General features: G+C 46.2%; 64 protein-coding genes and 1 tRNA gene (2 of these 65 only partly in view). 25 read left to right on the forward strand and 40 right to left on the reverse strand.

The genetic code is table 11. The features are described from left to right. Positions 1–637 carry the 3' portion of a DUF1152 domain-containing protein gene (locus GACE_RS04545; protein ID WP_318249300.1) on the forward strand. It extends 296 nt beyond the left edge of the window, so the window shows 637 of its 933 coding nt (coding positions 297–933); its start codon lies off the left edge, out of view; its stop codon occupies positions 635–637. Here GACE_RS04545 and GACE_RS04550 read toward each other — a convergent pair. From GACE_RS04550 to GACE_RS04575, 6 genes are read right to left on the reverse strand one after another with little or no spacing between them, the layout of a single operon-like run. Continuing rightward, complete coding sequence (locus tag GACE_RS04550) at positions 609–1,823, reverse strand: NAD(P)/FAD-dependent oxidoreductase (RefSeq protein WP_318249313.1); 1,215 nt, start codon at positions 1,821–1,823, stop codon at positions 609–611. The genes GACE_RS04545 and GACE_RS04550 overlap by 29 nt on opposite strands. A gap of 2 nt (positions 1,824–1,825) precedes the next feature. Then, complete coding sequence (locus GACE_RS04555; RefSeq protein WP_048091556.1) at positions 1,826–2,944, reverse strand: cation:proton antiporter; 1,119 nt, start codon at positions 2,942–2,944, stop codon at positions 1,826–1,828. Next, a complete protein-coding gene (locus tag GACE_RS04560) occupies positions 2,941–4,149 on the reverse strand; it encodes a potassium channel family protein (protein WP_048091558.1) in 1,209 nt (402 codons plus the stop codon). The genes GACE_RS04555 and GACE_RS04560 overlap by 4 nt, the downstream gene beginning before the upstream one ends. Positions 4,150–4,154: 5 nt before the next feature. Beyond that, positions 4,155–5,282, reverse strand: a complete 1,128-nt coding sequence (gene argJ / locus GACE_RS04565; RefSeq protein ID WP_048091560.1) for a bifunctional ornithine acetyltransferase/N-acetylglutamate synthase — start codon at positions 5,280–5,282, stop codon at positions 4,155–4,157. A gap of 31 nt (positions 5,283–5,313) precedes the next feature. After that, the gene (locus tag GACE_RS04570; protein WP_148305926.1) at positions 5,314–6,135 is read right to left on the reverse strand and encodes a heterodisulfide reductase-related iron-sulfur binding cluster; all 822 of its coding nucleotides are present in this window, start codon (positions 6,133–6,135) and stop codon (positions 5,314–5,316) included. After that, positions 6,132–6,581, reverse strand: a complete 450-nt coding sequence (locus tag GACE_RS04575) for a 4Fe-4S dicluster domain-containing protein (RefSeq protein WP_048093659.1) — start codon at positions 6,579–6,581, stop codon at positions 6,132–6,134. Before GACE_RS04575 ends, GACE_RS04570 begins: the two co-directional genes overlap by 4 nt. Before the next feature lie 102 nt (positions 6,582–6,683). Between GACE_RS04575 and icd the strand changes: the two genes are divergently transcribed. The 3 genes from icd (at position 6,684) to npdG (ending at position 10,334) form a co-directional block, all read left to right on the forward strand. Further along, a complete protein-coding gene (icd, locus tag GACE_RS04580; RefSeq protein WP_048091563.1) occupies positions 6,684–7,922 on the forward strand; it encodes an isocitrate dehydrogenase (NADP(+)) in 1,239 nt (412 codons plus the stop codon). A 76-nt stretch (positions 7,923–7,998) separates the two neighbouring features. Beyond that, positions 7,999–9,630 carry a glycerophosphodiester phosphodiesterase family protein gene (locus tag GACE_RS11205; protein WP_052400222.1) on the forward strand — a complete coding sequence of 544 codons (1,632 nt, stop codon included), beginning with the start codon at positions 7,999–8,001 and terminating at the stop codon, positions 9,628–9,630. Positions 9,631–9,677: 47 nt separating this feature from the next. Then, a complete protein-coding gene (gene npdG, locus GACE_RS04590; RefSeq protein WP_048091565.1) occupies positions 9,678–10,334 on the forward strand; it encodes an NADPH-dependent F420 reductase in 657 nt (218 codons plus the stop codon). Here npdG and GACE_RS04595 read toward each other — a convergent pair whose 3' ends face one another. Both GACE_RS04595 and GACE_RS04600 read right to left on the reverse strand, forming a co-directional pair. Beyond that, the gene (locus GACE_RS04595; protein ID WP_048093663.1) at positions 10,335–11,675 is read right to left on the reverse strand and encodes a RuvB-like helicase; all 1,341 of its coding nucleotides are present in this window, start codon (positions 11,673–11,675) and stop codon (positions 10,335–10,337) included. It abuts the gene before it with no gap. 79 nt (positions 11,676–11,754) lie between these two features. Further along, positions 11,755–12,660, reverse strand: coding sequence for an IS481 family transposase (locus GACE_RS04600; RefSeq protein ID WP_048090395.1), 906 nt, complete (start codon positions 12,658–12,660; stop codon positions 11,755–11,757). Between the two features lie 96 nt (positions 12,661–12,756). On the opposite strand from GACE_RS04600, the gene GACE_RS04605 reads away from it, so the two are divergent. The 3 genes from GACE_RS04605 to hsp20 are packed head-to-tail and all read left to right on the forward strand — an operon-like array spanning position 12,757 to position 16,376. Then, the gene (locus GACE_RS04605) at positions 12,757–13,446 is read left to right on the forward strand and encodes an ArsR family transcriptional regulator (protein WP_048091567.1); all 690 of its coding nucleotides are present in this window, start codon (positions 12,757–12,759) and stop codon (positions 13,444–13,446) included. Further along, on the forward strand, positions 13,439–15,814 hold the full coding sequence (locus GACE_RS04610) for a CDC48 family AAA ATPase (RefSeq protein WP_048091569.1): 2,376 nt from the start codon (positions 13,439–13,441) through the stop codon (positions 15,812–15,814). Before GACE_RS04605 ends, GACE_RS04610 begins: the two co-directional genes overlap by 8 nt. A gap of 28 nt (positions 15,815–15,842) precedes the next feature. Further along, the gene (gene hsp20 / locus GACE_RS04615; protein ID WP_048091571.1) at positions 15,843–16,376 is read left to right on the forward strand and encodes an archaeal heat shock protein Hsp20; all 534 of its coding nucleotides are present in this window, start codon (positions 15,843–15,845) and stop codon (positions 16,374–16,376) included. 44 nt (positions 16,377–16,420) lie between these two features. Here hsp20 and GACE_RS04620 read toward each other — a convergent pair whose 3' ends face one another. Beyond that, positions 16,421–16,975, reverse strand: coding sequence for a stage II sporulation protein M (locus GACE_RS04620; RefSeq protein ID WP_052400223.1), 555 nt, complete (start codon positions 16,973–16,975; stop codon positions 16,421–16,423). A gap of 4 nt (positions 16,976–16,979) precedes the next feature. Continuing rightward, complete coding sequence (locus tag GACE_RS04625; RefSeq protein WP_048091573.1) at positions 16,980–17,768, reverse strand: DUF63 family protein; 789 nt, start codon at positions 17,766–17,768, stop codon at positions 16,980–16,982. A gap of 111 nt (positions 17,769–17,879) precedes the next feature. Between GACE_RS04625 and yciH the strand changes: the two genes are divergently transcribed. Then, positions 17,880–18,188, forward strand: coding sequence for a stress response translation initiation inhibitor YciH (gene yciH / locus GACE_RS04630; RefSeq protein ID WP_048091575.1), 309 nt, complete (start codon positions 17,880–17,882; stop codon positions 18,186–18,188). Here yciH and GACE_RS04635 read toward each other — a convergent pair. Genes GACE_RS04635 through artA form a run of 9 tightly spaced genes read right to left on the reverse strand, consistent with a single transcriptional unit; the run spans position 18,178 to position 27,870 of the window. Then, complete coding sequence (locus tag GACE_RS04635) at positions 18,178–19,350, reverse strand: TraB/GumN family protein (RefSeq protein WP_048091577.1); 1,173 nt, start codon at positions 19,348–19,350, stop codon at positions 18,178–18,180. The two genes, yciH and GACE_RS04635, sit on opposite strands and share 11 nt — an antisense overlap. Continuing rightward, on the reverse strand, positions 19,343–20,395 hold the full coding sequence (locus GACE_RS04640; RefSeq protein WP_048091579.1) for a M50 family metallopeptidase: 1,053 nt from the start codon (positions 20,393–20,395) through the stop codon (positions 19,343–19,345). Before GACE_RS04640 ends, GACE_RS04635 begins: the two co-directional genes overlap by 8 nt. 38 nt (positions 20,396–20,433) lie before the next feature. After that, positions 20,434–21,672, reverse strand: coding sequence for a Glu/Leu/Phe/Val family dehydrogenase (locus GACE_RS04645; protein WP_048091581.1), 1,239 nt, complete (start codon positions 21,670–21,672; stop codon positions 20,434–20,436). Further along, positions 21,659–21,898 carry a DUF357 domain-containing protein gene (locus GACE_RS04650; RefSeq protein WP_048091583.1) on the reverse strand — a complete coding sequence of 80 codons (240 nt, stop codon included), beginning with the start codon at positions 21,896–21,898 and terminating at the stop codon, positions 21,659–21,661. The genes GACE_RS04645 and GACE_RS04650 overlap by 14 nt, the downstream gene beginning before the upstream one ends. After that, a complete protein-coding gene (locus tag GACE_RS04655; protein ID WP_048091585.1) occupies positions 21,895–23,157 on the reverse strand; it encodes an NfeD family protein in 1,263 nt (420 codons plus the stop codon). The genes GACE_RS04650 and GACE_RS04655 overlap by 4 nt, the downstream gene beginning before the upstream one ends. 30 nt (positions 23,158–23,187) lie before the next feature. Next, the gene (leuS, locus tag GACE_RS04660) at positions 23,188–25,980 is read right to left on the reverse strand and encodes a leucine--tRNA ligase (RefSeq protein WP_048091587.1); all 2,793 of its coding nucleotides are present in this window, start codon (positions 25,978–25,980) and stop codon (positions 23,188–23,190) included. A 20-nt stretch (positions 25,981–26,000) separates the two neighbouring features. Beyond that, the gene (locus GACE_RS04665; protein WP_048091589.1) at positions 26,001–26,576 is read right to left on the reverse strand and encodes a CDP-alcohol phosphatidyltransferase family protein; all 576 of its coding nucleotides are present in this window, start codon (positions 26,574–26,576) and stop codon (positions 26,001–26,003) included. Continuing rightward, positions 26,573–27,139, reverse strand: coding sequence for a phosphatidylserine decarboxylase (locus GACE_RS04670; protein ID WP_048091590.1), 567 nt, complete (start codon positions 27,137–27,139; stop codon positions 26,573–26,575). The genes GACE_RS04665 and GACE_RS04670 overlap by 4 nt, the downstream gene beginning before the upstream one ends. Further along, positions 27,115–27,870 (reverse strand): archaeosortase A, encoded by a 756-nt coding sequence (artA, locus tag GACE_RS04675; RefSeq protein ID WP_048091591.1) that lies wholly within the window; start codon positions 27,868–27,870, stop codon positions 27,115–27,117. The genes GACE_RS04670 and artA overlap by 25 nt, the downstream gene beginning before the upstream one ends. Before the next feature lie 40 nt (positions 27,871–27,910). On the opposite strand from artA, the gene GACE_RS04680 reads away from it, so the two are divergent. Genes GACE_RS04680 through GACE_RS04690 form a run of 3 tightly spaced genes read left to right on the forward strand, consistent with a single transcriptional unit; the run spans position 27,911 to position 29,241 of the window. Further along, positions 27,911–28,564, forward strand: coding sequence for a PHP domain-containing protein (locus GACE_RS04680; RefSeq protein ID WP_048091592.1), 654 nt, complete (start codon positions 27,911–27,913; stop codon positions 28,562–28,564). Continuing rightward, positions 28,539–28,952, forward strand: coding sequence for an NUDIX domain-containing protein (locus GACE_RS04685; RefSeq protein WP_048091594.1), 414 nt, complete (start codon positions 28,539–28,541; stop codon positions 28,950–28,952). Before GACE_RS04680 ends, GACE_RS04685 begins: the two co-directional genes overlap by 26 nt. Beyond that, positions 28,930–29,241, forward strand: a complete 312-nt coding sequence (locus GACE_RS04690) for a transcription factor S (protein WP_048091595.1) — start codon at positions 28,930–28,932, stop codon at positions 29,239–29,241. The genes GACE_RS04685 and GACE_RS04690 overlap by 23 nt, the downstream gene beginning before the upstream one ends. Here the strand turns inward: GACE_RS04690 and GACE_RS04695 are convergent, their stop codons facing one another. Continuing rightward, a complete protein-coding gene (locus tag GACE_RS04695; protein ID WP_048091596.1) occupies positions 29,242–29,814 on the reverse strand; it encodes a DUF502 domain-containing protein in 573 nt (190 codons plus the stop codon). It abuts the gene before it with no gap. A gap of 183 nt (positions 29,815–29,997) precedes the next feature. After that, positions 29,998–30,243: a hypothetical protein gene (locus GACE_RS11895; protein WP_318249326.1), complete on the reverse strand. Its 246-nt coding sequence runs from the start codon at positions 30,241–30,243 to the stop codon at positions 29,998–30,000. Here GACE_RS11895 and GACE_RS04700 point away from each other — a divergent pair. Next, the gene (locus GACE_RS04700; RefSeq protein WP_318249314.1) at positions 30,203–30,967 is read left to right on the forward strand and encodes a UbiA family prenyltransferase; all 765 of its coding nucleotides are present in this window, start codon (positions 30,203–30,205) and stop codon (positions 30,965–30,967) included. The genes GACE_RS11895 and GACE_RS04700 overlap by 41 nt on opposite strands. Here the strand turns inward: GACE_RS04700 and GACE_RS04705 are convergent. The 4 genes from GACE_RS04705 to GACE_RS04720 form a co-directional block, all read right to left on the reverse strand. Next, positions 30,956–32,296, reverse strand: a complete 1,341-nt coding sequence (locus tag GACE_RS04705) for a hypothetical protein (protein WP_048091598.1) — start codon at positions 32,294–32,296, stop codon at positions 30,956–30,958. The two genes, GACE_RS04700 and GACE_RS04705, sit on opposite strands and share 12 nt — an antisense overlap. Next, on the reverse strand, positions 32,286–32,642 hold the full coding sequence (locus GACE_RS04710) for a hypothetical protein (protein ID WP_048091599.1): 357 nt from the start codon (positions 32,640–32,642) through the stop codon (positions 32,286–32,288). The genes GACE_RS04705 and GACE_RS04710 overlap by 11 nt, the downstream gene beginning before the upstream one ends. Further along, positions 32,623–33,453, reverse strand: coding sequence for an RAD55 family ATPase (locus GACE_RS04715; protein WP_048091601.1), 831 nt, complete (start codon positions 33,451–33,453; stop codon positions 32,623–32,625). The genes GACE_RS04710 and GACE_RS04715 overlap by 20 nt, the downstream gene beginning before the upstream one ends. Before the next feature lie 163 nt (positions 33,454–33,616). Continuing rightward, positions 33,617–33,691: transfer RNA gene (locus GACE_RS04720), tRNA-Met, on the reverse strand. Positions 33,692–33,769: 78 nt separating this feature from the next. Here GACE_RS04720 and GACE_RS04725 point away from each other — a divergent pair. Continuing rightward, positions 33,770–34,672: an ADP-ribosylglycohydrolase family protein gene (locus GACE_RS04725; protein WP_048091603.1), complete on the forward strand. Its 903-nt coding sequence runs from the start codon at positions 33,770–33,772 to the stop codon at positions 34,670–34,672. On the opposite strand, the gene trxB is transcribed toward GACE_RS04725, so the two are convergent. Continuing rightward, positions 34,669–35,631, reverse strand: coding sequence for a thioredoxin-disulfide reductase (trxB, locus tag GACE_RS04730; RefSeq protein ID WP_048093666.1), 963 nt, complete (start codon positions 35,629–35,631; stop codon positions 34,669–34,671). The two genes, GACE_RS04725 and trxB, sit on opposite strands and share 4 nt — an antisense overlap. 130 nt (positions 35,632–35,761) lie before the next feature. On the opposite strand from trxB, the gene mmp11 reads away from it, so the two are divergent. From mmp11 to GACE_RS04755, 5 genes are all read left to right on the forward strand, one after another. Then, on the forward strand, positions 35,762–36,775 hold the full coding sequence (gene mmp11 / locus GACE_RS04735; protein ID WP_052400224.1) for a methanogenesis marker protein 11: 1,014 nt from the start codon (positions 35,762–35,764) through the stop codon (positions 36,773–36,775). Further along, complete coding sequence (locus GACE_RS04740) at positions 36,768–37,802, forward strand: radical SAM protein (RefSeq protein WP_048091604.1); 1,035 nt, start codon at positions 36,768–36,770, stop codon at positions 37,800–37,802. The genes mmp11 and GACE_RS04740 overlap by 8 nt, the downstream gene beginning before the upstream one ends. 710 nt (positions 37,803–38,512) lie before the next feature. After that, entirely contained in the window at positions 38,513–39,697 is a 1,185-nt protein-coding gene (locus GACE_RS04745) for a pyridoxal-phosphate dependent enzyme (RefSeq protein WP_048091606.1), read from the forward strand. Next, positions 39,694–40,779 carry a sulfopyruvate decarboxylase subunit alpha gene (gene comD, locus GACE_RS04750; protein WP_048091608.1) on the forward strand — a complete coding sequence of 362 codons (1,086 nt, stop codon included), beginning with the start codon at positions 39,694–39,696 and terminating at the stop codon, positions 40,777–40,779. The genes GACE_RS04745 and comD overlap by 4 nt, the downstream gene beginning before the upstream one ends. After that, positions 40,776–41,660 carry an ABC transporter substrate-binding protein gene (locus GACE_RS04755; protein ID WP_148305927.1) on the forward strand — a complete coding sequence of 295 codons (885 nt, stop codon included), beginning with the start codon at positions 40,776–40,778 and terminating at the stop codon, positions 41,658–41,660. Before comD ends, GACE_RS04755 begins: the two co-directional genes overlap by 4 nt. Before the next feature lie 30 nt (positions 41,661–41,690). Here GACE_RS04755 and GACE_RS04760 read toward each other — a convergent pair whose 3' ends face one another. Beyond that, positions 41,691–41,921: a hypothetical protein gene (locus GACE_RS04760; RefSeq protein ID WP_048091612.1), complete on the reverse strand. Its 231-nt coding sequence runs from the start codon at positions 41,919–41,921 to the stop codon at positions 41,691–41,693. A gap of 324 nt (positions 41,922–42,245) precedes the next feature. Between GACE_RS04760 and GACE_RS04765 the strand changes: the two genes are divergently transcribed. Continuing rightward, on the forward strand, positions 42,246–42,605 hold the full coding sequence (locus GACE_RS04765) for a response regulator (protein WP_048091614.1): 360 nt from the start codon (positions 42,246–42,248) through the stop codon (positions 42,603–42,605). 10 nt (positions 42,606–42,615) lie between these two features. On the opposite strand, the gene GACE_RS04770 is transcribed toward GACE_RS04765, so the two are convergent. The 3 genes from GACE_RS04770 to GACE_RS04780 form a co-directional block, all read right to left on the reverse strand. Further along, positions 42,616–43,011, reverse strand: coding sequence for a hypothetical protein (locus GACE_RS04770; RefSeq protein ID WP_048091616.1), 396 nt, complete (start codon positions 43,009–43,011; stop codon positions 42,616–42,618). A gap of 23 nt (positions 43,012–43,034) precedes the next feature. Beyond that, positions 43,035–44,393, reverse strand: a complete 1,359-nt coding sequence (locus GACE_RS04775) for an ATPase domain-containing protein (protein WP_158413806.1) — start codon at positions 44,391–44,393, stop codon at positions 43,035–43,037. Between the two features lie 235 nt (positions 44,394–44,628). After that, positions 44,629–46,014 (reverse strand): PAS domain S-box protein, encoded by a 1,386-nt coding sequence (locus GACE_RS04780; RefSeq protein WP_048091618.1) that lies wholly within the window; start codon positions 46,012–46,014, stop codon positions 44,629–44,631. A gap of 226 nt (positions 46,015–46,240) precedes the next feature. Here GACE_RS04780 and GACE_RS11665 point away from each other — a divergent pair, with 226 nt between their 5' ends. Continuing rightward, positions 46,241–46,390, forward strand: a complete 150-nt coding sequence (locus GACE_RS11665; protein ID WP_158413807.1) for a hypothetical protein — start codon at positions 46,241–46,243, stop codon at positions 46,388–46,390. Between the two features lie 110 nt (positions 46,391–46,500). Here GACE_RS11665 and GACE_RS04785 read toward each other — a convergent pair whose 3' ends face one another. The 4 genes from GACE_RS04785 to GACE_RS04800 are packed head-to-tail and all read right to left on the reverse strand — an operon-like array spanning position 46,501 to position 47,809. Then, positions 46,501–46,776 (reverse strand): type II toxin-antitoxin system RelE/ParE family toxin, encoded by a 276-nt coding sequence (locus GACE_RS04785; protein WP_048091619.1) that lies wholly within the window; start codon positions 46,774–46,776, stop codon positions 46,501–46,503. Then, positions 46,766–47,002, reverse strand: a complete 237-nt coding sequence (locus GACE_RS04790; RefSeq protein ID WP_048091621.1) for a hypothetical protein — start codon at positions 47,000–47,002, stop codon at positions 46,766–46,768. Before GACE_RS04790 ends, GACE_RS04785 begins: the two co-directional genes overlap by 11 nt. Beyond that, positions 46,995–47,453 carry a zinc ribbon domain-containing protein gene (locus GACE_RS04795; protein ID WP_048091622.1) on the reverse strand — a complete coding sequence of 153 codons (459 nt, stop codon included), beginning with the start codon at positions 47,451–47,453 and terminating at the stop codon, positions 46,995–46,997. Before GACE_RS04795 ends, GACE_RS04790 begins: the two co-directional genes overlap by 8 nt. A gap of 2 nt (positions 47,454–47,455) precedes the next feature. Continuing rightward, the gene (locus tag GACE_RS04800; RefSeq protein WP_048091624.1) at positions 47,456–47,809 is read right to left on the reverse strand and encodes a winged helix-turn-helix transcriptional regulator; all 354 of its coding nucleotides are present in this window, start codon (positions 47,807–47,809) and stop codon (positions 47,456–47,458) included. 305 nt (positions 47,810–48,114) lie between these two features. On the opposite strand from GACE_RS04800, the gene GACE_RS11670 reads away from it, so the two are divergent. Next, positions 48,115–48,312 carry a hypothetical protein gene (locus GACE_RS11670; RefSeq protein ID WP_048091626.1) on the forward strand — a complete coding sequence of 66 codons (198 nt, stop codon included), beginning with the start codon at positions 48,115–48,117 and terminating at the stop codon, positions 48,310–48,312. Between the two features lies 1 nt (position 48,313). After that, positions 48,314–48,598 (forward strand): hypothetical protein, encoded by a 285-nt coding sequence (locus GACE_RS04810; protein WP_048091628.1) that lies wholly within the window; start codon positions 48,314–48,316, stop codon positions 48,596–48,598. On the opposite strand, the gene GACE_RS04815 is transcribed toward GACE_RS04810, so the two are convergent. The 5 genes from GACE_RS04815 to GACE_RS04835 all read right to left on the reverse strand — a co-directional run bounded on the left by GACE_RS04815 (position 48,595) and on the right by GACE_RS04835 (position 53,319). Further along, the gene (locus GACE_RS04815) at positions 48,595–48,816 is read right to left on the reverse strand and encodes a hypothetical protein (RefSeq protein WP_148305930.1); all 222 of its coding nucleotides are present in this window, start codon (positions 48,814–48,816) and stop codon (positions 48,595–48,597) included. The genes GACE_RS04810 and GACE_RS04815 overlap by 4 nt on opposite strands. Continuing rightward, a complete protein-coding gene (locus tag GACE_RS04820) occupies positions 48,804–50,915 on the reverse strand; it encodes a PGF-CTERM sorting domain-containing protein (RefSeq protein ID WP_048091632.1) in 2,112 nt (703 codons plus the stop codon). Before GACE_RS04820 ends, GACE_RS04815 begins: the two co-directional genes overlap by 13 nt. Positions 50,916–50,957: 42 nt before the next feature. After that, positions 50,958–51,959: a hypothetical protein gene (locus tag GACE_RS04825; protein WP_048091634.1), complete on the reverse strand. Its 1,002-nt coding sequence runs from the start codon at positions 51,957–51,959 to the stop codon at positions 50,958–50,960. Positions 51,960–51,961: 2 nt separating this feature from the next. Further along, the gene (locus tag GACE_RS04830; protein ID WP_048091635.1) at positions 51,962–52,561 is read right to left on the reverse strand and encodes a hypothetical protein; all 600 of its coding nucleotides are present in this window, start codon (positions 52,559–52,561) and stop codon (positions 51,962–51,964) included. A gap of 116 nt (positions 52,562–52,677) precedes the next feature. After that, positions 52,678–53,319 carry an SAP domain-containing protein gene (locus tag GACE_RS04835; protein ID WP_048091637.1) on the reverse strand — a complete coding sequence of 214 codons (642 nt, stop codon included), beginning with the start codon at positions 53,317–53,319 and terminating at the stop codon, positions 52,678–52,680. A 383-nt stretch (positions 53,320–53,702) separates the two neighbouring features. On the opposite strand from GACE_RS04835, the gene GACE_RS04840 reads away from it, so the two are divergent. Genes GACE_RS04840 through GACE_RS04850 form a run of 3 tightly spaced genes read left to right on the forward strand, consistent with a single transcriptional unit; the run spans position 53,703 to position 55,157 of the window. Next, positions 53,703–54,146, forward strand: a complete 444-nt coding sequence (locus GACE_RS04840; RefSeq protein WP_202962749.1) for a hypothetical protein — start codon at positions 53,703–53,705, stop codon at positions 54,144–54,146. Positions 54,147–54,153: 7 nt separating this feature from the next. Next, complete coding sequence (locus GACE_RS04845) at positions 54,154–54,642, forward strand: hypothetical protein (protein ID WP_148305931.1); 489 nt, start codon at positions 54,154–54,156, stop codon at positions 54,640–54,642. A gap of 8 nt (positions 54,643–54,650) precedes the next feature. Beyond that, the gene (locus GACE_RS04850; protein ID WP_048091643.1) at positions 54,651–55,157 is read left to right on the forward strand and encodes a hypothetical protein; all 507 of its coding nucleotides are present in this window, start codon (positions 54,651–54,653) and stop codon (positions 55,155–55,157) included. 36 nt (positions 55,158–55,193) lie between these two features. Here GACE_RS04850 and GACE_RS04855 read toward each other — a convergent pair whose 3' ends face one another. After that, on the reverse strand, positions 55,194–55,250 hold the 3' portion of the coding sequence (locus GACE_RS04855; RefSeq protein ID WP_048091645.1) for a winged helix-turn-helix domain-containing protein. 306 nt of this gene lie beyond the right edge of the window; 57 of the gene's 363 nt are visible here — the last part of the coding sequence; its start codon lies off the right edge, out of view — the gene reads right to left on this strand; the stop codon is at positions 55,194–55,196.

A 55,250-nucleotide genomic window follows, 5' to 3' on the forward strand; every position in this document is an offset into this window, starting at 1 on the left:
GGAAAGGGTGCTTGCTGTCAGCATCACAGAGGGTGTCTTTACCCTGAAGGACGATTTGCAGGAATTTATCAATGCCAGCGAAATAGACATCGTTTTTGGAGTTGATGCGGGCGGAGACTCTCTTGCAAGGGGGAACGAAAGAGGCCTTACGAGCCCGCTCGCAGACTCAGTTATGCTTTCAGCCCTTTCCGACCTGAACTCCATCCTTGCCGTTGTGGGATTCGGGAGTGATGGGGAGCTGAGCAGAAGGGAGCTTGAAACCTATCTTTCAGAACTTCACAGTGCAGTGTATGGCGTAAGCATTGTGGAGGTCAACGGCGAGATTATCGAGTTTCTCATGGGTGTTGAGAGCGAGGCCTCAAAAATCCCGGCAATCGCAAGAAATGGATACTTCGGAAAATACAGCTTCTGGGGGGAGCTTGAGCTTGAAATTTCAATCCTCAATTCTCTGATATTCTATCTGGATCTGAAGGAGGTTTACATGCGAAGCCCCATGGCCAGAGCAATTTACAGCACAAAGAGCATAGTGGAGGCAAACGAAATACTCAACAGGATGGGCATAAAAACCGAGTACGACCTGGAAAAGGAAATGGAAAGAGCGGACAGAATCACAGCAGCGAAAAATCCCTCAGAATGATTTCAGCCGCTTTTTTGCCTGCGAGAAGGCTGCCATTCATGCTCCTTTCCGGATAGTTTGTATCGGAAGTCATTCCAGCCATGTAAAACCCGTCCGCTACCCTGTAGGGTGTTATCTTGCTCCTGAAGTCTTTCTCATAAACTGGCCCGCTGAATTTGGCTCTGAAAACCCTCCACCACCTTATCGAATTTTCATCCAGCCCGTATTTCCTGAGAGCTGAGAGGTAAAGCCTGAAAATCTCGCTGTCGGTAAGGGAATAAACCCTATCGGGGGTCGTGTATGATGCAACATACATCAGGTGCTCCCCGTAATCCTCAGGGGGCATGAAGTTTGTGTGCTCTATTGTCGCGCCAAACGGTTCTGCATCATAGTTGATCCAGTAAAGATCATCCGTGAACGGAGAATCCATTGAAATCAGGAGACAGATACTGCTCTGATATCTGACATCCTGAATGCCCATCCTCCTTCCAAGCTCTCCAAGCTCCGGGAGTGGCGCCGTGAAAACAACAGCATCATAGTCAGTACCGTTGACATTCCACCGCCCGTCCTTTCTGATCCTCGCCCTCTCACCAATTATCTCAAGCCCATCAGACAACCTGTCGATCAGCTGGTGAAACCCACCCCTAAGGTATCCCAGCTCCTCTCCGCTCAGCTTTCTGTTACTCCTGAGAGTTACCCGGGCGAGGAGCCACGCGTAGCTGACATCACTGTAATTCTCACCAAACTTGGATTTCAGCAGAGGGAGGAAAAACCTCTCGATGAGCCTGTCTCCCGCATCCCTCCTCAGGCCATCAATAACACTGGTACTGTCAAAAAGCTCGTATTTCCTTTTCTTTGCGGTAACAGTAAATTTTGCGAGCCGGATTTTATCCAGCAGGCTCATTCCGGGATACCTGAGAATCTCAAGAGGCGTGTTGAGAGGGTAAATTGTCCCTCTGAATGCCTGTCCGACTCTTGAAGTATTCCAGACAACCCTGTTCCCGAGCTTCAGCTCATCCAGCAGATCAATCAGATAGCTGTCCTGCCTGAAAAAGTGATGATAAAACACCTCTATGCAGTAATCATCGGTGCAGAACGAGCCTGCAAGTCCTCCCTTCGCAGTGCTTTCGTAAACATCAACATCCACATACTCTGAAAGTATCCTGCCGGCATTCAGCCCGGCAAGCCCAGCCCCGATTACAGCCACTTTCAATCTCTCACCACCTTTCTGAACATTACAGGAAATATGAACGCGGACAGAATCGTCCAGAGAGCAATCCCCGCAGCCTCTCCGGAGGAAATTATTCCGAGCTCTCTCGCTATCTCGGCTCCAGCCAGAGTGAGACCGAGTTTCGAGCTCTGAATTGTTCCAAATGCTAGCGAAGCCCTGACTCCAATCTCCCTGACGAACACAGCGGAGGGCAGCAGCTTTACAGCGAACCCCGCCAGCAGCAGCACTAACGGCAGGGTCAGGGTTAGCTCAGATATGCTGAAGTACATATCCGCACCGGTCTTGATGAAGAAGAACGGTATGAAAATCCCGTATCCTATGCCCATCAGACTTTCCTCAAGTTTGCCGGCACCCCTGAATGTCAGTGACACCAGAGAGCCTGCGAGAAACGCCCCGAGAATGGCCTCGCTGCCAAGAATAAACGCGAGACCTGAAAAGAGGATCATGATTGCAAAGCTCCCTCTGACGCCGAGCTCCATAGGGTCGTCGAAAAACCTGGCCATGAAATCCGGAAAGTGCCAGATAAGATACCTCCCGAGATGGTACGCAAACACGAACAGAGGTACGAGTGCAGCTGGCAGCAAAAGCTCCAGGTAGCTCCCGGACACCCTGTAACCAATTGCAATCCCGGATAGCAGAGATATGGTTATGAGATCGGTCAGAAAGGTCGCAAAAAGGATTTTCTGGCCAAAATTAGTGGAGACCAGGTTCATTTCTCTCATAACAGGCATAACAATGCCGAGAGACACGTTGGCAAGGAAAACTGCATAAATTGTCGCCATATTGAAGACTTTCACAAAAACGAATGACAGGATTAACGAGAGAAAGACGTAGAGTGGTACCCTCCAGTACTGCCTGATTTTCTTGAAAAGGAGTGAAAAATCTATTTCCAGCCCGGAAAGGAACATCAGAAATATCAGGCCAATTGAAGAAAAGAAGTGAAACCACTCAGATCGAATCAGGTCTGCGAGGAAGTATGCCAGAACGAAGCCTGCCATGATCTCAACGATGACGGCCGGAGCGCCTATCCTTTCAGATATTATTGGTGATGCGAAGGCTATGATTGCCACTGCCGAAATCTGGAAAATGTCGTTCATCTTACCACCAGCACAGAGGATTCAGTGTCGATTATAAATTTCCAGAGGAACTCAGCATCGAGATTGCCCGCAGAGTTCGAGATAGAGAATATGATCAGGTCGTAGCCCTTCCTGACCTCCCTGACCACCTCTATCAGAGGGTTGAATTCTGCTGTCCTGACCTCAACTGTCGGGGATTCTATGGCAGAGGGGACAGACTTCAGCTGTTCCCTGTCGAGGAAAAGCACGACACACTTTCCGAATCTGTTTGCAAAGGATGTCGCGTATGTCAGCACCTCCTCTGGAGTTTCTGTGTTCACCACGGCCAGAATGCTGTCGTATGATTCCTTACCTTTTGCAAGAAGAACCGGAAACTTGCGGAAAACATCCATCCTGATCTCGATTTTCTTTGCGGGAGATTCGGTTACAATGAGATCGACCTTGTCTTCCAGATCGATCAGGAGTTCCATTGCCTCTCCTATGCTCATGTACTCCACCCTGGGGGCTGAAAGAGAGCACATAACCTTTCCATCTTCCTTGTGGAGAATCAGCAAATCTGCCTCGAACCTGTCGGCTATTATTCTCGCCTCCCTCATAACCGCCTCAAACTTCTCCGGATGCCGGATTATTGCGAGTATCTCGTCAAACGGATTCTTTGTCTTCTTTATTTCTCTCCCGCACAGAATCCCGATGAGGTCTCCGGTTTCAAGAACAAGGTCGGGATGGGGCCTCAGGATCTTCCCCTCCCTGAAGACGAGTATGGCCGTGCAGTTGTCACCGGTGTCAATGTCCGCAAGTCTTTTTCCCGCAAAATTATCCTGACTAACCCTGATCTCGAAATACCTCCTTCTTGACTCGGCTATCTCGCTGAGCAGTTCTGATGCGATTGTTTTTCCACAGCTTATTCCCCTCACACCCAGATTGAGGTATTCCTTAGAATACTCTTCGGACTCGATCCGGGCGATGATGTCGCTGGGTTCAAATTCCTTGAGAATTCCTGCAATCCTCAGGTTCACCTCATCATCGTTTGTGGCAAGAATCACGGTCGAGCCTTCCACAGGCAGCTCTTCCCAGAGGTGTCTGTTCGTTGCATCCTCCAGCACAACACTGAACCCGAGATTTTCGAGCTCTTCAGCAGTCCTCCTGTCCTTTTCCACAATAATTACATCTCCAAGCCTCTCGGCAAGCTGTCGTCCCACTCTTCCTCCACCAACAATTATGTGCATCGAAATCACGTTGTGTAGGCAGAATTCAGCTCAACGTAGTCGTGCGTGAGATCACACCCGATTGCAAATCCGTAACCATCCCCTTTATGCAGGTCAAGGATTATCTCGAGTTTTCTGGCCTTCATAACCCTCTCCGCCTGCCCGATGTTTTCCTCGGCAACCCTGCCCCTGTCAACAATCACAGCCTCACCATAACCGCTCCTGAGTTTCAGGGTTATGACATCATCCACCTCAGCCCCTGAATATCCCGCCGCTGCGATTATCCTTCCAAAGTTTGGATCCTCTCCGTAGATGGCGGTTTTGACAAGCAGAGAGTTTGCCACCGCCCTTGCAACCCGGTCTGCATCCTCATCACTTTTTGCACCATAAACATGCACGTAAAAAAGCTTCGTCGCACCTTCGCCGTCCATAACAATCATCTCAGCAAGCTCGAGCATCACATCCCTCATCAAACTTTCGAGCTTTTCCCGGGGAACCTCAATCTCCTCCGTCGTTACGAGAAAAACCGTGTCGTTGGTGGAGGTGTCACCATCAACGGTTATCCTGTTGAACGTCTCGTCCACACATTTTCTGAAAACAGCATCCATTTCCGAGGTTTTTGCGTTTGTGAATATGAAGGCCAGCATTGTCGCCATGTTTGGAGCAATCATGCCTGCCCCCTTGGCAATCCCGAGCACCCTGACTCTGTCCACCTCCCTGAAAGAAATCTTCGGATATCTGTCTGTTGTCATGATTGCCCTGGCAAAAGCTTTTACACCAGCCTCAGAGCTTTCAAGCCTTTTCAGAACCTCCTCTGCCAGCTGCTCGATTTTTTCCATGTCGGGAAGGACGCCTATCACTCCTGTTGAGGCGATCGCAACCTCACTGACATCACAACCGAGCTTTTCTGCGAGAAACGCTGCCATTCTTTCAGCCATTCTCATTCCCTCATCTCCGGTAAATGCATTGGCGTTTCCAGAATTCACTATAATTCCCCTGATCCTCTCACAAAGATTATTCTGATTGAAAATGACCGGGGCTGCTTTAATTCTGTTTTTCGTGTAAACCGCATGGATTTTCCCGTCAATAACAGCCACACCAACTCCGTATTTCCCTTCCTTTATCCCGTAACACTTCAGGGGCTTAAAATCCATAAAAATCCTGTAGGAGTTATAGGATAAAAATTTAGTCCTCAACCTTTTCTCCTTTCACGAGCTTTTCTATAAAGCTGTGGCTCACAATCGCATGCCTTTCCAGGCCAGTGTCCTCGACGTCCATACCCATGGCAATCGCAAGGAGCTGTACGTAGTGAATCACCGGGATACCGTAATCCTCGCCAACAAGCTCACTCAGCTCCTTCTGACCGTTGTCGAACTGATTCATGCACAGAGGGCAGATTACAGCGATTGCATCAACGTCCGCCTCGACAATACCGTCCATCTTTCTCCTGAGAAGGTCATGGGAGACTTCAGTTGCGCCGGCTCTAACGCCCCCACCACCACCGCAGCACATGAACTTGTATCTGTAATCCACGCTCTCAGCGCCAAAAACCTCCACAAGCTCGTCAAGCATTTTCGGCCTCTCAGGAGACGTGAACTTCTTGTGCTTGCTTGGCCTGAAGAAATGGCATCCGTAGTGGATTGCAAGCTTTAAGGGGAGTCTTTTTTCCACATATCTCTTCAGCTCTTCGACCCCAATTTCAGTATAGAAGAACTCAGCCACATGCCTCACGTCTCCGGTTCCAGACTTCTCAGAGACCTCAAGAAGGGTCGTGAAACAGCCGTTGCATGCAGTAATTACTGTCTCCCCGTCCGCGAGCTTCAGATTTCTCTGTGCAAGCTCTTCCCACAGCTCACTGCTAACAGACCTGGTTATGGAGGGAGCCGGACAGCACGAAGACCCTTCGAGCGGGGATATATCAATGCCGAGTTTTTCAAAAACATAATAAAGAGCCTTCTCGATTCCAGGGTACCGGTTGTGAATCATGCAGCCTGGAAAAAACTTCACCTGACAACCCCTCCCAGGTGTTTCCTGACGATTTCAACAACCTCATCTCTTGCCCCGTCCACAAACTGGGAGTGATACAGGGGCAGTCCAAGCTCTTCCCTGAGCTTTGCGTGCTCATCCCTTGCGGGAACGAGGGCAGAGTATTCTGCAAGAAAGCCAAATGCATTTTTAAGCCTTCCGGGAAGACCCTTCTCTTTCACAAGCTCCTTTCTTGCCTCAATGAGAATGTCAGTGAGGGGAATCCCGCGAGGACACCTCTCCTGGCAGGCATAGCAGGTTACACAGAACCAGATGGTATCATCTTCCTTTACAGGTTTTCCCTTAGCAAGATATTCCATCAGAATTTTTCGGGTGTTGAGGGCGGTAACCTTTCCTGAAAAACAGCTTCCAATGCAGGTCCCGCACTGAATGCAGGTATTCAGTTTCCTGAGGTACTCTTCATTCATCGCCTCAATTTCGCCCATTAATTATTAAAAGATGTCGGAGTTTCATCTGGATTTTCAAAAACTGTCGATAAAAATTTTATAACCGGCCTTTGATGTCAGCTTATGAACTTTGAGAAAATAACGCCTCCAGAAAACGGAGAAAAAATAACATACAGTGATGGAAAGCTCACAGTCCCGGATAGCCCGGTAATACCCTATTTTGAGGGAGACGGGATAGGAAAGGACGTTGTTCCCGCTGCAAAAATGGTAATCGATGCGGCTGTTGAAAAAATCGGTAAGGAGATTGTCTGGTTCAAAACCTATGCTGGAGAGGACGCTCACAGAATTTACGGGACGTATCTGCCTGAAGACACACTTAACGCTGTAAGGGAGTACAGGGTGGCTTTCAAGGGCCCGCTGACGACCCCGGTTGGAGGAGGGTTCAGAAGTCTGAACGTAACAATCAGGCAGGTGCTTGACCTCTACGCAAACGTCAGGCCTGTTTACTACCTGAACGGTTTCCCAAGCCCGTTGAAGAATCCCGAAGTGGTTGACCTCGTCATTTTCAGGGAAAACACCGAGGACGTTTACGCCGGCATAGAATGGCCCAGGGGGAGCGAGGAGGCAAACAAGATAATAAAATTCCTGTCTGACGAGCTTGGAGTCAGCATAAGGAACGACTCCGGAATTGGAATAAAACCCATCAGCGAATTCGCCACAAAAAGGCTCGTCAGGCTTGCGATCCAGTACGCAATAGATAACGAGAGAAGAAGCGTAACCCTCGTACACAAGGGGAACATCATGAAGTACACGGAAGGGGCCTTCAGGGACTGGGGGTATGAGGTTGCGAAGGACGAATTCGGAGACAGGGTGATAACGGAAGACGAGCTATGGAACAACTACAACGGAGAGCTTCCCAAGGGGAAGATACTCATCAACGACAGGATTGCAGACAACATGTTCCAGCAGCTCCTCACCCGAACGGCCGAATACGACGTCCTCGCCATGCCCAACCTCAATGGAGATTACATGAGCGATGCCGCAGCCGCATTAGTCGGAGGGCTTGGAGTTGCTCCGGGAAGCAACATAGGGGATGGCATGGGCGTCTTTGAACCTGTTCACGGTTCGGCTCCAAAGTACGCCGGGCAGAACAAGGTAAACCCCACCGCACAGATTCTCACAGGTGTTCTCATGCTTGAATACCTGGGATGGAAGAAGGCAGGAGAGATGATAAAGAAGGCAATTGAGCTCACAATAGCAGATAAGATCGTGACCTACGACCTGCACAGACACATGGGTGGCAACCTGGTCGGAACAAGAGAGTTCGCCCAGGCAGTCGTTGAAAGGCTTGAAAGCGTCTGAACTTCCACAATTTCATTCCATTTTTGCTCAAGCAGAATAGTGGCAAGTTTTAAATTTACCGGAGTGTAAATCTAATATGCTCGACCTGAATTTTTCGCCATTGCCTTCAGCACTCGACGTTTTTAAAGGTCTGTTTCTGAATATTGCTGTAACTGCAATACTGGTGGCTGCAGCTTGGTTCAAAGATGAACTGTTCAGAACCCTGAACATCCTCCACACATACGGCAGATACATCACGGACAGAAAGCCGATGGTTCTCGTCTGGGTTGATGACGGTTTTCTGCTTGCTAAATTATCCTCAAACCTGGAGAGGGAGCTGGGTGACAGGTTCAGGGTCCTCCCCCTGGAATCTCCGGAAGATGTGTTCAGATACCCTCGAAACAGCAGAATAATTCCTGCAGTGCTGTTCACTGTGACGGATGTTACGAAGCTGTCTGAGGACGAAAACAAAAGGGTGAAAATTCAGGAATGGCTGAAGAAATACGTCGAAAACGGTGGGGGATTGATAGGTGGGCATGACATAATATACAGAAGAACCAGAAACGAGATCCTGAAAAAGGTATTTGGTGGGGAGATGACCGAGTTCCACAGGACCGGAGTGGTCAGGTACGTCAAAAACGGAGATATGGGAAGCCACATCATTTTCAGAGACCTCCCGGATGAGTTCGAGCTTGAAGATGGTGAAATTGTCTGGGGCAATTGGGATGAGGACGTTGCAGTCCTGTACAGAACCCCACCACCGGAATCCCTGCCCCTCGTAACATGCAGGGACTACGGAAGGGGGAAGGCGATCTGGATAAACAGCTGCGACAGGCGCGAAGGGTTGAAGAACTCGATATCAAGCAGCAACCCCTACCTGATAAAACTCATACGAAATGCAGTGTTATGGGTCTCGCAGAAATCACAGGCCAGAGGAGATGTGCCGGTAGTGCTTGCCCACAGAGGGTATTCGGCAAAATACCCGGAAAACACGATCATCTCATTTGTGGAGGCAGTATATGCCGAAGCGGATGGGGTTGAGCTGGATGTGTGGCTTTCCCGGGATGGCGTAGCTTTCGTGTTCCACGACAGCACGCTTGAGAAAGTGAACGGAGACTCCAGAAAGGTCAAGGAGCTGACGTTCGACGAACTGAAGAGCGTGAGCCTCGAGATGGGGCAGAGAATCCCGTCCCTTGAGGATGTTCTGAACGCCATTCCCAAATACGTAATCGTTGACATTGAGATAAAGGACAGAGATGCGGTCGAGGAGGTCATGAGAATCATAGACCAGCACGATCATGACAGGGTCCTGATCACATCCTTCGATCCCCAAACCCTCAGAGACTGCAGGAAGATGAACGGTGGAATAAAGCTCGGATTGCTCAGAGACCTTGAAGAGACTGCAAAACTCATCAGGATGGATTATCAACTGTCTGACTTCCTCTCTCTGGCCGATGAACTGGGGCTCTGGTGTATTGCCATACCGGTTGAAAGTGCCGCGGAGGCCGGTGGTGACAGATTCGGAGAATTCCTCGACAGGGTGAAGGCCTCGGGGCTGAAGGTGTTTTTCTGGGCTTACCGGGACGAAACATTTTATCAGGAAGCCCTGCTGGACAGACTGTCAGGCAGATATGACGGCGTGATTACCGACGATCCGAAAAGGATGAGAAAATTCTTAATGGTTAATCGAGATGGAATGCACTGCACACCGTCAGCTCTGAGAGGGTAGCGGAAAACTACAAAGATTTTTTATAAACTCCATCTTTCCTGCATACAATGAAGGTTGCGCTCATTGGTGGAACAGGTAACATAGGTGAGGGTCTCGCTTTCAGGCTAAAGCTGGCAGGGTATGATATTATAATAGGCTCAAGAAGTGAAGAGAAGGCAAGGTCAAAGGCCGAACACTTTAACAGTCTCGTTGAAAGTCTTGGTGGAAAGGGGAACATAGAGGGCAGGCTGAACGATGAAGCCGCAGAACTGGCGGACGTGGCGGTCATAACGATTCCCTGGCAGCATGCCTTTGAGACGGCGGAAAGACTCAAAAGCAAGCTGAAAGGGAAGATAGTAATCTCGCCCATTGTGCCAATGGTCGTGGAAAACGGCATTTTCAAATACGCACCACCAGAGGAGGGCTCTGCAGGACTGAAGCTTCAGAGAATTCTTGCCGAGAGCAGCGTTGTCGTTGCGTTCAACAACATTCCCGCAAAGAGGTTCGCCAATCCTGCAGAGAAATTCGAGTGGGATGTTGCGGTATGTTCAGACGATGATGATGCGAAAAGAGTTGTAATGGAAATCGTCTCGAGCATAAAGGGTCTTAGGGCTTTTGACGCTGGCAGTCTCGACAGTTCACGGGTTATTGAGGCACTGACCCCCATGCTTATAACTCTGGCAAAGAAAAATAAAACAGTGGAACTGGGAGTGAGATTTGTCTGATCAGTGAAGCAGTTTCTCCTCCCATTCTTTCAGGTAAGCAGAGCTTTTAGACACGTCAGCAAACAGCTTTTCTGCCCGATCTACGTCCTGAACTTCAATTTTTCCGGAGTTTCTGACCTTCGCTATTTCGTTTGACGGGGCGAGAAGCTGTATGGCATACCTGAGACTGTACTTCTCACCGATCTCGGTCAGCCTTTCGAGCGCTTCGTCGTCCACAAGCAGACCCATCTCTGCCGCTCTTGTTTCCACAATCAGCCTTATCTCATCCCTGCTGTACGGCTCGGTTGTTATGATCAGGAGCCTGTCAAGCAGGTCGAGAGGAATTCCGTGGGGAGATACCTCATCCGTCCCCCTTATCCTCGCAAAACCTCTGTTGGACGCGAGAATTATTATGGGTGCCATTTCGCTCTCCATTGCCCTGTTCATGAAGGCAAACAGCTCGATATCCATGAGATGTGTCTCATCGATGAAAAGCACACCGGGAATCAGTTCCGCAGTTCCCTGCTCGATCCACTCCTTGACCTGCTGGTCAACAGCCTCCCTGATTTCGTTGTCTATCTCCCTCGATTCTGAGCTGAACAGACTGAATATGCTTCCCCTTCTTGCTCTCGCCTCATCCAGGTCATGGAGAGTTACCACAAACGTGTATTCCTTGTCCTTCTCTATGTACCCATCAGGCCTTTCCACGAAATCGTATTCATCAATGTCGTATTTCTTCGACTCCTTACTTCTCCCAACCCTCGAGATCCTTCCGGTTTCCCTGTCGATTATTATGACATCACCTTCAGAGATTCCGGAGTACATGAACTGCATTGCAAGCCTGCTGCCCACACTGAACGTCTTCTTTTCCTTCTTTGTTGCCAAGGTTATCGTTGCAGACTCCGGAACCTTCTGGGTCGGATTGTAGGGGTTGGGGACCATGTTGTAGTTTATCTCCACAACTTCACCTTCAAGCACTCTCCTCGTCTCCCTGATCCTCACCCCGATTGCCTTACGCATTGTCTGGAGGAGCGCCTCGGTCTTCTTCATTTCACTGCTGTAAAATTCGCTTGCAGAAATCTGGACAAACGGGATATCCTTCCCCAGCTCCTTGCTTATCGCAACAGCTATTGCTGTTTTACCCGTACCCGGCGGACCGGCTATGAGTATTCCCCTGCCAGCCATTTTTCCTTCCCTGATCAGCCTCACGATTATGCCTGCAGCCTCCCTTGCTTTCTTCTGCCCAACAAGTCCACCTCCAATATCCCTTGCCACAAGATTCTCGTCAAGTCCGAGGCCTGTGATATGTGAATGGGCGCTGTATCGCTCAAATTTCTTGGCAATCTCCCTGATCTCCTCCATGAGAATCACCCGGCTTTCAATGGATATGAGTTTCAATATAAATTTTTCTGTACATCCGGTGCGGTGTAGTTTCCTAAAATCATTTCCCACCATCAAACCACCTCCACGAATAACTCAATATTCTCTCAGGAGTCAACTTTCTCAAAAATGCTTTATAGGGAGTCTCCAGTTCATCTAAGTTGAGACTCATGTGGGGTCTTTTGTGATTGTACCACTCCATGAATTCATCTACTGTATCGAAATACTTGATTTTAGCTTCCAGCGTTCCATAGAACCTCTCTATCTTTCCATTCGTTTGTGGGTGATTCACCCTACCCACAATATGCTTAATTTCATTCTCTGCAAGGAATTTCTCAAATTTAGATACTCCTTTAGCCTTCTTCTCCCCTGCAGATGCGTAGAACTGAGTACCTCTATCCGTCAGGATTGATTCCGGCCTGCCATAATCATCCATGGCTTCTTTTAGCACTTTTATGGCATTCTCAGATGTTGCTTTATCAAATACTCCGTAACCAGTAATCAGACGGGAAGCATCGTCCAGATAAGCAATTATCCACTTCCCGTTATAGAAAAACCAGTCTGCATGCCATAATTCCATAGAGTGCTTTCTCTCATACCTTATCCACTTTTTACGCTTTTTCTTGTTCTTCTCCTCCTTAGCATAGCCGTTCATTCTCAACACTTCGTGTATTTTGTTCTTGCTTATTCTGTAACCTCTTTCCTTTAAGATTGTTTGGAGAACTACTGCATTACACCTGTACTCTTCATAGGCTTCTTTTATGGCTTCTATTTCTTCTTCTGATAGTTCTTTTTTAGGTCTACCTGGTTTCTTTGGCTTTGGTATTTCTCCAGTATCTTTGTATTGCTTGTAGATCTGATTTACTCTTCTTGGTGTTATGTTTTCGATCTCTGCTATCTCCTTTGTCGGTGTACCCTTCTCTTTCTCTCTGATAATCCATTTTATCGCTTTCTCGTCAAGTTTCACATGGGGGTTTGTTGAAGTGGGAAATAATTTCGGGAAAAGACAAAATGAGCCGATACAGAAAACTTTATATATTAGATACTCAAAAATACTAACCAGATGTTAGTAAGAAACAGTAACGATAAAGACCTCGGAGCGCTGTTGGAACTGCTGGCGAATGAGGGTAGAAGGAGAATACTCGAACTGCTCACAAAGAAGCCGTGCTACATAAGTGAAATTTCCTACTCCCTCAGAATGGCTCCAAAGGTCGTTCTGGAACATCTCGAAAAGCTCGAAAGAGCCGGGATAGTTCGAAGTTACGAAGACGGCAGGAGGAGGTACTACTACATAGACAGGACGATCAGCATAAGCATAACACTGTCGCCGCACAGGTTCAAAATTGAAAGTGTGGAGCGAAGTGGCGACATGTCTGAGGTGTTCAGGGATCTCAGAGAAATGTTCGAACAATCAATCAACCAGAATAGCCGGGATTTATTCGAAAAACTTTCGAAAATGGAAAAAGCGTTCAGAGACATTCAGAGAGACATATCCGACAGAATAGACGAGCTGATAGACAGAATGATACTCAAAATAGATGAAACCCTGACAGAAGACCTCGAAAAGATTGTCCTGTATGGCCTGATCAAGGGCCTCGATACTCCTGAAAAAATATCCAGAATATTTGGTATTCCACATGAAGAGGTGATTGCAGTCTTGAACAGTCTTGAAAAAAGAGGATTGGTCGCGAGAATGGAAGATGATGGTGTTATCAGGTTCATACCCACATTTGGAGGTGTTGTAAATGAGTGAGGAGGTGTATCTCAGGGTTGCTGAGGCATACCACCGGGATGTTGGCAGAGGGATAGCGAGAATCGATCCCGAAGTGATGTCAGACCTGAAGCTTCAGAGCGGTGACATAATCGAAATTGTTGGAAAAAGCAGGGTTCCAGCAATAGTCTGGCCCGGATACCCTGAAGATAGGGGCAAGAAGATCATAAGAATTGATGGAAACATCAGAAGCAATGCTGGCGTTGGGATAGATGACAAGGTGAAAATAAGAAGGGTGGATGCAAAGCCTGCTGAGAAAATCACACTCGCCCCAACCGAGCCGGTAAGACTGATGGGTGGCGAGGCATATTTAAAAAGGCTGCTGGAAGGGAGACCCGTTATAAAGGGGCAGAGGATAAGAGTAGAAGTCTTCGGACACGTTCTGACCTTCGTGATAACAGTAACGAAACCATCCGGCGTAGTGATAGTTGGCAGAGGAACACAGGTCGAGCTAAGGGAGAAGCCGGCTGAAGAGGAGAAAAGGCAGGTACCCAACATCACCTATGAGGACATTGGTGGCCTGAAGAGGGAGCTGAGACTGGTAAGAGAAATGATCGAACTGCCACTTAAACACCCGGAGCTTTTCCAGAGACTCGGCATAGAGCCGCCAAAAGGAGTCCTGCTCTACGGACCGCCAGGCACAGGAAAAACGCTCATGGCAAAAGCTGTTGCCAATGAGGTTGATGCACACTTCATATCACTCAGCGGACCGGAAATAATGAGCAAGTATTACGGCGAAAGCGAGCAGAGGTTGAGGGAAATATTCGAGGAGGCGAAGGAGAACGCCCCGAGCATAATATTCATCGACGAAATCGACAGCATTGCACCTAAGAGGGAAGAGGTCACGGGTGAGGTAGAGAGAAGAGTGGTTGCCCAGCTCCTTACGCTGATGGACGGGCTCGAGACGAGGGGACAGGTTATTGTCATCGGTGCAACAAACAGGCCGGATGCAGTAGATCCTGCTCTGAGAAGGCCCGGAAGGTTTGACAGGGAAATTGAAATCGGCGTACCGGACAAGGAGGGAAGAAAGGAAATCCTCCAGATACACACGAGAGGCATGCCCATAGAACCCAGATACACAAGGAGGGACGTGATTGGCGCCTTTAACGAACTGAAGACTCTTGGAAGATTCGATTCGGCGAGAATAGACAGCATGATCGAGAGAGTTGAAAAAACTCCTGAGAATGAGGAGGACATACTCAAGGTCCTCAGAGAGGATGAGGAGCTGCTGAACGAGGTGAAGAGCAAACTTACAGACGTGATGTTCGACTATCTCGCAGAGAAGACGAACGGTTTCGTCGGTGCTGACCTTGCGGCACTCGCAAAGGAAGCTGCAATGCACGCCCTGAGAAAGAGGATTGAGACCGGAGAGATTGACGTTGAGGCAGAGGAGATTCCAGCAGAGGTCCTCGAAAGCCTGAGGGTTACACTTGAGGACTTTGAAGAGGCACTCAAGAACATTGAGCCTTCGGCGATGAGAGAGGTTCTGGTGGAGGTTCCGAACATTAAATGGGACGACATTGGTGGGCTTGAGAAGGCAAAGCAGGAGCTTAAAGAGGCTGTCGAATGGCCAATGAAGTATCCGGAGCTGTTCATAACTGCAGGAATCAAACCGCCAAGGGGCATACTGCTTTACGGACCGCCAGGCACAGGAAAAACTCTCCTCGCAAAGGCTGTTGCAAACGAGAGCAACGCCAACTTCATAAGCGTGAAGGGTCCAGAGCTGCTCAGCAAGTGGGTGGGAGAGAGCGAGAAACACGTCAGGGAGATGTTCAGAAAGGCAAGACAGGTCGCCCCGTGTGTTATATTCTTCGATGAAATTGACAGCCTTGCACCGAGACGTGGAGGCACAGGGGATTCACATGTGACAGAGAGAGTTGTCAGCCAGCTTTTAACCGAGCTGGACGGTCTCGAGGAGCTGAAAGATGTTGTCGTAATAGCCGCAACAAACAGACCGGACATGATAGACCCGGCACTGCTGAGACCCGGAAGAATAGAGAGACACATATACATACCACCGCCGGACATAGAGGCGAGGAAAGAGATTTTCAGGGTTCACACAAGAGACATGCCTCTCTCAGACGATGTTTCGTTTGACAGACTTGCAGAGATGACCGATGGCTACAGCGGTGCTGACATAGAGGCTGTGTGCAGAGAGGCAGGCCTTACGGCGATAAGAGAGGTTGTGCAGAAGTACAGCGAGGAAGAAATCAAAGAAGCGGTCAAACAGCTTAAGGTTACGATGGATCACTTCAGGAAGGCCATAGAAAAGGTCAGGCCAAGCCTGACGGAAGATGACCTCGAAAGGTATGAAAAAATAGTTAAGGATTTCCACAAAATGTATTCCTAAATTTTTTGTTTGAAAGGAGGTGAGTGACATGCCCTGGAGAAGGAGGAAAAAGGACTGGGATGAGGATGACTGGTTCAATGACTTTTTCAGATTCCCGTTTGAAGAATTTGACGAGATATTCAGGAAAATGATGAAGGAGTTCGACGAGATATTCAGAGCGGCTGAGCTTTCAGAAGGAAAGCCAATAGTGAGGGGTTTCAGCATCAGAATAGGACCGGATGGCAAACCGGAAATCAGGGAATTTGGAACAAAGCCGACGATCAAGGAGGAAGACCTGGATCAGAGGAAACCACTCGTGGATGTTATTGAGACCGACGAGGAAATACAGGTTATCGCAGAGATGCCAGGAGTCAGCAAGGAAGACATCGAGCTGAACGCAAGCGAGTCTAAGCTCGAGATCAAGGCAGAGGGAGAAAACAGGAAATACTACGAGATCGTTGACCTGCCAGACGAGGTTGATCCGGACTCTTCAAGGGCAAGATACAACAACGGAGTCCTTGAGGTCATACTGAAGAAGAAACATCCAAAAAGAGAGAACAAGCGAAAGATTGACATCGAATAGTCTGCCTGCAATTTTTTAAAGCTTCTCTCTATTTTTTATGCTCCCTACAGCCCGCCAACTACAGGCGTGATGTATGTCTCGATCAGAGCTGCAATGAGCAGCATTGGAAGAGGTATTTTAATGAACTTTTTCAGATGGTCCAGAACCACGGTATCAAGTCTGACCTGCTCTCCTTTAAGCAGCCTGTAAAACGCAATTCCCATTTCGAAGCCGTATGTGCAGCTGACCAAGATTGCGGGAATCTCAAGTATGCCGTGAGGTATCAGCAGCAGCAGGGTTCTGAGAAGACCTATCTCCATACCCACATATCCGACCACAACTCCAATCACGATTCCATTGAATATGACAAACAGCAGGGGAACAATGCCCAAAAACACTCCCAGCATCATTGCCGAAAAGGCCTTCAGAGTGTTGTTGAGGAATATGAATGCGAATACCTCATAATGCTTCAGGCTTCCCACAAAACCAAACTCCGAAAACAGATTTTCCACCATGTTCTTCGTGAGCGGTTCATATTTCAGAGCAAAGAGATACCCAATTGCAATGGATATTAAAAAAACAAATGTCAGCGAAATCAGAATTGTTCTGCCTGTCTTCATGGCTCTACACCCCGAACATCATCCTCAGTCCATTTCTGATGCCTGGAGCAAAGCCGAGGGTAAAAACCACGAACTTTATGAATCCCAGAAGGTTTTCGTCCTCCTTTGTTCTCTCAGAGTCGATGAGGTACAGCAGTGGAACGATTACCGCGAGCTTGAGAGGTATCATAACCCAGGGTCCGGCCAGATCGATGAAGAACCTGGGAAGGACATGAAGCTCCCAGTATCCAAGGTACTGAATTCCGAGAAAGCTTGATGCTCCATCGAGAAGCTGCCCGAAAAGCACAAACTTGCTGAACGTATCTGCATGCAGCCTGTCAGAGAACATGTGGTAAATCAGAACAGCCGTTCCTGCTATGGTGATTGCTGCAGGGAATATCCACCAGTTTTCAACCCTCAAATTGAGAAGAAGAAACGCCAGAACCGACAGCGAGAGAACCGCTCCGGGAAGAGGGTAGTACCTGTATTTCGTCCTCAGCGCAATCATCAGCGACGAAAACGTGATCAAGAAAATCAAAATGTAGATGAATGGAGTCATGAGAATATATGAAAACGGTGGTTTGACGAAGCCCGCATCCTCAACAACCCGTGTGGAGGAACCGAGGAGAATATAGGGGAATGTGTAAAGAGCAAACCTGACGTCAAACCTCACTCTCGGGCTGAGATATCGGTAGATGAGATAAACGGAGACTATCAGCAGTATGGCGAATGTCAGGGTGTTCACGGGATTGTACCCCTGCTTGTACACTATCGAGTCGATATAGTATTTTTTTATAAACTCGTAAAGTCCCATTGTTCTGCTCCATATCTGAAAATGTATTTAAAGCTACTGCATCGGCCACCGAAAAGTTAAAATTAGGTAGATATCAAAAATCCAAAAACAAAAAGGAGGTTAGATAAAAAGATGGGCTTGGACATATGTAATGTTTGCGGTCTCCCTAAGGATCTCTGCGTTTGCGAAGAGGTCGCAAAAGAGCAGCAGCAGATAACAATAAAGGTTGCAAAGAGGAGGTACGGGAAAGAGGTTACCGTGATAGAGGGCATTGACAAATCAGAGATAAACCTTGACGAGCTTGCGAAGTACCTCAAATCCAAGCTGGCCTGTGGCGGGACGGTAAAAAATGGGGCGATAGAACTTCAGGGGAACCATGTGAGTCGTGTTAAGGAGCTTCTCATAAAGAAAGGATTCAACCCGGACAGGATTAAAACCTGATCAGGCTGAATATTACCTCTTTTATGTCCACCCCGTAGTGGGTGGACAAATACCATATTCCATAAAACGTTCCTATTGTGCTTCCTATGTTCGTCATGGCAGCGACGAATAGAACCCTGAACGCTCTGTTTCTGTAAAGCGCTCTCAGAGAATCCACGCTCAGCATTTCCTCGAGATCATGCTGTGTGGGCTTCCTAACAATGAACTCCGTCAGACCCGAAAACCAGCCTGCTGCCAGGAATGGAGACAGGGAGGTGAGCCATGCCATGAGAAAAGCCACAAGAATTGAAAGAGGGTGGGCACCGGCAATCCCGGCAAAAATCGCAGAGAGGATTCCATTGGCGAGGAACCAGACTGCGAAAGCTGAAAGAAATTCCGAGGTGCCGAGCTTCACAAAGATTGTGAACATTATGCCCAACACGAGAAGGGTTATGCCAAAGCCCAGGAGTTTAAGCGAGCTGAACCTTTTCCTCCTGACCTCGACGAGAGATGCCATATCCGGCAATTCCTGAGGGTTCGAAAGAAGTTTTTCGATACCCTTTTTATGGCCAGCCCCCACCACAGCCACGATCTTGCTGTACCTCTGCATCGCTCTCAGAAGATTGTGGGTCATGTACGCGTCCCTCTCATCTATGAGAACCTCTGCTGTTTTGGGTGAAATTTTTCTGAACTCTTCTGTCAGCATGTCGAGGATATCCTTCTCGAGCAGGTCGTCCACCTCAATGTCGTCGGATTCAAAAAGTCCCCTAACTATGTGAAAAAAGAGCTTTAGCTTTTCAAAAAAACCCAGGGAGCTCCAGAGTCTGTTAAATGTCACGGCAAGGTCCCTGTCTATCAGAAGAACGTCGGCACCGATTTCTTTAGCCTTCTCTATTGCAGAGAGCATCTCCTCCCCGGGCATTACGCCCGTCTCCCTTCCAATCCTCCTCTGGAAATTTGATAAAACGAGCTGAAAAAGCAGGAGAAATACGTTCCCCCTTTTTATCACATCGAGAAGATTTATCTCCTCTCTTTCACCCTCAAGAGCCTTATACCTTCTCAGATCAAGTTCCACGGCAACAGCATCGGGCTTTTCTTCCTCAATCGTTCTCACGACCTCCTCAACGCTTTTCCTTGAAACGTGTGCCGTGCCAACGATGACAAGCTTTTTTTCTTCACTCAAGCCTCAGCACCTCCTGTATCTGCATCAACCTTATCAGGTCTGTTTTTGTAATTATGCCCACAAGCTCACCATGCTCAACAATGGGTATTCTGCCAACACCCGTTGAATTCATGACCTCGAAAGCTTTCATTGCAGGTTCATCAGGTAAAAGGGTTATGAGCTTCCTGTTCATATACTGCGAAATCCTGTCCTCAGGATTTCTTCCGGTTACATCGTGGAGAGTTACAATCCCCACAAGCCTTCCGGACTCCATAACAGGGTAACCCAGGTGCTTGTTTCTGAAGGCAAATTCTATGAACTCCCTCACGGTCATATCCGGAGAAACTGTCTTCAGCTCGGTTGTCATTATGTCTCTCACCCTGAATCTGCTCAGCAGGGCCTCCATTCGGGAATACTTTAGTTCCTCTGCCGCACCGAGATAGATGAATATCGCAATGAAGGTGAGCCACAGATTGTAAACGAGTCCCGCAATTCCCATGAAGATTGCTATTGCCTTTCCGGCCTCGGCCGAAAAGTAGGTTGCCTTCCGATAGCCGATTTTTTCAGACAGCAATCCCCTCAGGACCCTGCCACCATCAAGAGGAAATGCAGGAATCAGGTTGAAGATTGCAATAATCAGGTTGATCCTGTAAAAAACAGCCGAAAACTCAGAAAGAGGTTCCAGAGAACTTCCGGACAGAAAGTAAAATACCACGGCTATGAATACACTGACTGCTGGCCCTGAAAGGGAGATCATCGCCTCCCTCATACCTCTCGGTGGTTTTTCTATGAGTGCCAGTCCACCGAATATGAAAAGTATGATCTCCCGAACATTATGGCCAAATCTTTTGCTGACGACGGCATGACCCAGCTCATGTAAAAATACGGCCAGAAACAGCGATACCGCTGCCACAATGGCAAGCATTACCGAGTATTCGCTCCCCCTGAAGCCGTAAGGATACTCCTGTATGTAGAAAATATACGCCAGAAAGGCTATGACTATGAAAAGAGAGTAGTGGACCTTGACGTCAATCCCCCATATCCTGAACAGTCTTATCGATGCCATAAAAAAAGTGGTTCAGGAGGATAATTAATTTTTCATTCTCAGGGAAATATTCCCCTGATCTTTATCGCATCTACAACCCTTTTCAGAGCTGCGATCATCGCAGCGTCTCTCCAGAGTATGCTGTCATATTCCCTCTTGATTGAAAGCAGTTCGTTGAAGGCCTTTACCAGAATCTTTTCAAGCTCATGATTGACCTTCTCTATGTCCCAGAAGTATCTCTCGAGGTCCTGCACCCATTCGAAGTAGCTGACCACAACACCGCCCGCATTCGCAAGAATGTCCGGAACAATAAGCTCACACCTGTTGTCAAGATGTTCCTCCGCTTTTGGTGAGACGGGTCCGTTTGCACCCTCGACAATCATTCTGGCCCTGACGTTCTTTACATTATCCTCATTTATGACGTTCTCCACCGCGGCAGGAATTAAAATGTCCACCTCCAGTTCGAGAAGCTCCTCATTTGTGAGGAACGTGTCTGTACAGCCCACAACACTGCCGGTTTTCTTCTTGTGTTCAAGCACCCTGTCCGGATCAAAGCCTTTTTCGTCAAAAATCCCCCCTCTGCTGTCAGATACCGCAACGATTTTCGCACCCATCTCATGCAGGGTTTTTGCTGCCCAGTAACCCACATTTCCGAACCCCTGAATGGCAACACTCGCTCCTTCAAGCTCAAGCCCGATAGCTTTGGCGGATTCCCTTGTGATTATTGCAACACCCCTTCCCGTTGCAGAGTTTCTCCCAAACGACCCTCCGAGGTCAACCGGTTTTCCGGTTACGATACCGGGGACAGCATACCCCTTGAAGTTGCTGTAGGTGTCCATTATCCAGGCCATGACCTGCTCGTTCGTGTAAACGTCCGGAGCAGGAATGTCCCTTTTAGGACCCACAAATGGAATCAGAGCGGTTGTGTACCTCCTCGTCAGTCTCTCAAGCTCCCGGATGCTCAGTTTTTTCGGATCCACTCTGACTCCGCCCTTTCCACCACCGAACGGTATGTTGACGAGGGCGCATTTCCATGTCATCCACATTGCCAGAGCCTTTACCTCGTCCAGATTAACCGAAGGGTGGTATCTTATCCCACCCTTGTACGGTCCCCTGACGCCACAGTGCTGCACTCTGTATCCCGTAAACACCCTGAGCGAACCATCGTCCATTTTCACCGGAATTTTTACCTCCACAGCCCTGTCCGGATATTTCAGATACTCCACTATATCCTCTTCAATTCCAGCAATTTCCCCGGCCCTTTCCAGCTGATAACAGGCCATTTCATACGGATTCATCCAACCACCTCACAAACCCGTATTCCTTTCCAATTTCAAGCCATGCCCATGCCCAAACAACACATTCAAAAGCCCTTATAAGGTCGTTTATCTCCAGAAAGTACTTTGAGTCGGAAATATACGCTTTGATGTTCTCCACAAAGTGATTATCACCTTCAAAATCAATGTTTTCGATTTTCTCCAGCCATTTGAGCGTTTCCTTTTTCAAATCTTCCTCCAGACTCATGCCTTTTTCACCCTCAGTTTCAGACCCTCTCTTTCAATTACCTCAACTGCATCCCCTCTCTCAAGCACATCATCGCTCTCTATGTTCCACAGCTCGCCATGAATTCTCGCCACACCTTTTCCATTCGAGAAACTGAGAACCTCTCCCCTCTCGCCAATCAGAGCCTCGGCACCCACCTTCTTTCTCTCATTTTTCAGCTGGACTATCTTTATCATCGCATAGGTGACCACACCACCGAGACCGAGGGCTATTCCGCCCGCAAGCATGTAAAAGCCCCTGTAAAAGTCTTTGGGCATCAGTGGCTCCTCATATAGAGTCAGAATCCCGAGAACAATGCAGATTACCGATGCAGCTCCAAGAACGCCGTATGTGGGTGTAACCATTTCAGCAACGAAAAGCACAATTCCCAGCAGAATGAGAAGTGCTCCGAGGTAATTTATGTTTATGACTCCAAGTCCAAAAAGAGCAAGTATGAGGGACACAACTCCCACAATCTCTGCCCCCATTCCAGGGGATGTGAGTCCGAAGACAAGAGCGTAGATGCCTATGATCAGCAGGATCGATGCAAGCTCTGGAGACGACAGCACCTCATAAATTCTCGCATTTGCAGGTTTTTCAAACACAACAATCTCCTCACCCGAAAGCTTCAGCACCCTTTCACCACTGGCAGTCACAACCACCATGCCATCCGCATTCTCAAGGAACTCGTCCCTGCTGTCGGCGAGAATATCAATTATGCCGTAATCGTAAGCCTCTTTTGCTGATGCGGTATAAGCTTCTGTGACGAACTTTTCAATTGCAGTCTCGTTTCTGTCCCTTTTCTCTGCTATGGACTTCGCATATTTGGCCAGGTAATTGACAGTTTTCTGCTCAACCTTCTGGTCTGTAACTCCGATAGATATCGGCGTTGCCGCACCAATGGAAGTCCCGTTGGACATTCCGAGAACGTTTGCCGAAACCGCGATGAGTGAGCCAGCAGATGCACAGAAAGCTCCCGGAGGGACATAGGCAAGAACAGGAATCTCAGAGTTCAGGATCAGGGATACTATCTTCTCGGTTGAGGAAACCAGACCTCCCGGAGTGTTGATCAAAACAAGTATGGCGTCGAAATTTTCCTCCTCGGCCTTGGTGAAGGCAGACTGAAGGGTGAGATAGGTGCCTTCATTAATGGTACCATCAATTCTGACCTCGAGAATTTGAGCGCCTGAGACCTGAGTGAGGAGAGTCAAAGCCAAAAGAAAGTAAAGGCACTTCTTCATGGAATGGATAACGAAATAAAAGTTAAAAAATTATTCGATATAAATGGCCGGCTTGCCCGGCATTGAAACCTTCCTCTTCTGCTCGGGAACCTTCGAAATGTCGAACTCCACAGTGAGTCCGGTTTCACGTTCGATGAAACTTTTCGCATTTTTCACGATTCTTTCTTCGTCGAGGTTTGCAAGCTCAAAGCCCTCCCTGAATATCCTTTTCAAAAAGGCCTGAACTTCCTTTGCCATCGTCCTGAGCCTTTCATCTTTCATCAGCTCCTTCATCGCATCTTTCATGCTTCCAGCGTTCTGTGCGGTCTCAACAGCTTTCTTCTTCCACTCTTCGGCAAAAACGATGTAAACCCTTTCCGGATTTTCAATGAATTTTTTAACCTCGTTGATGTCGTCGATGAGAGATTTGAGGTACTCTTCAGCAATTTCAGCTCCGTCATCAACTTTTGTTTCGTCATATTCTGGATAGCTCTCAAGCGAAATGAACGTATCGTGCTTCCAGTGCCATATTTCCTCACAGAGGTGTGGTATGAAAGGCGTGAGCAGCTTTAGCCAGTCGTCAAAGATTATGGCCAGATTTTCCCCACCCCTTCTAAGGTACCATCTGACGATGTTCATCGCCTCAAAGAAGGCGGTGTTTATGGCCCTTCTTGTCTGTAATGCATCCATTGCCTCTCTGGTCTCCCTGATTATTTTCTGGAACTTGCTGACGAGCCACCTGTCAAGCTCTGTAATTTCACCCGGCTCTTTGAGGTAGTATTTTTCTGCAAGACTGTAAAACCTCCTCAGGTGGACTGAGACGTTCTCAACTTCCTTTCTCTTCCAGTCTGCATCACTCTCATACTCTGAAGCGTGGAGGATGTAGAGTCTCGTAACATCCGCACCAAATTCCCTGACAGCCCTTTTCAGGGTCAGCAGGGGGCCTTTGCTCTTGCTCATCTTCCTGCCCTCAAGACTGACAAATCCGTTTACGGCTATCGCTCTTGGCCAGTAATCTTTCGGGAAGAGTGCTATGTGATGGAAGAGGAAGAAGAGCAGATGGTTGGCCACAAGGTCCTTACCGCTGCTTCTGAGATCGACGGGATACCAGTAATCGAATTCAGCCCTCAGCTTCTCGAGGAAACCGACATCAAGACCTGTTTTTTCAGCCACCTCCTCAGCATCCCCTTTTCCGAGGAAAACGTAGTCGAAAAACTCTGGAATGAGATTCTCAGCCTTCAGAGTTCCGTCATTAATATACCTGGCTATTATGTAATATGCCATGTACACTGTCGAATCTGAAAGGCTTTCGATGAGCCATTCCCTGTCCCATGGAATCTTCGTTCCGAGACCCTTTCTTCTCGCACAGGCCTTGTCTTTAAGCCATTCAATTTTATTTCTGAATTCTTCTTTGTAGTAATCCGGGATTATGGCCATTTCTTCAAGCCATTCAAGAACCCTCTCCTTCCATTCCGGGTTGGAATAGTTCAGGAACCACTGATCCCTCACAACCTTCACAACACACTTGGTCCCGCATCTGCAGATGACGGGTTTTTCACTGAACTCAAAGAAAACATCCCCGTTGCCCGAATTTACCAGGTCTTCATGAACCCTGTCCTTTGCGATGGAGACTTTGAGCCCGGCATACCTGCCAGTGTTTTCGAGCATCACGCCCTTGTGGAATTCCTTCTTGTAAACGGTCTTCGTGGCCTTTTCCAAGAGTTCCGCATCATTCTGGCTTTCAACGCCAAGTTCCTCAACAACATCCTTTGCGGGAATTTCGAAGTCCTCACCATCAATTTCTATTAACACGATGGGTCTGATATCCTTCAGAATATCCTTCGAAATTCCGTATTTTTCAAGAAGATCGCTTTTTTCGAGGTCCTTAAGCGCAACATAGTCAAATGGAGCGTGAGCAGGAACGCTCATGACAACTCCGGTGGCGTTATCGGGATCAACAAATTCGGCAGGAAGCACCGGGACCTCGGTACCGGTAACGGGGTTTACGGCATATTTTCCAAAGAGCTTGGAAGCTTCAATATCCTCCAGAAATCTAACGTCCTTGTCAGTGAACCTGAGTTTCTCATAAGCCTCCCTGCTCACAACCCACTTTTCGCCGTTAACCTCCACCACAGCGTACGTGGATGGCTTGAGCCAGAGGTTTGTAACCCCAAACACCGTCTCAGGCCTCAGGGTTGCGGCCGGCAGAATAAGATCACCAATCCTGAACTTTATTACCGTGAATTCGACAATTGTGGCATCCTCTCCGGCCAGGAGGTCATGATCCTCAACCGGGTTGTCGTCATTGGGACAGTACCTCACCGGGTGCGACCCCTTCACAATGAGCCCCTTCTCCTTCAGCTTCCAGTACTGCCACTCTATGAATTTCTGATAGGTTTCATCCATTGTCGTGAACTTTCTCCTCCAGTCTATTGAATATCCAATGATCTTCAGCGCCTTCTCTGCCTCTTTCGAGAAATATTCAACGATTTTTTCGGGGGTTGTTAGCTGAACAAGTTCCTCAAAAGGAACATCATGATACTTGGTGTAAACTTCAACCGTCCTCTCGTTCCTTTTCGCTATAAGCTCCGCCAGACCGATTATAGGTGTGCCGGTTACATGAAAGCCCATCGGAAAGAGGACATTGTATCCCAGCATCCTCTTGTATCTCGCAACGGCATCACCTATGGTGAATGTTCTCGTATGCCCGGCATGCAAATTTCCATTGAGGTAAGGATACGGAATGGTTATGAAGAACTTTCTCCTATCAGACATTTCGGGCTGAAACGCCCTTCCTTCCTCCCACGCTCTCTGCCATTTCTCCTCAATCCCGTGAAAGTCCATGTCCAAAAAATGATTCCTGATTAAAAATATTTACCCATTTTATCATAGAAAGGCGGTGAGATCAAATAAAGAAGATTCAAAACGAAGAGAACATACACTGCAGGGGTGTAAAAAACGGACAGGACCAGAATTATGGCCGTCATCGACAGCAGGGCGGTGTTCCGAACCTTCTTGTAGATTATGTTGCTTATCATGAAAAACGAAAGGATGATGCTGAAAAAGCCTGCAGTAAACTCTCCAAAAATGATGGCTGAGGTTATCACCGCCAGAGAGGATGAGGTTATTGGGAACCCTGTGAAGTCTTCAGTGTCCTCGGCCGTGAACCTTGCGAGCCTGTACATTCCAGCAAGCAGATACGGCAGCGAGAAATAGGGTATGAAAAACGCCGTTGCAAGTCCAAACGATACGAAATCAGCCAGCGAATCGACAAACTTGCCGTACTTACCCGAATAACCTTTTCTTGCGAAGTACCCATCAAAACCGTCCATAAGTGCGGCGATGAATATGAAACGCATGTCATTGAGGATTATCGCAAGAAAGCCAGCAACGACATTCGAAAAGGAAAAATAGTCTGCAAAGTCAAGATGGCGCTTCATTCCATCACCGCCACAGTCTGACCCGCCTTTATCTTCTGTCCCTTTTCCACCACAAACCTGAAGCCTTCGGGAATCTCCAGAGCCACTCTTGAGCCAAATACGATCATGCCAAGCTTCTGGCCCTTTTCGATGGCATCACCTTCACCAACATAGCACAATATCCTTCTCGCAAACACACCGGCTATCTGTTCCACTGTAAAAACGCCCTCATCACTTGAAATTACTATTCTGTTCATTTCATTCTCTGACACTTTTAAAAAAGCTGGTTTAAACCTTCCCGGCCTGTATTCGATTTTTTTCACAACTCCATCCCATGGTGAGAGGTTGACATGGCTGTCGAAAAGACTCATGAAAATCTCAATTCTCCTGCCATCAATGACCACAACCCTCCCATCTGCAGGTGAAACCACACCCTCCTGAATCTCTCTATCCGGGTCTCTGAAAAAGAAAAGCGTGAACGCTATGAAAAAAAGTGGAGCTGCAGCAAGGTAGGGGTTCAGCAGATAGCACAGAGGAGTGATGAGAAGCAGTGCTGCAACTACTCTCTTTCCTGCCGGCTCCATGCTCTCACGACCTCGTCCTTGAGATTGAAAATCATGTCCGCAAATTCTGGAAGGAATCTGAATACTGTTAGCGAGATAACAATTAAAGCTATTGTTGCGAGAACCTTGGATATTATGTGGTGTGCAATGTAAAAACTCTCCGGCCCAAACCATTCTCCACCAAATGCCGCAACTATGAAGACGTTTCTGAGAAGGTTGAGAACATATATTACAGGAACTGAAGCCATGAATGCGTATAGCCTTCGTTTCAGTTCGGCACTTGTGGATATTGCAATGCCTGCAAAAAGCGCCATGCTCTCGATACCGGTGCACGCCAGAATTATTTCAACATATTTGCCCATGTACTCGATGAGGTTGTAGCCAAATGGTGTGAATTCAAACCCCAGATTTCGGGCAAGCCAGACCGTCGTGTCCCGGGTATGCTCTATCAGGATCGCTTTGAGGGGTGTCAGAGAGAAAGAAAAGTAAACGAAGGACGATATGAGCGCCACGGATGTTGCAGAAAGGAAAACCTCAAGCCGATCGGTTCTGAAGATCGTCAGACCGAGAAACGTGAAAGTCAGAAATGCAAGAACCATAACGCCGGTGTTGAAGTAGTCCGAGATCTCGAGGTAGTGGGGGACTTTAAAGAGCCAGGAAAGCCCGAAGAAATGCCATCCAAGAAAACCCATTAGCCTGTTTCTCGTAAAAATGAATATTGCCATGAATGCCAGCGACAGGAATTCAAACATAACCGGGAAAATTTATTTACTGAATTTAAGTCATTCGGATGTGGACCTTCACATACACAGCATATACTCGGATGGCACCGCAGGCATCGATGAGATTGCGCGGAAAGCAAAGGAAAGGAATTTAAAGATAATCGCCATTGTCGACCACTCCGTGGAGCATCCGAAGGGATTGAATGAAAGAAAAGCAAGAAAAAGGAAGGTCGAGATAGAACAGGCAGAATCAAAATACGGAATCAGAATTCTTGACGGAATAGAATGTGGCATTCTGGAAGACGGAAAGATAATCCTGCCAAAACACGATTTTGAGCTTGTAATAGCGTCAATCCACACGATTTTACCTCAAAAGGAGATGTACAGGAGACTGAAGAGAGCTGTAGAAGAACATGATTTCCACATCCTCGGCCATCTTCACTCCAGCATATTCTCTCTTGATGGAAGAGTTGAGGAATACGATCTTGAGATACTTGATCTGCTGGAAGAGACGGGAAAAGCCCTTGAACTGAATTCACACCACAGCGCACCACCCGAGGAAACTCTGAAACTCTGCCTCGGCAGAAATATCACATACTCTTTCGGAAGTGATGCCCACACGGTCTCGAGAGTTGGAGACATTAACCGCGCGAAAAGGATGGCAAAGATTTTTCTGAAAAATGGCAGATTTATTCTGGATGAGATGCATAACATTGACGGTTGATGCAATAATACCATACGGCAATGGAATAGTGCTTGTAAAAAGAAAAAACGAACCATTCAAGGGCTGCTATGCTCTACCTGGTGGGATCGTGGAATACGGAGAAAGCGTTGAGAATGCGGTAATCAGAGAGGTAAAGGAGGAGACCGGCCTTGACGTTGTAATTGAAAAACTCGTGGGCGTGTATTCCAATCCGCAGAGGGACCCGAGGGGGCACTTTGTCAGCATCTGTTTTCTGGCCAGGGTCGTGGGAGGTGTGTTGAAAGCAGGAAGCGATGCGAGAGAGGTAAAGATATTTAAATTGAATGAACTTCCTGAACTTGCATTTGACCATTCAAAAATGATTGGTGATGCTGAGGTGATGATCAGTGGAATTCTGTCCGAAATGTAAAAGCATAATGATATATCAGGGAGACAAGGCAGTTTGCAGAAAATGTGGCTATGAGAAGGAAGCAGATGACAGCATTAACCTCGTTACGGTTGCGAAAAGGAAGGAGGACGAGATACCGGTTATAGAAGGAGAGAACGTCAAAACCCTGCCAACAACAAATGCAATATGTCCTGCGTGCGGACATAGAGAAGCTTACTGGTGGCTTAGACAGCTGAGAGCAGCAGATGAAAGCGAAGTGAGGTTTTTCAGGTGTACAAAATGCGGAAAAACCTGGAGGGAGTACGACTGACTACTGGCTGAACCCTCCAGATATTATTACCTTCATTGCGTCCTCGACGCTCATGTCCAGATAGATAAGTTCCTCTTCGGGAACGAGTATCACAAAACCCGAGGTCGGATTTGGAGACGTTGGAACAAATACATTCACGAGCTTTTTTCCCGTGTTCTCGCAGGCCTGAGATATCTTCGTTCCGGAAGTGAATCCGAGAGCATACATCCCCTTCCTCGGATATTCCACAAGTACCACGCCCTTCAGCCTCTCTATGTCTGACTGCAATAGCGTTCTGAGTGCCTCCTTTGTTCCAACGTAGATCGTTCTGATAAGGGGGATCTTCTTTATCCAGCCTTCAAACACATCAATCGCTCTCTGGCCAAAGGTCCTCGTACCGACGAAACCGAGGCCAAGGATCACCAAGGCGAGAATGATGAGACTCATCCCCGGAAAGTAATAGGGGCTTTTTGACGCAAAAGGCTTCAGAAAATCCTCGACAAAGCCAACCGCCCAGTAGATTATCAGAAAAGTTGCTGCCAGAGGAAGAAATATCACAACACCGGTTATGAACATCCTCTTCAACCTTTCCATAGCCCCATACATTCTGGATAGTGTATAACTTTTCCGCAGTCGTTCTCAGATTATTACAATTATAATCAGTACCACTACGTTATTATATGGCATGCCGTGATGATAAAGCCAGATAAATTCAATTCCATGATTATAATGAAAATTATAATTTCAGAAAAATATAAATATTTTATACTATCATGATTATTCTGGAGGTGAAAAGATATGGAAAAGAAGGTCGAGAGAAGGGAGAAGGAAGTTGAGGAAGTGTTCAAGGGGATGAAGCTGCACTTCCTGACATGAAGCGAGAATGTTTTTAAAAGTGCTTGAATATTCGGCCAAACCCCGAAATATTATATTTCCCATTCCTATTATACCTGTTATTGTTGGCCTGTACGCCAGCCAAGGTGTGATTTCAGAAATATTAAAGCCTATACTGCTGACATTCATGCTCTATCCAGCAATAAATCTTTGGAACCATATAAACGATGCCGAAGATGATGCTATTTCTGGCCGAGACACCCCATTCACAATTGAACCAATAAGGAAGTATACTGTGTTCTCCATTCTCGCACTATATATCCTATCCCTTGCTTTCGTGTACATTAATGCGAAGATACATGGGTTGATTGCATACATGCTTGTTTTAACAATGACGTTCATCTATTCTGACACAATGATCACCAAACTCAGACTGAAACGCCATTACATTGGCGAAATTATCGTATATATGATCACAATACCTGCATACATTCTAATGCTCTACTCAGTTACATCCTCCTTAACAATCGACGCCATTAAACTTGCAACAGTGCTGACACCATTACTTATCTCCTCCCTATTCATCAAGGACCTTAAAGATATCTCGTCTGACAAAAAGGTCGGACTGAAAACTCTTGGAACAGTATTCAGTCCGGAGTCACTCGTTAAAACATACTCATTTTTGCTTCTGGTATATTTCATAATTGGTACTTTTGTTTTCAAAGAAGAGATGTCTATCTTACCCTTCATACCAGTAATTGGGGTAATCTATGGCATCTATAAGTTTCATCGCAGCGGGTGGAGAATTGCGAGAGATACGGTGAAATATTTCACAATGATTACTTACTCTGGCTTGCTTTCTCTGGTTCTGATAATTGCGTATCTGGCAGGCAAAACGCTGCTACTCCTTTAACTCAACCATGAGCGAAGTTCCAGAGCTGAAATAGCATATTCCTCCATCAATCTCGGAAAGAAACTTTTTCGAATTGTAATCCTTAATCATTTTGGCAGATGACGCAGATGTAAAAATTAATAGCCAATCTCCTTTACAGGTGTCGCACAAGAAATCATACATCCTATATGTATCTCCTCTGTAAGCAAGGAGTGTCGTTGAATCCACAAAGAAAATCCTGAAACAGGCATTATTGCCAACAATACTGTCAAAAAACACAAATTCCTCTGGTGATTCCACAAAAATTTCTCCAAGAATTAAACCACTATCTTCAAAAACATCCAAATCTAGAAAATATGGATAAAAGTTTAGAGGATATCCTGTCAACCCAATAACGGATGTTCCAAACGTTTTTCTACTGATCAAGGCAAGTCCATATGGAGATATGCCTGAAAAATTGCCCCCTTCCACTCTTTCAATAAATTCTTCTTGAGTTATTTCAAACCCCAGTTTCTCCCTTATATAATCCTTAACCGGCATCCCGTTTATCTCCCCAATCACGTTGCCTTCCTTAATCACCCTAACCTCGTCCTTCAGGGCGAAGAAACTGCTGAGTATCTTCCTGGTTTCTTCAACACTGTTGCCTCTCTCCGGAAATATGTCCTTGAAGTGAAGTTCCGCATCCTTTATGGCGAGAACGAGAACATTCTGCCCAATGGGCCTGAAGTTATACAGAATCAGCGGCGTTTCTTCGTGAACCTCAAGGGGTACGAGATTGATCGAGCCCACAGGGATGCCAGATTTGCCAAGGATTCTCAGCACCTTGTTTACGGGTATGAACAGCCTCTCTTTCTGAACCCAGTTCGAGTAGGCCTTCAAAATCCTTCTCTTTCTACCCTCATCCTTGCATCTCCTGTATCTGAACCAGTAAAGCCGGTCCCTCAGAAAACCCTTGAACAGAGCCATCTTTCCGGGGAAGTAAAGGGCGGGATAGATTGCAAGGGCAACGTCATGGCCTTTAATTTTACCGGCAATTTTTTCAAGCTCCTTTTCCAGGTTTCCCCTGCCCGTAACATAGATGTCGTGGTCAATTTCAAGCAGAACAATGGCAATCCCATGCATGAATATGCCCTCATTCGTCCCGAAACCATCCACGAAGAAAATAATGCTGTTGAAAACCAGCAGTTTTTTCAGAAAATCTATCAGCTCGTTCCTGTTTTCAAACAGAGACTGAGTGATAATCACCACACTGAGATTCGGGCTAAAATCGACTTTTTTGAGCTTGTGCTCGATATCCGCAATTATTGATTTCACGTCCTTTGAGGATGAGGACAGTACGCTATATTTCATTCAGTAAAATTGGTTTTAGAGAGTTTATTACTCTTTTGGCTTCGATTTCAAGTCTGTACTCGGCTATGGGCAGAAACAAAATGCTCAGAACCAGAGTTCTGGTTACAGGAAGAAGAAGAATTTTTATATTACCGACTTTTATTGAAACGTCCTCAAGTTTACGGTTAAAGATGTAATCGAGAAGAGATTTGATGTGTTTCTCGAGGAAGTAAAGATGAATCAGCACAGCCCGTTCATCCTTGATTTCGGCATAGATAGGGGTGCCATCCACCCTGTAAAGAATGACACCCTTCACTGAGGGGTCGTTTGACAGCTCTTTTATCAGCTTACTTACTCTCTGACTCATAGATCCTCAGCACCCTTTCTATGAGAGACTTTGTTACAGGCACATTTCTGTCAATCATGAACCTGAGCCGCTCTCTAAGGCTATCATCGACCCTTGAATCCTTAATAGTCGCTTCAACATCTTCAGCACCCCTGTATTCATCGATGTCGCTTTCAACCACAATGCCAAGTCCGGGGAATATCCTGTAGGGAAACACGCCATCGGCATGCCAGGATGCACGGTGTTTTATGACCTGTATTGTCCTGCTGAAAGCCTCGCCGTATCCAATATTCTTGAGATACACCGCAGAATCTCCAAGGAAAATGGGCAGGGCCACATCGGGCTTGCTGAGTGTTGATGTGAAAGGCTCTTCGACGGTTACTATGGACGTTCCGCTTGCCCTGAGCTGATCAAAGAACCAGTTAATGTCCTTCCTGACTGTAAAATCCAGCGATGAGATGAGCGGAGTGAACGAATCAATAACAATCCTGGCATTACCATCCGAATTGTTCTCTATATAACCTATAATATCTTCGTTGAGATATGAAATCGAGTCGGCATGACTTCTGGTAACGAGCAGTGTACCATCCTCGATGGCCTTCACCAGCTCATACCATCCAAGAGACTCAGCCAGAACCATGATGGCCTTCCCATCCATATCAAAAGAAACGTAAATCCCTTTCTCACCATTTTCGATACCTTTAAGCAGAAACTGAAGGGAAAATATGGTTTTTCCAGTTCCGGATGCGCCTACCACAATATTTACAGTGTTGGGTCTGTAGCCACCTCCGATTATGGTATCGAAACCTATAATCCCCGTCTTTATCCTCATTATAACAAGAAGAAGGCATATTCCTATTTAAATTTTTGGTAGCCCATGACTGCAGAGCAGGGAGTAAACACGCATCAGAATTGAAAAGCAAGCTCAAAATTCCAGAGCGAGACCGTAGCTTGGAATTTGAGCCTACATCGAGGTGGGGTGATTTTAGGGATTATAGCGGGGCGTGGATTTGAACCACGGATCTGCGGGTTATGAGCCCGCCGGGATTACCTGACTACCCCACCCCGCTTCACAGTCTCTACCTCAGGTGCTGTATTTAATACTTATGGCCAAAAAGACATAAATAATCCGGATTTTACATTCAGTCGTGCAATCCAATTTCAGGGGCAGTTTACTTGGCCTCGCAATAGGTGATGCTCTTGGCATGCCTGTCGAAGGCATGACTTACGAGGAAATCAAACAGAGATTTGGCGAGATCAGGGACTTCATGCCGTCTGAGGACGGGTTATCAGAAGGCGAGTGGACGGACGATACCGCCCAGGCATTGATTCTTGCAGAATCACTTTTGGAAACCGTGTACTTCTCTCCGGAAAATTTTGCGGAAAAACTGGCAGGGCTGAGCATAAGCCACAGATTCGGACCCACATCTTCACAGGCGATCCGCCTGCTGAGGCAGGGGTATTCCTGGAGAGAGAGCGGAATAAACTCTGACACAAACGGTTCAGCCATGCGAGTTGCGCCCATTGGCCTTCTGTACAATCACAACTATAACCTCGTAGAGGATTATGCTGTTATTGCCTCGTCGATAACGCACAAAGGCTCCGCGGCAATTGCAGGATGTGTTGCCGTTGCCATCGGGGTTGCCTGTGCCGCAAATGAAGACGAAGAACTGGTAAGCGAGGTGGTCAGAAGAGCAGAGAAATACGACACGCTTGTTGCTGAAAAGATAGAATATGCATACCAGATACGAAAATCAGGACTGGAAAAGGCAATAAAAGAGCTGGGAAATTCAATCATGGCATTTGAATCGATACCCTTCGCATTTTACTGCTTCTTTTCATCTAAAAATTTCGAGCAGGCAGTTATACGGGCCGTAAATGCTGGAGGCGATGCCGACACTGTTGCTGCGATTTCAGGTACGCTGAAGGGGGCTGAAACAGGTATAGAGGGCATACCAGAAAGACTAAGAAAAATAAAGGATTATGATATCATCTTAGACATCGCAGACAGACTTTACGAAGCACATCTGAAGATTACGAGGGTCGGTTAGCTTTTCATCATTTTAATGTACTCGAAGGCTGAATTTGCCGCAATTGCCCCTTCAGCACATGCGGTTACCACCTGCTTCAGAGGGTTCTCTGTGCAGTCACCTGCTGCATAGACCCCATCCACATTTGTTCTCTGCTTCCTATCCACTCTGATGTATCCGGCCGAGTCCCGTTCCACTCCCAGATCCATTACGATGTCAGTTGCTGGCCTGATACCCACCGCAATGAAGATGCCATCAACCTCAACAACCTGCTCCTCCCCGGTAGCTCTGTTGAGCAAAACAACCTTCTCTACCTTCTCACCCCCCTCAATTCTTTCGACTACGCTGTTCCAGATTACTGGGATCTCCCGTTTGAAAAACTCTTCCTGCAAAGCTCTATCAGCCCTCAGTTCGTCCCTTCTATGCACGAGCGTTACATCACATCCCGTTTCTTTAAGGTAAATCGCATCGGTCAGGGCAGTGTTCCCACCACCAACAACGAGAACCTTCTTCCCCCTGAAGAAGTGGCCGTCACAAGTTGCACAGTAACTCACTCCCCTGCCCACAAACTCCCTCTCTCCGGGAACTCCGAGTTCCTTATGTTTTCCACCCGTAGCGATGATGATGGCCCGGGCATAATATGTTCCGCCATCGGCAACAACCTCGAATTTTCCGTTCGCTTTTCTCACCCTTTCCACGTTCTCAAATTTGTGCACCGCTCCGAATTTAAGTGCCTGGTTCTTCATCCTCTCAAGAAGCTCAAATCCGCTTCCCTCGTACCCGGGATAGTTTTCAATCCAGGGTGTTAAGGAAAGCTGGGAAACAGGGTCCACGCTTTCGAAAAAAGCAGTCTTCAGACCGTATCTCGCCGAATATATGGCCGCAGTCAGCCCTGCGGGTCCTGCACCGATAATTATCACATCATATTCGCTGACATCCTCTACTTTCCCCATCAGATCCGAGCTTAGCATGACCTGCATTATGTTCACCTCCTTCCAGTCTGAAAGTATTGCAGTAAAATAAACTTTTTCAGGTTTTAGCCTCCCTGTCCAATTCGACAAGTATGTTTCTACCTGAAAAATTTACATCCAGGTTCTAAGTCTTTCTGAAATGATGCCCAAGTTTTATTTAGTCGCAGTAAGGATACTAATCAATAGCTGTCAGCACGTAAAGGTGGTGCAGGTGAACTTCCTGAGTAAAAATGAATTGACGGAAAAATACGGTAAAATTCCGTGGATCTCACCCTACAGGAAGCTTGTAGCAGTGACCGATGGAGAGTTTATCGAGCTTCACGAATACCATGCGAGGGGAAAGTGCATTGGTGGGTCTGCATGGGAGATTTATCATTATCCGAGAGTGAGCGACCTGATAATATCCGCAAGAAGAGAAGGCGCAAGAAACATTTTCGTGCTGAAAAAAGGCGAGACAGAGCTGAGACTGATACCCGGAATTGCCGGGGCCGGAATCGAGTCAGCCATAATTAAAGACAGTAGTATAGAGATAACATATTCGGGTCTTGCGGGTGGAGGAATTGCCGCAACTGTTTGCAGAGGTCTTGCCGAGGGGGTTGACGGTATTGAAATTATCAATCTCGGAGGTGGGGCTGAACTCGGCAGAGCAAAAATAAGGTTAAAACCTTACAGAAAGGTTGTCATAGGCATTGATGACACGGACAGCAGGGAAGGAGGAGCCACTTGGGCGCTGGCAAACGAGATAGCGCATGCCCTCGAGCAGGATGGCTTCGGTCACTACCTGTCCCATGCAATCGTGCAGCTCTACACCAGAACACCGGAGAAAACGACGAACTGCGTTTCAATTGCAGTAACATTCGCAACAGAAAACAAAGAAAAGCTCGTATCTGAATTCGCCACGCGGCTCAGAGAGACCACTCTAAGCGACGAAACTGCCATGGCTGTGTGGGATAAAGTCCTCATCCCGGATGAGTTGAAGAAATACGCGGAGAATGCAAAGAGCAGGGTGGTGCAGATTGACGAGGCCATGAAAGTCGCTGAGAAGCTAAACATACAGGTGGTGGAGATAACGGGCAAGAGAGGTGTGATAGGGGCGATAGCATCGCTTGGTTTTGCAGACGATCCAGACGGGGCTGTGATGGTCTATGCTTGATCCCGAACTGAAGCTGAAGCTCCTAATCCTTGGAGTGAGAAGTCCAAGGGGCCCACTAAGGAAAGGCGGCGGCGGGCCGAATGGAGGAGTTGGATTCAGAGTGGAGAAATCAGTAGTATCAGCACCAGTACGGCAGAGCTACGCCAGAAACTCGCCATTCAAAATCATTCAGGATGGCGAAAAATATGTCCTTTACGAGTTTGAACACAGGATAGGTTATGTGGAATACCCTGAGCCGGGCTATTACGGGACGAATATTGGAGGTGTTCCAGCAGAGAGATATGTTGCTTTGGATGGATACGACACCCTTGTTTCTGCAGTTTCAAGAAAATGCATCCACTGGGAACTCGGCAAAAAATGTTCATTCTGTAACATTCAGAAGGGGCTTAAAGAATCCATAGACATGAAGGATCCGGAACTGCTGGCTCAGGCCGTAAAAATAGCCCATGAAAAGGACAGGAAAAGGCATCTCACACTGACAACGGGAACCGTGAACACGACAGACAGGGGTGCCGAACTTCTTGCAGCAGCAGTTAAAGCAATAAAAAAAGAAGTGGATATTCCAGTTCATGTTCAAATCGAACCTGTAAACCGGCACTGGATAGAGAGACTGTATGAAAGCGGTGCAGACACGATCGGGATACACGTTGAGGTATTTGACGATGAGATCAGACCAAAGGTCATTCCAGGAAAATTATCCCTCGATGACTACCTTGATGCGTGGAAAACTGCCATTGGCGTGTTTGGAGAATGGAATGTTTCGTCATGGCTCCTAACCGGGCTCGGAGAGAGACCCGACAGCATAACCAGAGGTCTTGAAACAATGCTCAGCATGGCTGTTTACCCGTTCATAGCTCCGTACAGGCCTCCACCTGGAGAAGAACGCGGACCACCAGACCTGAATTATCACACAAATCTGCTCGAAAAAATTGAAGAAACGCTCGGTGATCTGCAGATTCACCCACCGGAATTTAAATCCGGATGTCCCAGATGTGGTGGCTGCTCGTTCATTCCCGAATTGTTCTGAATTTTAATCCCCTTTTTGCCGGTCCAATTAACACTCACATTGCGACTCACGTTCCAATTAAATTTACCAAGTTTTATTAAATTGAGATAATCTTAATTATTAACATAATTAACTTTAAATTATTTGATTATTATTTTGATTTTTTAATTTATTTCATAGTAACATTTCGATTGAATTAAATGTTCTTAAACATATATTTTTAACCCTAAAAGTAATTCAAGTTATATTAAAATATCTTAATAAAACTATTCCACAATTACTGAAATAGAAATAAATTAGGCAACCCTAAAAAAGGGGATTTCAGGATTTCGGCTGTTCCAAAATATATGTGAATACGGGGTATACGGTGTGTTCAAGGGGGGGTAACTGCATCAACCACCCGAAGTCATGAAAAAACGGGTGAAATGGTGATCGTGTGTTACAAAAATTGTGGAATTGACTATTTTACGATAAGTGATTAATATTAAAAATATTATTTAATTAATTGAATGTTTGAAATGTGATAAATACAACTGTGTAGTATATACTGCAATAAAATCATTAAAATCTAAGTATATTAAAGTTTAATTAAACTAATTCTAAAATAATATTAAATTTAATTAATTTAATAAAAATAAATGCGATTAAATAATCGCGAAAAATTGTGAGTCTTAAATGCGGAAGGATAAAAAAGAAAAAATTAAAATCAGTTCATAAAAGATATAGAATCAATGAAATATGCTCTTCACTGCCCGATGTGTGGCAAACAGTTCAGAGATAATGGATTCACGCTCAGATGCCCGGATGGCTGTAATTCCATCGTGAGAACGACCTATTTTGAAAAACTCAGCCCTCAGGGTAAAGGTTTGTGGAGGTATATCAACCACCTCCCGGTCGGATCACTGTTCAGCTATGAGGATTACCCGGCCATCCTCAAAAGTGAGGAGTATTCATCAATGTATGAAAGCGAGATATACTTCATCATCAACGGATATTCTCCAGATTTCGATGTGAGGATGAAAACGTGCACATTCAAGGAAATTGAAGCAATTGTTTCGTTAAAGTATGCTGAAGAGTGGAGAAGGAACATAACTCTTGCATCCGTGGGAAATACGGCAACAGCATTTCTTGAGCTTGGAAAGTATGCTGAAAATACCAGTGTTGTGCTGTTTGTCCCTGAGAAAGTGTTTGACTGCACATTCGAAATAGAGAGAAGTGAAAATGTGAGTCTTGTCATGGTGAAGGGGGGATACAGCAGAGCCACCGAACTCGCACACAGATTTGCACATGCCAGAGATGGCTGGGAATATGAAGGAGGGGGACTGAATTTCGCCAGACGGGATGGACTTGCAACTTTTGCGTATGCATTTTTCGAGAGGTTTGGGTTTGTCCCCGACACGTATATCCAGGCTGTAGGAAGCGGGACGGGGGTGATTGCATTTTATGAGGGTATGAAGCGCCTTGGGGTGAAGCCATCTTCCATGGTTCTTGCGCAGAATTCACCTTTTACACCGATAGTCGATTCATGGTCGCAGGGGGCTGGGAAAATACCTGAATACTCCTTCGACCCTCTGGACGTCATTTACGCCAAGGTGCTATCAAACAAAAAACCACTTTACGAGCATAGAGGAGGTTTGTTTGACATTCTGAGAGAGACGAAAGGTAAAGCAATATCCGTTACAGAAAGTGAGGCAAAAAAAGCCGGGAAGCTCTTTAAAAAGACCTATGGATTTTCACTCTTTCCTGCCGCAGAGGTGGCCATGGCAGTTCTGGAAAAGTTTGACCTGACGGGTAAAAGAATACTGGTCAACATAACCGGCTCAGGACTTGACAACCTGAAAAAGGATTTTAAAATAAGAAAGCCAAAGCCTGATTACGTTGTTGAGGAGGAAGAGGATCTGGAGATGATCGAATGATTGAGGACGAGGTTGCAGCCAGAATCAAGTCTGCAGGTATCACCCACACACTGTATCTGCCATGCGAAAGGATAAAACTTCTGATTTCAAAACTTCAGGATAATTTCGAGTCCGTTCCCCTTTCGAGGGAAGAGGAAGGTGTAGGAATCTCAGCAGGACTCTATCTTGCGGGACAGAAACCGCTGATGGTGATACAGTCTTCAGGATTCGGAAACATGGTAAATGCCCTTTTAAGCCTTACAGAAACATACAGACTCCCGCTCCCGATACTCATAAGCTGGAGAGGTGTGTTCGGCGAGAAAATCGAGGCTCAGAGACCCATGGGCAGAAAAATCAGAAGCATGCTGAATGCACTCGGTATCCATTATACCGTTTTTGATGGCAACAATTCTGAAGACATTGAAAACACAATCTCCACAGCTTACGAGGAGAATAAGATCACAGCAGTTCTGCTCAAACCGGATATCTGGAGCAGAAGTGAAGACCTTGCCTTTGAACCGAAAAGTTTTGAAACCAGGAAAGTCGAAGTGCCCGGTGGAAAAGCAAGATACACCAGATATGAACTGATCCAGGGAATGAAAGGCTTTCTTGAGGGAAAAATAGTTGTCTCAAACATAGGTTATCCGAGCAGGGAGCTGTATCACGTGATTGATCAGCCCACGAACTTTTACATGCTCGGCAGTATGGGTCTTGCCACTTCAATAGCCCTCGGGATAAATCTAACAGGCAGACAGGTGGTATCCATTGACGGAGACGGTTCAATTCTGATGAATCCCTCAACGATATTCACTGCAGGGCTCCTTTCAGAAGGGGGGTTGAAGATAATAGCAATTGATAATTCTGCATACGGCAGCACAGGAAACCAGACCACTGCCACGATCCGGGCAGATCTTTCGCTCCTCGGAATTTCGGCCGGGCTTGAAACATTCAGAGCCGTAACACCAGATCAAATCACTTTCCATGCCTCCAGGCCTGAAACCATGTTTATCCATGCTCTTGCAAAACCCGGAAACGCCAGAGTTGGGACAATTCCACTCAGCCCGGAGGAGATACGGGACCGGTTCATGGAGGCGATAAAGTGAGGATTGGCTACCTATCCACACTCTACCACACGTCACACATGCTAAAAGCGAAGAGGCTCGTCAGAGCAGAGTGGAAAATATTTGGGACTGGCATGGAAATCGTAAAGGCTCTTGAAGAGAAAAGGATAGACCTCGCATACGTAGGACTCACTCCAGTGATTTTTGCAGTCGATAAAGGGGTGGACATATTCTGCATCTCAGGTGGACACGTGGAAGGGACTGTCATTGCGGGAAGGTTCGAGGACAGATTTCCGGATTGCCTCGAGGGTAAAAAAATAGGAGTTCCTGCGAGGGGAAGCATACACGATGTCCTACTGAGAAGTTACCTTGCAGAGCTTGACTTCCATGTGATCAACTACCCGTGGGCCGAGATGATTCTTGATGACTTTGCTGAGGGTAAACTAGATGGCGTATGCGGAACGCCCAACCTTGCAATACTTGCCAAGAGGTATGGAGCGGTGATCTGCGGCAGACCTTCAGATATATGGCCCTGGAATCCGAGCTATGGCATCGCTGTGAGGGAGGATTTTTTTGAAGAGAACTTCGACACATTGAGAGAGTTTCTCATAAAGCACGAGTGGGCAACCAACATCCTGAGGGAAGCTGTGGATCATGCCGGAGAGTTTCTTGAGAGATACATAAGAAGAGAGCTCGATTTCCGGACTGTAAAAGAGATACTCCTCCTCAGTCCAAAGTACTGTGCATCCCTTCCGGATGAGTACGTGAGCAGCACGCTGGCCCTTGCCGCACTCATGAAAAAGCTCGGATACGCTGAGAACAGCCTTAAAAAATCAGATGTGTTCAACTTCGATTTGATTTCCGAAGTGCATCCCCAGAAAGAACATTACTCCGCATGGAAAAACGGGAAAACTGAAAAATAAAATGTGGAAATCAGTTTCCCCTGTATCCGGTTACGCCATTTCCCTTCTATCAAAGCTCTCAGACTTTCCAAAAGCTCTGGAAAACCTCATCACTGCACCGACGAGACCTGCCAGAACGATCGATGACAGGAATGTTATCCCGATTACTCTGAGATGTGTGCTGGGTTCAGGCATACCTCCGTATGCAATCGACAGGATAAAGAAGTTCACTGCAGAGAGGGCTACAAACATTATCCCCCAGAGCCTCAGAAACTCTTTCATTATTAATCACCAATAATTAGTTCACGCTGTTACCATATATATAGTTTTCCATACCGGTTATGCGTGAGTGCAGGCGGGGTTACATTGCCTCCCAACCCTGGCAATTTTCAGCCCCGCTAAAAATATGTGGGCCTGGAAGCCTGAGGTTCTAAATTAAATTTCTATTTGAGTATGACATACTGTTAGCCTAAATTAAAGAATGAAATTTATTTAACCATAAAAACTATTCCTATGAACATTGAGGACAGATGATTGAATACACAATTTTATACACCCTTCGAGAGTCGAAAACTATATATTTAATCATTGTGATTCAAATAATTAATGAAAAAAGTGTTATTAATAGCTGACGATGATTCAATGGTTCAGGATGTTCTAAAAATCATGCTCTCAGACCGCTACGAGATAATTCTTGCATCAAACGGAAAAGAAGCAGTTGAACTGTATAAAAAATTGAAGCCAGACATCGTTCTGATGGATATTGTTATGCCAGGTATGGACGGTATTGAGGCCACAAAAAAGATCAAACACATCGATCCTGACGCCAAGGTTCTCGCAATTACTGCCTACGCATCCCATAAGGGCGATAAAATGCTGGAGGCGGGTGCTGTGGATGTTATCGGTAAACCTCTGAAAAAAATGGACCTTGTAGAAAAAATCGAAAAGTACATCAATTCCCCGTAGTCGCTCTGTCCTACTTCATCCTGGAGTTGTTGTGAGATTCATGGTATTTCACCGCACCAATGATAAGTTTCATAATGGTCTCCGCATCACCGATTTTTAATGCATGTACAAACTTTGCTGCGACTTCTTCAACCTCACCATACTGGTAAAACTTTATAAAAATCGTTTTAAAGAAAGTTATTACCATTTCCTGGCTGCCATTGAAAAAATTCAACAAGCAGCGATATGTCTCAATTGGCTCCCGTATGGTTCTCTGAAAAAAACTCAGGTCTTTGATATTTTTCCCACACGCAGAACTCAAATAAAAGTTCAGAATCGCAAGGAAACCCTGACCGTAAACATCAGTAATCAATCTGTCCAGTATCTTCGTTGCATGACCAATATCAATGTTATTATCAAAGTGCATATCATGTCCTCCCTATCCTTTGGTCACCGGATTATGACTCTCCCTTCTTTGAAATCCATGTATCTGATTCTTTTATCATGTATTGAGCCCCTCTCTTTCAGAATTGTAATCCTACGCTTTATTTCATCTTTCTCGCGTTCAAACCAGAGAGCTATTATGTTGTCAGCTATGGTGCTAAGCTCAGCAATCTCCCCACCAACCAAATTTTTAAGCGCAGTCATCACCACTGTCGTCCCCTTAGCCTTTGACAGTAAAGCGAAATTTCTTGCAACCTCCAGAAACTCTTCCCTGCCATAGTGACGTTCTAAAGCCCCCAGCCCGTCCACTACAAGCCTTGACGGCCCGAATTCGTCGTGGATTTTCCTGAAAAACTCATAATGTAACCCGGGTGTCAGTTTCTGAGGGCTGTATGAAACGATCTTCAAATTGTCATCAAGCTTACCCAGGTCAAACTTCATGTCTCGAATGACGTTCTTGAGCTGCTCAGCGGATTCCTCATAACTCAGGTAGACCACCTTTTCTCCATTAACGATACCCTCGATGCAGAACATTAAGGCGATCATGGTTTTTCCAGTACCGCTTGGTCCAGAAACGAGTGTAATGGACCCTTTCCGTAAACCGCCTCCGAGCATTTTATCCAGTTCCGGTATCCCTGTAGACAGTCTTTTTCTCCCAATAGACCCTGAAAGCATTGGTTCCAGCGGAACATACAATCTCACACCTCTGTCAGTTATGATGAACTCGTACGCCGAGTGTGGTATCAGCACTCCCCTCATTTTTTTTATTCTCAAAAGCCTCCTCGTGAGTCCTCGAAGTGAGGTCAACTCCAGCACTATGACACCATCAACTATGAATTCCTCCACACCCTGGCCGATGGTGGTAGCCCCGATAGGCATGTCAGCAATCAAAATTGTGGTAAGCCCCATGGATTTGGCTATCCGCGTTAAAGTTGAATGCAGAAAGGACCTTACTTCTTTTTCTCTCAGCAGAGCAATTAATGCAGTTACAGAATCTATGACCAGACGTTTAGCAGAGATTTCATCGGCAGTTTCCAGAATAGAAGTTGCAATTGCATCCAGTGCTTCCTTATCAGCAATCGTGAGTGCTTCAATGAACCTAAAATCCTTTTCCTCAAGCCGATCAAAATCAAGGCCAATGGTACGCATGTTCCTGTAAAATTCTCTCTTGTTTTCAGCGAAGCTAACATAAATTCCGGGTTCACCATAGTGAAGGGCACCAGAATAGACAAACTGTGCCCCAAATGTGCTCTTTCCAGATCCGGGATGGCCGGCCAACAGTACAATACTGTTTTTTACAATGCCTCCATTCATTATCTCATCGAAGCCAGGTATGCCCGTCTTCACCTTCACCAACTCATCCATATTCCCAGCTCCTTCAAGAGAATATCCCCCGACCATCACAATGCGAGAGGCTGCTGCAATTCCCTGAAGTCTACACACTACCCATGGATGCACGGTTAGGACAGTATATCTCTATTCATTATTTATTATTTATATTTTTTCAATAGATATGTGAAGGCTTCACAGTAACTCCGAATAATTTAAAAGTGTGCGATTCAGGCTAAAAACTGCCATCTGGACAATGAGAGAATTTGTTTTAAACCTCGACTGGCTCATACAGTACTTTCTCAGACTCGCCCCATGCGTCATCAAGCTCACCGATAATATCAACAATCCTGTCCACAGCTCGAAGTATCTTTTCTCGCGTTTGATCGTCATCGATTAGTGTTTCTGCATACCCACGAATGGCAGTGAGAGGATTTCTGATCTTGTCCACCAAATGTGCCAGAACAGAAATGTTGCCGGATATGTGTGTGCTAAGTACATTTTTCGCGTTAGCATCCTCTATCGCTTTTATTGCAAATGCCAGATCTTCTGCAAGGCTTTGCAATAGCTCCTTCTCTGCATCACCGACGTTCTCCATGCACAAGTAACCATAATTTCTCTCACCATAGTTAATGCCAAAATACGTGCCCTCAGGTTCATTCCTTATTTTCGCAGAGTAATCTGCGAGAATTTCTTCGACACGTTTCATCAGCTCCTCACGATTTTTTGCCCTTGCTATCGCCTCATGAACCCTTATAATTGTCCTCAATAGTTTTCCTAGCCTCAGATACTCGGTAATATCAACAGAAATTACCAAGCAGAGTCTTTCTCCTCCCATTTCCACAGGAATTACCTGGTTGAAAAAGTATTTTCCATCTCTGCTGTCTTTGAAAGAGACCACTGTATTCTCCTCGATAACTTTTCTCACCATCTGCATTCTCCGTTCGGCAACATCTCTGGGCAGAACATCATGGACGGATTTTCCGACGGGATTTGTGCCAAGGCTTTTTATCATTGACGGATTTACTTCAATGAATACGCCATCCTTGTTCAATATCGCAATGAGATCTGGCGAATTCTCAAATACTTTCCTGAATTTTTCCTCACTTTCACGCAATTTTTCATCCTTCTTTTTCCTTTCAGTTATATCCCTGAAGATGAGCAGGATGGCAGGTTTCCCTCTGAAATTTACAAGGCTGGGGTTCGCCTCCACCCACAACTCGCCCCCATCGGGCATGATGAGCGGTACCTCGACCGAATCCACTTCTTCACCACGCAGAACCTTTTTAATCCCGTTCTCGATAAATGCACGATAGTCGGGATGTATGCGATCCATAATCGTATTTTTCAAATCCTTTGAGTCGAGAAATTCCTTTGCTTTTGGATTGGCATACAGTATCTGATCGTTATTGTAGATAATTATTGGATCGGGACTCTGATTCACGATCAACTCGAATAACTCGAAATCCGAGAGTATTTCTGCAATTCTATCGGCAGTGTTGGGGTCTGCCGGATCTATCCTGTTGCCCAAAACCACAACAAATTTGCTGTGCATTTTAGCTTCCTTCAAGAGCGTTTCGTCAAAATCTCCTGCAGGGATTACCGCAATATCGCAATCCCGAATATCGTCGGGATTCCTTATTACCATTATGCTCATCACATCAATTTATGACTTTTAATTATTTAAAATTTACCAGAAAGAGAACAACCCACCACCTTAAGACACACCAAGTACAACAAACACATGGCAAAACTAATAATGCCGAGTCGGGAAGACACACAGGAGTGTTTTGTCAAAATTTTCCTAGGGAGAGGTAAGAAGAGAAGATCATGCCATCGCCGTTGATACGAGAAAGCCTGCACTAAAGAACAACGTCGGGAGAGTGAACGGCAAATACAAGCTCGACTTAGAGCAGATAAGGGTCGATATGGGAGAAGAGTCTGCAATGGAGTTGTGGGAACTGCTGATGCATTTGCTGCCGGAGAAAAAGGTCAGAAAGGCTATAAAGGAGTATGCTGAGAGGTGTCTGTAAGAAATTTCGAGAATTATTATAGTCTTCTATTTTTTTCAGTGGTCTGTGAGTAAATAAGGTAACGCCCAATAAATTCTGAAGAACAGAAATGAAAATTGAAAGTTCGAAAATTATTCAAAGAACGCATCGTAACCCTCACTCCTGTGAAATATCCTTTCAACATAAATCGTTTTGCTATCCCAATCAACCCAAAAAACAATCCTGTATTCTCCAACTCTCAACCGGAATAATGGAGGTTCCTTTGTTCCGACCAGCTTTTTAACATCATGGGAAAAAGGATTGTTAGCAAACAAACGTAGTTTATGCTTTATTCTTTCTTTACTCTGGTTATCAAGCTTTTCAAGCGATTTTAAGGCTTTTTTGCTCAGTTTAACTTTAAATATCATCGAGATCTACGTAATCTTTTTCGGGATCAGACTTTTTGATGTCTTCGTAAATTTCGTCTATTATTTTGTCGTACTTTTTTCTGAGTTCATTTTTAAGATCTCTTCCACACATCTGGCAGAATTTAGCATACCATGGATTAACGTGTCCGCAGTCACACTTTATACCTCTCACAGGAGATGCAAGTCTCGGATTCTTTTTCGAGATATCAAATACTAACTCAACCATCTTCATCCTCCTCAATATATGTTCCACACTCACTGCAATATTTAGCTGTCGGTGGATTCGGGAAACTGCATTTTTTACAAACCTTTGGGGGTATTATTGCAGAAGAAAGGTCCTTCTTTATTTCCATAACTGCAGCGGTTTTGGCCTCTTCAAGAATTTTACTTGCCATTCCTTTGAAGACGTCCTCAAACATTCCATGAAAGATCTCAAACATCACTTCTCCAAGAGCTGCCACTAAGACGAATGACGGCAGAGTGCTTTTAAAAATGCCATCTTCTACAGTAATCGTCATGGTGTCGGACTCGAGAGGATAGGGAGAAGTTCTCTTCCAGATTTCATTTGCCTTCTGGAACACCCTCTCAACAAAAAAACTTCCAAACTGGTGTTCTTCATCCATCCTTCTCCAAAAGTGTTCCCAAATTTTTTGGATCCTTTCGTCTTCGGATGACATTTTTATTCCTCCTCCAGCGGCTCATTTATGAACTCCCCAGCGTCCTCAGGAAGGCTCACCTTTCTGTGATAATCCTCAAACTCTTTTTCCATCTGCTCGATAAGAGAGACGATTTTCTGGCCGAGTGGGGTGAGTTTATAGGCTTTTGAACCTGTTGGTGTGTCTCTGAGGATGGTCGCCTCAACTAAACCAAGATCAATAAGTGCTACTGTGCTTTCGTGCAAGTATCTCTTGTTGATCCACTTCTCCAACTCACTCCAGCGTTTTGGTCCCGATTTAAGTAGAAACAACATAGTCAAGATCGGTTTTTTGTTGATTTTCCTGAATATTAACCCGTCTACATCTTTCACCAACATCCTTTACATTTTTACAAATTTAACTTATAGTTTGCTAAATTAAAAACATTGTTTGTAATAAAGTAAAAAAGCAGAAAGGCATGACAGAACCAAGTTATCTGAATGCAGAGAAATCATGAAATGCTGGAGCTGCAGATAAACCGATGGAAATCTCGCACCGCAAACGCACTTCATGCCGGCTTATAAAGCATTCTGGAAAACCATGACGCCGGGGCTGGGATGCTCGACTATAAGTTCTAATCCTTTCCATCATGACTTAAACCCTGGCGTCCACCTTCATATTGTTTTCTGTCATATACATAAACATGACCCGGGACAGGGATGTGAGAATCGAGAAGATGCACAGGGAGAAGCAGGAGAGGATAGCGAGGCAGGTTGCCCTGAGGGAGGCGAGGGAGACCGTGGCACTCTCGGCGGCGATCCAGTTCAAGGATCCCGAGGTCGTGGCGGAGAAGGTCGTGAAGATCGCGGAGAGGTACCTCACGTGGATCAGGGGGGATTAGTTTGGAGCTGCTGGGGGCCGAGGAGCCGAGGCACGTCATCATCAGGGTCAATGAGAAGGGGAAGGACACCGAGAACATCCCGTTCCTGATGCGCTTCGACATGGCCAAGCTGATCAGCGAGAACAGGCTGAGCATCAAAAGGACTGGTGAGCACTACTACCTGATCATCGACAGGTTCGAGGTGGGGTTGCCGCTCTCCGCACTGAAGGAGGTCGTAGGACTTGCTCTTGCGATGATGCCGCAGGATGAGGCCAAAAAAGTGGTGGAGGAGTGGGTTAATTTTTAACCTCTTTTTGCCGCTGCCAGAAGAATTACGGCAATAAAGCCCAGTATCGCAAGCAATATCAGATACCAACCGTATCCAGTCATGCTAAACATGGGCTGGTGTTGGGAAGTCTGAGCCACCTCTGCATCCATCACTGGCCCCAGAAATAAAACGAGGATCAGCCCTGCTATAAAAAATAATACCAGAATCGCCAAACCATTCTGGCTCATCTCATCCACCTCCTCAATCCAACAGCCCCAACAAGTCCAGCAAGCCCGAGAACAACCTCAAACCCGGGAGTCTCACTCACCCCAACCTTTATCTGCACGCCGTCCTCCGCCTTCTGGCCTCCTGCTTCAACGATTACCTTCGCCTCGTAGGTCAGGGGCGGGATGTCCGCAGGCAGGGTGTAGCTGAACTCCTCCTCTATAGGCGGGTTCTCGAGTATCACGTCCGGCAGCTCGTACTCCTTCTTGAAGCCCGCCGCCGAGAGGACGATCTTCACGTCTGCCTTGCCCCTCCAGTCCTTCGGCTCCCAGTCCACCCTGAGCCTCAGGTTTATGGTGTCCCCGGGGTTTGCCGTGATGCTGTCCGGGGAGATCTCGAGGGTCAGGGCCTGCAGGGGTGCTGGGGTTTCGGATGGGGCAGGTGTCGGTGTTCCTGAGGGCTCTGGGGTCTCATGCGGTTCAGGGCTTTCGTGGGGTTCTGGGGTCTCGTGCAATTCTGGAGTTTTGGATTCCTCTCCTTTCAGTTCTGTGGCGACGTTCTTTATCAGGTTGAACGTCTTGACCACTTCCTCGGCCTGATCCGACGGAATTGTCAGGTCGTTTTCGATGCTTCCTCTGTATCTCTCAAACACAACAAGGGCTGGAACTGACGGAAGGCGCTCATCGATAGCGTTCGCCGATATTACGACGCCCTTGAGAGTGTACTTCGCGTCAACACTCACGCGTTTGTCTACGCTCCCGTAGTTCTGCTGGAATCCGGTGGTGCCGAATCCGATGATCGCCGAGTCTGGGGGGAGGTTGAATATTGCCATCGGCTCGAAGTACGCGTCCACTGGCGAGCCTGCGGCCGGTGGGAAAACAGCAGCCAGCGTGTCCTTGATGCTTATGTCGGTGGCCGCAGAGTAAATATCCTGTATCTCAACGACCCTTCCATTGTAATAACCAGGATTCGCTGTCAGATCGCTGAGGGCCACTCTTTCTGCAGGGATGTCCACCCTCTCAATCAGCAGAACGATGCCCCTTTCGGAAATGAATTCCCCAAGCTCATCCGGGAAGATCACCTTTACCAGGCTTGCGGGAATAGTGAGGGCAGTTATTTCTGCGTTAACCGCCTTCCAGTATGCCTGAGTTGATGATCCCACCCCACTGATATTTTCTTCAAACCTGAAGGTCGAAACGCCAGAAAACTTCGTGATCTCCTCAACGGTCTCCCTGTCTGGCTCTTTAATCAGCTCCTCTCCAAACTCCTTGATTCTTTCCGCAAATTGTCCGAAGTCAACCGGGAGTGTGCTGATCGATCCGATGCAGACGGGTTTGCCGAAGGACTCTATCTCAAAGGCGACCTCCCTGAACGGCCCGTTTACGACTATCTCCTTGCCGGCATAACTGGACGGGTTGGCCACGAGGTCGCTCACGTCAACAGCTTCCGGGGTCAATTCACGAATTTCCGTGACTTCAAACATCGTCCAGACCATCCCTTCAAACTCCACCGTCGCATCGAGGCTGTATCCTTCGATCTCATAATAACCGCTCTTTTTCAGGTTCAGGTCTCCGTAGAGGATCATGTAGTGACGCCCATCGGTGAAGAAAGCGAGGGGCTCGATCGGCTTTTTGTCCAGGGCCTCCTCTATCAGGTCTGGAATTTCGCTGTTTTCTTCAAGCTGAGAAAGAGTATATTCAAACACCTCTGAGAGAATGTTCCGTTTAAAGACCAGGCCCCTGTAAATTTCAGTTTCCGGTGTCGGTTCCTGGGTCGGAGACTCGGTCGGTGTGATGACAGGCGTCGAAACATCTTCCACCGAGATGCTGATGTCGAGGGCAGGAGTGTAGCCGAACTTGGTCGCCCCTATTACGTAAACGCCCGGGGAGTCGAAGACGTAGTCCACAACTCCGTTTTCGTCCGTAACGCCTATTTCCGCCCCGTTAACATATACTGTAACGCCCTCGACAGGATCACCGCTCAGGGTCTCGACGACCCTGATCTCGACCTCCTCACCCACAGAGGCGCTCGATGGGGCTTCGATTTTGAGGACTCCGAGAGCGTGTGCCGGCTGTATCGCTACGAGCAACAGGGCGAAAAGCAGGCCGAGAATATGATTTTTCGGATTCATGTAGAGACATTTTGAAGGTCTTACTTAAGATTTGCCAAAATACTAAAAAGAAGTTTCAACTATACCTTCCAATACTTTAGAGATGTCTTCAGCCTCCATCAATTTCTTAAAAGTATCTTCTACTCCAACCCAACATTCTTTGCCGTCCTCGTGAGTGTGCTTCAGAAGATTTACCCTCTCAAGCTGTACTAAATACCTCGGCAATTTTAGCACTTTAATTTTTGCTTGGCTGGGCACGTATTCTTTCTCAAATAGTGACTTTATTACTGAAAATTCCATCGGGATGAGTTCACCCGATTCAACAGAGATCTCGTAAATTTTGCGGGTTATTACTAAATACGGCCCCAACACTATCCTGATGGTATCTATGTATTCATAACCAACCTCGAAAAAGTGAGCCAATGCGTTCTTCAGTACATCCTCATGTGATTCAAATCTACTTTCGAGTTCTATAAGAATGTTGCCCGGTAGGACTGTGTCATCTACAATCTCTACGAGACCCGCTTCAGACAAAATTCTAAGAATTTCCATGTACTTTATTCTCTCGTCATCAGGAAGCGGATCTATTTGCTCATAGATGTTTATTTTGTCGAGTAACATTACAGCTGATATTATATCCTCAACAGGGGTGTGGATGTGCTCCGATAGCGGTAGACTTGCAAATTTTTGTGCCTCCACCCTGACAAGAATCTTATCTACCGTTGCTGAAATCTCTTCAAGCTTTCGTCTTACGGCTTTTTTTAAATCAACTACATGAGTTCTCTGAAGAACAGTTCCATTAAAAGCATCAATAACGATTTGTCCGACATTACCTAAATTTTTAAAGCGGATTTTTCTGGCTCTTGCTGTTACAGGGTCTGCTATTAAAACAGGATGAAACACTTTTATCGGAACGATATAAACTTGTCTGCTGACGTTATCAATTTTCGTTCTTGTCAGCTCTGGCTCACCAGGTGATGGGATTGTCCCAATCTGTTCCCTAATAACATCTCTTGCTATATTCCGAATTTGTTCTGGAGACAGTGGCCTTGCAATCATATCCATAATCAATCCTCTCCCTCTTCTTTAGTAAAATTGTCAAGTTTGGTATTTTTAGTTTTCCTTATCCGAGGGATAAGCATCCTGTACCCTTCTATTTCCCATGCTTCCATGAATTTCCCAAGATCGTAAATGAAATACTCACCCATCCATGGGTTGTTGGTGATGATTTTTGTATCTGTTCTCCCAAGGAAAACAGTAGCATGCGCGGGACCTTCATTAGACGTCTGGTAATACATGGCGTTAAAAATCAAAATTGGGGGTTTCCCCTCTTGAAAACACTCGTCCAGCTTATTGAGATCGCCCCTATACATCAAGAATTCCAGTGGATCCGTTTCTTCGTTTAATTTCTTTATCATAGTGGTTGAAAGAACAGTGCCCCTCTCAGGGTCTGAATTCATTATTTTCGCCAATTTCTCTGGGTCCAATTTTGGTATATTCAGCTTAGGATTTTCAGTTCTTTTAAAAAATTCGATCACCATGCTGACAGAATACGGCAAGCATAACATCTGAGGAGGCTGCTGGATAAATGGAACATTTAAAATCGCTAGGGTTTCCCCATTAATCTCAATTTCAGCAAATTTGGGATGTATAGTCAGTTTATCCAATAGCTAACCCTCCTCTCCTCTATACAAATACTTTTCAGCCTCCCTCTCAAACTTCTCCTCTTCTGAAACACCTTCCTTTTAAACTTTCTCTATCTCTTCGAGGTTAAAGATGTTCTTTACTTCGGGTAAACAATCAGCTCAATGTTTTTGGCCAACGCGGAATTGCTGTGGTGACTCCTCTTCTGCGGGTCGTAATAGTAAAGCACAACGTAGGGATACATGCTGGCATATTTTGTTGCCTGACCGATTCCGCGATCTGCATCGGCAGAGCCCCTGATGTACTTCAGCTCAACTGCCACGGCACCTCCAACAACGATGTCCGGTTGCGTAGTTTTTCCCTTTGAGACTGCTATCGTCTGCGGTACCACCTCTATCTTCCTGCTCTCAAACTTTCCCTGCAGGAGTCCGAGAACGTACAGTTCGAGTTCGTCTTCGTTCTTTACCTTGGGCGGTGTGATTTTTCTTAAAAGCCTGACGATCTCTTTGAAGATCTTCGAGGCATCAACGTCCTGCTCCTGTTTTTTCTGCTTATTTTCAGATTTGATTTTTGTTGCCTCCCTCTTCTCGTCTCTCTGTTTGATCTCAGATTCGAGAACTTTGGCCAGCTCGGATAACTTGGTGTTTGAGACGATATTATTGATCAGCTCGTCCTTGTTCCCGGAGACCGGCAGACCGAAAATTCGTGCGATTTCCTTCAGCTGATCTTTTTTCAATTGTGATAGGATTTCTGCTGCATTTTTGCGAGTAAGTCTGGCCATTGGTCACACCTCTACATAAATATGATGTATTAACAGCCTGTGGTTAAAATCTTACTTAAAAGTTACTGATTGGTTCCAGCACGGTTAGCATACTTCTTGCCCAAATGTAAAAATCGCCAGCTCCTTCTTTGGATACCCCATGCAGTATGGGAGTGAGAGATACGTAATGCTTATATAATACAGGTTATAGAGTACTAATGGGCGGTCACGCCCTGCAGTGAACACGGATGTCTCGGAGCTTTTAGCGTCGGGATGGTGGAGGGCGGCTACGCCCTCACAAAATCGCTATGTGGTAAGGTGCTTGCCGTTTTGCGGAATTAAAACGGCTAGATACCTTTGTTTCAATCAAAATGCTTAAATAGTTTAGAATCATGCATGTCTTAATGAGAAAGGAAGGCATTATAAAGCTTTCAGATAGATCTATACTAAAGCTTAGCATCATGATTATAGATGCCAAAGAGGTTGGCTTCTCCCCTTTCGGTGGGGTCAATATAGCAGTAAAACCGATTGGGGGGGTTGCTCCTTTAGAAGTTCCTGAAACGGTAAAAGAACTTGTAAAAGATAAACCATTGGCTTCACCAGAACTACCACAAGACGGTTGGGAACTCATAGATATTATAGATCATGAACCAGCCATTGATGAATATGAGGTATACACCAGTAAAGGTAAATTTAAAGTCACAGTCGAAGCTGAGCCAGTAATGGCAGCTCGTAACATAAATTATAAAAGTGGCGCAGATGAACCAATTTATTGGCTAAATTGGGTGTATAAGATATCATGGAAACCCGTAAAGGAACAGGGAGAATTAGAACCTCAGGAGAGGTGATGTAACTATGTTTTCAAATGGATTCTATCAACCACAAACACACGGGTCTTTTCAACGATATGATGCCACAATTTTTTCTTCTACCATGGATGTGGGGGGGAATCTGATTAATGTACCAGTATCAAGCGTACTCCAAGAGTTTCTTGGGGGCAGGGGTGTTGAAAATAGTGTAGAAGGTCCTGCAATATATGTCAAAAAATCGCCAAGAATAGACGAGCTACTAAACGAAAAGCTAATAAGCGAAGATGTTTTGATTCTAGGAGACAGTATCGCGAATTCCGTACGGGAGATTCTGCCAGAGAAGGTCGTGGAAGTTATTCTATCTGCATACAGCCCGGATGACAGTGAAGATGACTGGATTCCGTATCTTGAAATAAAGGTTGATGTAAACACTTCTGAAGAGCTTTTAAAAATATGGGACGAACTCATTATGGAGCTCCAAGAGAGGTTCTCTCGGGAAAGTCTCGAAAAAATATTTGTGTTTCTAAAAAGGTAAGCAGAAATATGACGTTCTGTCCCGAGGACTTCTACGAACTCGGAAAAAAACTCAAGAATGACAACAATTATATTCGTTTTGATGAAGCCAGAAAAAGAACAAGTGCAAGCCGCGTATACTACTCACTATACTTAAAGCTTCGTGATGAGCTATTACGGTATTTATTAGGATCGAGCGTTTATCCACAGCTATCTGAAGTTGCAGAATCAGGATTGATGCACTCTTGTCTCCTTGAAATTCTAAAAAAAGTTGATTTACAAAGCAGTTATAAATTTGGAAGTCTACAAGAACTAAGAAAAAAATCCGATTATGAGGTTGATATTAGTGTTGGAGATAATGAAGTGGAAGACGCCATAGCAATCTATGAAGAACTATCCCGAAAAATACCAGATCTTTTAAAAAGAGTATCAAACGACGTAGATAGAAAGAATAGCAGGGTTAGAGAAGTGATACAAAGGTACTATGAAAGAAAACATAAAAGGAGGAAGAGAAAGAAAAACGGATGGTTTAACTAGTGCTCTATGACGATAACCCTTGACAAATCTTAGGCTTCATTTTTCATCGTAAAGAAGTTCTTCAGCCTCCCTCTCAAACTTTTCATCCTCTGA

The organism is Geoglobus acetivorans, from assembly GCF_000789255.1.
Lineage (GTDB): Archaea > Halobacteriota > Archaeoglobi > Archaeoglobales > Archaeoglobaceae > Geoglobus > Geoglobus acetivorans_B.

Coding starts and splice junctions, on each gene's coding strand:
- GACE_RS04555 (WP_048091556.1), bottom strand. CDS start 2,944: ATGAACGACATTTTCCAGATTTCGGCAGTGGCAATCATAGCCTTCGCA.
- GACE_RS04560 (WP_048091558.1), bottom strand. CDS start 4,149: ATGCACATAATTGTTGGTGGAGGAAGAGTGGGACGACAGCTTGCCGAG.
- argJ (WP_048091560.1), bottom strand. CDS start 5,282: ATGGATTTTAAGCCCCTGAAGTGTTACGGGATAAAGGAAGGGAAATAC.
- GACE_RS04575 (WP_048093659.1), bottom strand. CDS start 6,581: ATGAATGAAGAGTACCTCAGGAAACTGAATACCTGCATTCAGTGCGGG.
- icd (WP_048091563.1), top strand. CDS start 6,684: ATGAACTTTGAGAAAATAACGCCTCCAGAAAACGGAGAAAAAATAACA.
- GACE_RS11205 (WP_052400222.1), top strand. CDS start 7,999: ATGCTCGACCTGAATTTTTCGCCATTGCCTTCAGCACTCGACGTTTTT.
- npdG (WP_048091565.1), top strand. CDS start 9,678: ATGAAGGTTGCGCTCATTGGTGGAACAGGTAACATAGGTGAGGGTCTC.
- GACE_RS04595 (WP_048093663.1), bottom strand. CDS start 11,675: ATGGAGGAGATCAGGGAGATTGCCAAGAAATTTGAGCGATACAGCGCC.
- GACE_RS04605 (WP_048091567.1), top strand. CDS start 12,757: ATGTTAGTAAGAAACAGTAACGATAAAGACCTCGGAGCGCTGTTGGAA.
- GACE_RS04610 (WP_048091569.1), top strand. CDS start 13,439: ATGAGTGAGGAGGTGTATCTCAGGGTTGCTGAGGCATACCACCGGGAT.
- hsp20 (WP_048091571.1), top strand. CDS start 15,843: ATGCCCTGGAGAAGGAGGAAAAAGGACTGGGATGAGGATGACTGGTTC.
- GACE_RS04620 (WP_052400223.1), bottom strand. CDS start 16,975: ATGAAGACAGGCAGAACAATTCTGATTTCGCTGACATTTGTTTTTTTA.
- GACE_RS04625 (WP_048091573.1), bottom strand. CDS start 17,768: ATGGGACTTTACGAGTTTATAAAAAAATACTATATCGACTCGATAGTG.
- yciH (WP_048091575.1), top strand. CDS start 17,880: ATGGGCTTGGACATATGTAATGTTTGCGGTCTCCCTAAGGATCTCTGC.
- GACE_RS04640 (WP_048091579.1), bottom strand. CDS start 20,395: ATGGCATCGATAAGACTGTTCAGGATATGGGGGATTGACGTCAAGGTC.
- GACE_RS04645 (WP_048091581.1), bottom strand. CDS start 21,672: ATGAATCCGTATGAAATGGCCTGTTATCAGCTGGAAAGGGCCGGGGAA.
- GACE_RS04650 (WP_048091583.1), bottom strand. CDS start 21,898: ATGAGTCTGGAGGAAGATTTGAAAAAGGAAACGCTCAAATGGCTGGAG.
- GACE_RS04655 (WP_048091585.1), bottom strand. CDS start 23,157: ATGAAGAAGTGCCTTTACTTTCTTTTGGCTTTGACTCTCCTCACTCAG.
- leuS (WP_048091587.1), bottom strand. CDS start 25,980: ATGGACTTTCACGGGATTGAGGAGAAATGGCAGAGAGCGTGGGAGGAA.
- GACE_RS04665 (WP_048091589.1), bottom strand. CDS start 26,576: ATGAAGCGCCATCTTGACTTTGCAGACTATTTTTCCTTTTCGAATGTC.
- GACE_RS04670 (WP_048091590.1), bottom strand. CDS start 27,139: ATGGAGCCGGCAGGAAAGAGAGTAGTTGCAGCACTGCTTCTCATCACT.
- artA (WP_048091591.1), bottom strand. CDS start 27,870: ATGTTTGAATTCCTGTCGCTGGCATTCATGGCAATATTCATTTTTACG.
- GACE_RS04685 (WP_048091594.1), top strand. CDS start 28,539: ATGAGATGCATAACATTGACGGTTGATGCAATAATACCATACGGCAAT.
- GACE_RS04695 (WP_048091596.1), bottom strand. CDS start 29,814: ATGGAAAGGTTGAAGAGGATGTTCATAACCGGTGTTGTGATATTTCTT.
- GACE_RS11895 (WP_318249326.1), bottom strand. CDS start 30,243: ATGAATGTCAGCAGTATAGGCTTTAATATTTCTGAAATCACACCTTGG.
- GACE_RS04705 (WP_048091598.1), bottom strand. CDS start 32,296: ATGAAATATAGCGTACTGTCCTCATCCTCAAAGGACGTGAAATCAATA.
- GACE_RS04710 (WP_048091599.1), bottom strand. CDS start 32,642: ATGAGTCAGAGAGTAAGTAAGCTGATAAAAGAGCTGTCAAACGACCCC.
- GACE_RS04715 (WP_048091601.1), bottom strand. CDS start 33,453: ATGAGGATAAAGACGGGGATTATAGGTTTCGATACCATAATCGGAGGT.
- trxB (WP_048093666.1), bottom strand. CDS start 35,631: ATGCAGGTCATGCTAAGCTCGGATCTGATGGGGAAAGTAGAGGATGTC.
- mmp11 (WP_052400224.1), top strand. CDS start 35,762: ATGATGCCCAAGTTTTATTTAGTCGCAGTAAGGATACTAATCAATAGC.
- GACE_RS04740 (WP_048091604.1), top strand. CDS start 36,768: ATGCTTGATCCCGAACTGAAGCTGAAGCTCCTAATCCTTGGAGTGAGA.
- GACE_RS04745 (WP_048091606.1), top strand. CDS start 38,513: ATGAAATATGCTCTTCACTGCCCGATGTGTGGCAAACAGTTCAGAGAT.
- comD (WP_048091608.1), top strand. CDS start 39,694: ATGATTGAGGACGAGGTTGCAGCCAGAATCAAGTCTGCAGGTATCACC.
- GACE_RS04760 (WP_048091612.1), bottom strand. CDS start 41,921: ATGAAAGAGTTTCTGAGGCTCTGGGGGATAATGTTTGTAGCCCTCTCT.
- GACE_RS04765 (WP_048091614.1), top strand. CDS start 42,246: ATGAAAAAAGTGTTATTAATAGCTGACGATGATTCAATGGTTCAGGAT.
- GACE_RS04770 (WP_048091616.1), bottom strand. CDS start 43,011: ATGCACTTTGATAATAACATTGATATTGGTCATGCAACGAAGATACTG.
- GACE_RS04775 (WP_158413806.1), bottom strand. CDS start 44,393: ATGGATGAGTTGGTGAAGGTGAAGACGGGCATACCTGGCTTCGATGAG.
- GACE_RS04780 (WP_048091618.1), bottom strand. CDS start 46,014: ATGAGCATAATGGTAATAAGGAATCCCGACGATATTCGGGATTGCGAT.
- GACE_RS04785 (WP_048091619.1), bottom strand. CDS start 46,776: ATGATATTTAAAGTTAAACTGAGCAAAAAAGCCTTAAAATCGCTTGAA.
- GACE_RS04790 (WP_048091621.1), bottom strand. CDS start 47,002: ATGGTTGAGTTAGTATTTGATATCTCGAAAAAGAATCCGAGACTTGCA.
- GACE_RS04795 (WP_048091622.1), bottom strand. CDS start 47,453: ATGTCATCCGAAGACGAAAGGATCCAAAAAATTTGGGAACACTTTTGG.
- GACE_RS04800 (WP_048091624.1), bottom strand. CDS start 47,809: ATGTTGGTGAAAGATGTAGACGGGTTAATATTCAGGAAAATCAACAAA.
- GACE_RS11670 (WP_048091626.1), top strand. CDS start 48,115: ATGACCCGGGACAGGGATGTGAGAATCGAGAAGATGCACAGGGAGAAG.
- GACE_RS04820 (WP_048091632.1), bottom strand. CDS start 50,915: ATGAATCCGAAAAATCATATTCTCGGCCTGCTTTTCGCCCTGTTGCTC.
- GACE_RS04825 (WP_048091634.1), bottom strand. CDS start 51,959: ATGGATATGATTGCAAGGCCACTGTCTCCAGAACAAATTCGGAATATA.
- GACE_RS04835 (WP_048091637.1), bottom strand. CDS start 53,319: ATGGCCAGACTTACTCGCAAAAATGCAGCAGAAATCCTATCACAATTG.
- GACE_RS04840 (WP_202962749.1), top strand. CDS start 53,703: ATGAGAAAGGAAGGCATTATAAAGCTTTCAGATAGATCTATACTAAAG.
- GACE_RS04845 (WP_148305931.1), top strand. CDS start 54,154: ATGTTTTCAAATGGATTCTATCAACCACAAACACACGGGTCTTTTCAA.
- GACE_RS04850 (WP_048091643.1), top strand. CDS start 54,651: ATGACGTTCTGTCCCGAGGACTTCTACGAACTCGGAAAAAAACTCAAG.